Source organism: Sulfitobacter sp. NFXS29, from assembly GCF_040148765.1.
Taxonomy (GTDB): Bacteria; Pseudomonadota; Alphaproteobacteria; order Rhodobacterales; family Rhodobacteraceae; genus Sulfitobacter.
In genome coordinates this window covers 113,820-158,560 of record NZ_JAGDED010000011.1, presented here as the reverse complement: position 1 = coordinate 158,560, position 44,741 = coordinate 113,820, and the positions used below count along the sequence as shown (strand labels likewise).

Below are 44,741 nucleotides of genomic sequence, written 5' to 3'. Positions count from 1 at the left end.
AAGATTTGCCGCCGGGTCAGACCCAGCATGTGGGCCGCATTGTTAACGGTCAGCCGGTCATCATCGACCTGTGCCAAAACTTCCACGCGGTTCAACTCGCGCTCGCTCATCATCACCCATCCCATGTTCACGCATCCTCATCCCAAACCGAGGACAGAGTGACACTTCTGCTTTGCTTAAGGGTGACATTATCGCTTTGCGGCTACATCACAGACGCGGAAACGGGGTTTTATGTTAAGTGTTTTCTTGTTGCGCTGATGCCGTATAGGTTGTGCAGTGGTGTTGCTCTACCCGCCTTCCCGTCATCGCAGTAGAAGCTGAAATCATGCTACGGTCGATGCAAGGCACAGTAACACTTCAGCGGGCGTCCAGTAGACCGGACACTTTCGCGGTGTTGCGTTGAGGTGGCATACTTGAGCAAAAATCAATTTCTACTTAACCGATGTCCATCCTTCCAGACGACACTGACGTTCAATCGGACTCTTGATAATCTACACAGGACCGTTCTATCGCCTGTGACATCTGAGTATGAGCCTGCATGGCGGCAGACCTGAGAAATCCTTGGTCTGAAGAGAGAATGAATGCAGTCGCTCCCGCTCGGGCTTGAAGCGCTGCATCCTCGGGATTGGCCGGCAAGATCGCTATCCTGCGACCGGCCCTTGCGCTTGCTGCACACACCGCCTTTGTCGCCTCACGCACCAGCGAAGGGGCATCATTCGCCCCCGAATAGGCCGCTTCTAGGTCGCCGCGACCAATGAATACCCCGTCGATCCCTTCGACTGCAACGATATCGTCAATCTTGTCGATGGCCTCGGGGTCCTCGATCATGGCAATGATCGTCACGCGGCGATCCTCGGCCTCCATGTGCGAAGCTTGATCCGAACTACCAAAATTGCCAGCTCGGGTCGTTGGTGCATAACCGCGATGTCCGCCGCGATAGCGCCCAGCGGCGACAATCGCTCGTGCTGTCTGTACATTGCAAACATGCGGAACCAGAACACCGTCCGCTCCGCAATCAAGAACGGACAAGATATCAGCAGCTGAACTGCTTTGCACACGGACAATAGCCGCAAGCCCCGCAGCCTTGCAGGCTAGAATAATTCTGTCCGTTGTTTCTCGATTGAAAGGCGAATGCTCTTCGTCCACCACGATGAAGTCATAGCCAACACTTCCCATAATCTCTGCCGGCATTGTCGCAGGCACTTTCAGGAACGTGCCGTAAAGCGTCTCGCCCGACCGGAAGCGGTCGCAAAATTCCTGTCGCTGCATATTCACATGAAACTCCTCCGTATTATATTCGTTCGTGTACTTGTACGCTTGATCTAGCCGTTCTCTAAGCCAATGATCGAAGCGGGATTAGTTCCAACCATCGCGTGCGTCTGCGCATCCGAATAACCGAGGGCGAGACATGTTGCGACACCGCGGCGAAGCCCTTCAAGCGGTGTAATCGTGCCGGTCTGTCCTAGGTCTGAACACAGAATGGTACGCTCGGGACCGACACAATCAATGAAAGCCCGCAGTTCGTCATTCGTGCGATTTCGAAATTTCGAACCCTCGGCGAAGAAGGCAAGAGAATGCTCAACGAAGGCTCCCATCGCCGCGATCTCTTTTACATCTTCAAAAGATGCTCCCACTATATCCTCAGGATGAGTAAAGATCAGCCGCTCAACTCCTCGTTTCCTAGCCTCTTCAAAAATCAGTTTGGTTTCCGAGACGTGGACATGACCACTAGCTAGAGCCAGATCCGACTTGGCGACCACTTCAAGAATATCCAGAAGCTCGGAGCGCAGCTTGCCATCTTTGAAAAGCGGCACCGCTGAAGCAGGACGCATCTTTTGGGTTGCGGCGGGGTGCGCCCAATCAGACGTCTTTTGCCATTCCAGATGGTTTTCTGCCGCAAGTGTCGGGAGCCAGACGATACGCCCGTCCATTGCAGCCGTATGCTCGACCGCATAAGGGTTTAGCCCGCCCACAACATTGTTCAGCACTATTCCTGAATAAATCTTTGTCTTGAGATCTGGATTGTGATCGCGGATGAGTTTGGCGCACATCACGCCCGAATAGTCGTGATCCTTAGTTACAACCGCTCTGAGGCCTGCCTCCGAATAAGCCTTCACAAGTTCGAGGTGATCAATCGCTCGCGGAGCAACGGACGGACCGCTATGAACATGTGGGTCTACCCCATTTTGCAAGATTTCGCTGATGCGTACAACTTCGTTACGCATGATATTTTTGGTGTCGGTCATGGTGTTAACTCCGGGCTTCGATTGCGGGTTCGGACCGACTTTCCGCTTGGCTCACGGTTGCAATTAACCAGGGAGAAATGGGCCCAATTATTTTTGAATCGCGAGGTTCAGAGACCGTCACGGTCATGCATATTCAGGGCGACAGGGCGTAAAGACATCAAGGTTGAGAACTTCCTCATCGCCTACAACTACAGCGTGATGGAGAACCTCCGGCGGCACGACCAGCATACCTCCAGGGCCCATCCGGACGACCTCACCGCCGACGTGGAAGTCGACTTCACCCGAAATGATGTAGGCGATCTGTTCATGGGGGTGTTTGTGCGGCTTGGGCTCGTGATCGGGTTGAAGGCGGTGCAATGCCACCGTTGCGCCCTCGCCCGAAAACGCTTTTTGCTCCACACCGGGGCGGATCTGTTTCCACGGCATCTCGTTCCAGTTAATTGCGTGAATATTCATTTGTTATCTCCAAGTTGATTGATATTTTAGGCGCTGCCATGATGCCCATAAATCTAGCCAAGCGCAGGGACGCGCCGGGGAAAATCGCATCAGAGCGCGGCTTGTGCGATGCCTCATGCTCATCGACTCTGCGGAGGCACGAATTGCTGCCAATGCGCTTCTAATTCTGGCATTTCGGCGAAAGTCTTACGCGCGTCGGCTGCGCGACCAATCAGATCCGCCACGGCCATCCCCTTGGCTTGGCAATATGAGTCAAGCGTTTCAATGCTTTCTTCAATAACATCGAACCCGCGGAGCATTATCGCCGAAGCCAGTCCTGTCGCCGAAGCGCCCGCCAGCATGGCGCGTGCAATATCGTGCCCCCCGGTGATCCCGTTAATACCGATAAGGGCAGCCCCGGGGCCTATTGCGGCCCGGCACAGCGCGAGCCAATGGCAAGTGAGTGGTAGGTTCCAGAAACCGCCAAAGCCACCTGACGTGCCCAGCATCGGCTCTTGCGTCGTGAGATCGGGCAGCATCCCTAATAAGCGTCCGGCAACGATCACGCTTTGCGCACCCCCCTCGATGGCGGCACGCGCCAGTTGCGGCACGTCGTTAGATTGCCCGGTCAACTTTACCCAGACGGGGATTTCGAGGCGTTCGGTGAGAGCACTTGTAAGCATTGCAACCCGTGCGCTGACGGTTTCGGTTGTCACCGCTCCTTCGGCCGCCTCACGCGCGTAAGGCGTGCCGATGTTGAACTCGAGAACGCGGAGCCCGGCCTCCTGGACGGCCAGCGCCATCCCTATCGCCTGTTCCAGATCGGCGAGGATCAGGCTAGGAACGAGCAAGCAATCATGCTCCCGTGCAATTTTGTCATGGGCCACGCATTGAGCCAACCAATCCTCAAAACCCAGAGGATGCAGGCCTGAGCGCGACAGTATCATTGTCGCCGGATCCGCTTGGGGTCCCCAGGGCACGGGCGACCAGTGCGCATCAAGCGCAACATATTCGGCCGCGCGCAACTGTGCCTTCGCGGCGGCGCTTTCGTTGGTCGATTTCATGACGACTGCACCAGCCCCCGCCTCGATTGCGGCCCTGATCCCGCCATCGGCAATCATGTGTTCGGCCGGGGCAGCAATCACTGGGTTCTTGAGGCAGAGCTGGCCGATGCGTGTTTCGAGACGAGCCATGGGTTAATTCACCAAGAGGTTGGGAAGAAATAGCACAAGCCCAGGGTAGATCGTGATGATTGCAAGCACGGCGATCGCAAGTCCCACCATCGGCAATGCATGAATTGAAATCCTTTCGATTGGACGCTTTGTCACCCCTGCCATCACGTAGAGACACAGACCAACAGGCGGCGTTACGAAGCCGATGAGGCAGTTAAACACGACGATCACCCCGAGATGCACCGGATCAAGTCCGAGTTGATTGCCGATAGCCATTAGGGCAGGGACAGTTAGAATTAGGATGCCGACCGTGTCCAAGAACATGCCCAAGACCAACAAGATCAGGTTGACCATAATGAGGATCACCCACTTGTTTTCTGAAATCGCCGACAGCGTAGATACAACAGCCTGGGGGAGTCTTTCGATCGCGAAGACCAAAGACAGGACATGCGCGAAGCCTATCAGCAAGTAGATCGTGGCACTGAGGAGTGCAGAGCTGAGGAACACTCTGCGGAGCCTTGAAAGGGAGAGCGCCTTATACCACAGCCCGGCAACAAGAAGCGCATAGACAACGGCCACCGCAGCAGCCTCAGTCGGCGTGACAACGCCGCCTCGGATACCGCCGATGATAATCACCGGAAGAAGCAGAACGGGAGCGCATTCACCGAGCCGGCGCATAATCTCGCGGAGTTTGACAGGCTCCAGCTTTGGGTAGCCTTTACGTCCCGCGATCCAAACAGCGTAGGCGGAAAGGATGAAGGCAAGGAGCACTCCAGGTACGATACCAGCCACAAATAGACGCGAGATTGAGGTGCCGGATAGCGCTCCATAGAGGATCATCGCGATAGAGGGTGGTACGAGCGGCGCCATAATGGAGGAAACCCCTATCAGGGCTGCCGAATAATCTTCGTTGTAACCCTGCCGCTTTAGATCAGGCGATAACACGGTACCGAGCGCGGCGGCATCCGCAGCGGCCGATCCGCTCACCCCGCCAAACAAAAAGCTGCCCCAAATGGCTGTCAGTGACAGACCGCCCCTAAAGCGCCCAACCAATGCGTTTGCGAAGGCTACGAGGCGCTGAGTAAGGCCGCCTACATCCATGAGGCTACCAGCAAGGATGAAGAGCGGAATTGCCAACAGGATAAAGCTGTCCTGCCCTGCAAACATTCGTTGTGGCACCGCCACCAGAAAGCGCAGGTTGTCGGTCGCCAGAAAATAGCCGAAAGCTGAAAGCCCCAATACAAAGGCGATCGGGATACCCATTAGGAGCGTGAGAGCAAAGGTACTACCGAGCCAGATCATTACACCACCTCCTGCAAATTTGATTTTTGTTCTTCCACGCCTTTCAGAGACGCAATGGCAGAGACGATGACATGCATCGCCACGAGCGCGGCCCCGACCGCAATGGAGATATGGATCCAAAACATGGAGATGGGGATTGCCGTTGCGCTACCGCCGCGGGTCTTCCAGGCGAACTGCCAGCCATACCAGACAATCGCGAACATCATGGCTAAGATTAGGAGCCGGCTTAAAAGTCCTACTGCGATCGCGATGCGACGAGGCAGGAGGTTGACCAGCATTTCCATGCCAATCATGTCCCCACGAGAATAAGCCAGACCTATACCGAGAGAGGCGGTCCATATCATGACATACCTCAACGCCTCTTCAGACCAGCTAAGCGACATGCCAAGCACATATCGAAAGAAAACCTGGAGCGCGGCCAGAATAACCACGGCGAGCATACCGACAATCAAAAGGTTCTCGATTGCAGCCACGTAGCCGTGGGCGATCCGGGCGACGGGTGAAGTACTTGGTATCTTAATCATAGGATCTCTCTCACTCGCGCGGCGACGGCGCAGTCAGCGCTATCACTCGGATGCGCTGGCCTGTTCGACGAAGTCGGCAATCAAAGGGTCACTCTCGGCATAGTCTTGCACGACCGGGGCCCAAGCCTCTTCGAGTTGGGTGACGAACGAGTCGGTTGCTTCGGTGAAGTTGACACCCTTTTCGGCGAGAGAGGTCTTTAGCTTTTCGTCGTAGTCAGCAACTGCCATCACTTGGGGTTTGACCACTGAACGCGCGGCTTCTTGCAGGATGCCCTGCTGCTCTTCTGTCAGACCATCAAAGACGCCTTGGTTGATAAGCATGATGCCCGGCCAGAAATAGTGACCCGTAAGCGTCACATTTTGCGCTGCCTCGTAGAGACCTTCAGATTCGATAGAGGTCAGGTTGATTTCAACAGCGTCGATGGCACCGGTTTCCAAGCCCGAATACACCTCCCCATAGGCCATCGGCGTGGGGTTTACGCCTGTTGCCTGCCAGACCGAGAGGAAAAGCTTGGTCGGGGCGACCCTAGTCTTGCGACCTTCGAAATTGGCAAGTTCTTCAACGGGCTCGCCGGTGCTAAGGAAGTGCCTTTGACCACCTTCGTAGAGACCGAGCCCGATCATCCCATGATCGCTTAGCGATTTCATGATGGCTTCGGCCTCGGGAGAGACGGCCATGCGAGCAAAATCCTCGTAAGTGCGCATCACGTAAGGCAGCTGAAAAGCGTCGATCGACGACGTCAGAGTTGCGAGTGCCGAGGATGAATTGACCGTCATATCAACAGTTCCGAGCTGAACCCCCTCCATCAACTCCTTCACGTCACCCATCTGGCGGGCCGGGAAAATGTCGATAGCCATTGAACCCTCGGAGATCTCGTCCACGGCCTCTGCAAAGCGGACCGACGCATCGTGAAATGGATGCGATTCAAACACCGCATGGCCAAGTGTCAGCGTCAAATCCTGTGCCGATACTGCCGAAACGGACATTGCTAGAGCAGCCATAAGTACGGGTGACGAGAGTTTGAAATTTTTCATTTGATCCTCCTCCAAGTTCTCAATATGAGAATAAGTGTTCTCGAGATGAGATAGACAGCAAGCGCCTTAGTTGTCAAGGCTGTGATCTAAAAAGGAGAGACCATGCAGAAACCTCGGGTAAAAACTTCCGATATAGCTTTAAAAATACTTCATAAAATCGCCTTTTCGGATGAGCCGCTAAGCCAGTCAGAAATTGCTGAAGCCGCAGGAATCGTTAAAAGTGCCGCGCACAAGCATCTCTTCACTCTTGAGGAGACGGGCTGGATCTCGCGAGATCATCTCACAGGCCGTTACCGCCTGGGTCCCCAAGCATGGCTCGTTGGTCAGCGTGCGACGCAGATCGGTGATCTTGCTTTGTCAGCGGACTCGTTCATGAGAACGACCCGCCAAGAAACCGGCCTTGCAGTGGTGCTAAGTTCGGTGAACGGACGCTCACTGAACGTCATAGCTGCTCTGAACGGAACCCATGCAATTGAAATCGGCGTGCGTCAGGGCAGCCAGCTCCCGCTTCACTCTTCGGCCCAAGGTCAGATTTTGCTCGCCTTTGGAGACCCTAAGCTTGTGGATGAAGTTTGCTCCGAGGAGCTGCCGGCCCTGACCCCCAAAACTTTGACCAACCCCGAAAAACTGCGCTGCCGCGTCGAGGAGGCAAGACAGTCAGGTTATGTGTGGGCTCCGGAGGAAACGCTTCTCGGAGTTAACGTGGTTGCAGCCCCGGTTTTCAACAATCACAAACAGATTATCGCCACCGTGGCTCTCGTCGCCTCAATTCAGCACCTGACGGATCCACCCAGTGAAGAACACGTCAGGGCGATCCGTACTCTCGCCGGAGATATCTCCCAAACACGAGGATACGAGTTCGGCTAGAATCTATTTATCCTATATCAGGTGCTTCGGCGCTTTGATGTGCCCCTCAAGATCAAGCTGAACCGCCTGCATTATGTGATCCAGGCTGCCATGGGATGGACCGACAGTCACCTGTATGAGTTCAGGGCCGGTGGCAGCGGCTGGGGCGTGCCAGATCCAGATGGTTTTTACGATGGCCCGATGCCCGCCAGCAAAACCAGCCTGTTTGACGTGATCGAGGATGTGGGAACCAAGACTCTCCATTATATCTATGACTTTGGCGACAACTGGCACCATGTGATCAAGATCGAGAAGATCGATAATGCCATCGCGGGCGCCGCCTATCCACGCCTTGTTAGGGCCATCGGTGCTTGCCCTCCGAAAGATGTGGGTGGCTTCCCCGGCTACGCTGACTTCCTCGAAGCCATGGCCGGCCCCAGGCACGAAGAACACGGCCAGATGCTGGAATGGTATGGGGGACAGTTCGACCCGGATGAGGCAGAGATCGGCCGCATCCTTGATAACTTCGAGCGGCTTGCCAAAAAATGGGCCCCAAAGCCGCGTAAACCAAAAGCCGCTCCCAAACGCCTCGGATCAATACGGCGCGCCCGCGGCCTTCGCCGAATGCTTACACACAAAGCAAACCAAGCAATGGTCTTGCCGCAAGGTTCCCGGGCTGCACAGCTGCTTAATGCCGCAGCTATCGCATCGTGTTTCGGTGTGGACCAATTCGAATTTCAAAGGATCGTCGACCGATTGGTCGGATCGATTGTCGAACATTAGGTCAACGTGTGTGAGGAAGCTAATCTACGGGATCAAGAGCGGGATGCTTTAGCCGAATGTCAATTTCTTAACAACTTTGCGTTCGAAGGCTATGGTCCGACGCCCCGTCTCTTGTAACCCCAGTAGTCTACTGCTGAACTTTGGCCCGGTCCGGCAAACGAATACGAAAGAGCCGTATTGCGGAAGCGCAAACCATCGAGAGGGCCAAAGAACTTGAAGCTTAATTTGTAAGAAGCTGACTGGATGGCGTAAGAGTGAAGCTATCCTTACTCCCGCCGGCCCGAACCACTGAAGAAAATCGCCGAGCGGTTCGGGAATCCACGCCTTGATGGACCAGATGTTCTGCCAGGGCTTCTCCGGGGTCCTCGGGCTGAAGGATTACAGAAAGAAATTCGCATACGAGATAGAAATCTGTTTTTTGTTCAGGAACTTTGGGAAGCGACCCTCTTGAGAGTACGTTTTTCAGGTTAGCCGCATCCTTCTTTTTCACGTCCTCTCGTAGGGGTTCTGGGACGAAGGGCGATTCATTTTGCGCATCAGTGTATGCGCAAACCCAATCTGTCGTGTCATCAAACTCAAAGGCCAAGCTTCCTTTCATGTCTTTCAAAGATAGTCCCAATTCGGGCAACCATCGAGACGCTTCTTGAACTTGCACACTCATGTCTTGCCGTAGTGGCGGACGCATCCTCTTGCTTGCATCTTCATCCACAACAGCGTCGGTGATCTGACCTCCCCACAGCGGAGTAGGTGCAGAAGCGAATTGGAAAATTAACGTTAGCACGCCATCCAACACTAACCGAAAGCCGAGTTCATCGTCCTTCGTAGCAACTTCCGGTGGGTTCATATCATACACGCGGCTTTCGTTCGACGCTGCGACGCGCTTGATCCGCGCAACCAGCTTCTGGGCCTCTTCAGAAGTGCCCGCGCGCTGCACCACGCGCCGGGTTATCGGATTGGCAAATCTCGCTTCCAGGAATGCGTTGATACGTTCCGTGCATGTGATCATGGAGTGACGAGTGGCGTTTAGCTGGTCGATTGTTCCCCCATGTCGCGTCTGAGCCATGCGCCGACCTTCTTGTCTGCCCACGGCCCTCAGGTAGGCAATCATTTCGTCACGATCTTCAGGGTTTAGCACTACGCAAGCGGCAAGATCTCGGGCTTCTGTTTCCAGTTCTTCCAGAGCGGAAGTCAGCGCCTCATCTTTCGAAATTACGTCTTCGTGCGATGCATCGTCGGGAAGATCCGTTAATTTTTCACTGATGGCCCTATGCATTGCGTCTACCAGTTTGCGATAGTGATTTTTCTGCCAGTCTTCGCGGCCTTGCGCGGGAAGCAGGTCAAAGAACAAGGCGTCGCGTTCTATGTTACGAATGACCTCAATATCGGCTTCGGCATGCGTTTTCACCGCTTTGGCATGATCCAGACCAGCTTCTACGAATTCGCGCAACAAATCCTCTGCCAGCGCCATATCCTTGCGGAAGCTATCTATCTCGCTTTCAAATGCGGAGCGAAGCTCCAGGTCAACCTGCTGGCGCGACACCCGCAAGGCTTGTAGCGCCAAAACAATTGTCGCGCCTCCAGCCATGGCGGCGACAGCCAAGCCCACACTGTTGGCCATATAGTCAAAAAAAGGCGTTTCAGCAGGGGTGGGGTATAAATAAGAAAATGCATCATTTTGCATGTACCTCAGTCCCATTAACGCGGCTGCGGCAAGCGCGAAGGTTAACAGGATGAGAAGCGCGATATAGATAAATATAATCATGAAAGAAAGCCTGGGTAATGAACGGATATTATTGTTAAAATTCGAGGCGAGAGCCGCCGCATCTTCGATGGGCTGTATGTCCGGTCTACGGAGCGCTGGCAGGACTTTCCAGTATTGCTTTGCTCAGGCCATCAGAATGTATCAATAAATCTAACAACCAGTTGTTCGGGAACCACAAGCCGTTTATGCTGGCCTTGGTTCAATGCAAAAACAGCCGCAATATCCATGCCAATCTGCCGCCAGAAACCGCTTCTCAATACCTGCCCGTCGGGCATCGTCAACTTGCGGGGCGTGATCTGAAATCGTACCGACCGGCATGACAAAAGCCAAACATTCCGGTGCCTTCAAAGGCCACCGTTTCCCGCCTGAGATCATTGCCTATGCAGTCTGGTCTTATTTTCGGTTTCCCTTGAGCCTACGCGATGTCGAGGATCTACTTGCCGCGCGGGGCATCATCGTAAGCTACGAAACGATCCGGAAGTGGGTTGGAAAATTTGGCACAAACTATGCGGCGACCATCAGGCGGGATCGGCCTGCGCCATCTGATAAATGGCACCTTGATGAAGTGGTCATTCCTATCCGCGGGCGCAAATTCTGGCTTTGGCGCGCGATCGACAGCAACGGTGACGTTCTTGATATTCTGGTGCAATCTCGGCGCAATACGCGCGCGGCGAAACGTTTTTTCCGCAAACTATTCAAACAACATGGGCGACCGCGCGTTGTGATAACGGATAAGCTCGGCAGCTATAGTGCGGCTTTGAAAAGCCTCGCGCCCGGTATCGAGCACCGAAGGCATAAGAGCTTAAACAACAGATCTGAAGGCTCGCATCGACCGACGCGGCGCCGAGAAAAGATCATGGCCCGCTTCAAATCGCCCGGCCAAGCACAGCTCTTTTTGTCTATCCATGATCAAGTCCAAACCGTATTTCGTCCCCGCCGTCACAAACTTGCCGCCCCAGCCTATCGACAATCTCGGTCAGATGCTCACGGCATTTGGGACGACATCACGTGCGAGTTGAAGGCCGTATGACCAAGGGTGGGGGGGGTCTTTGTCGGCAGGATCCAATAAGTTGACGATGCCGCTAAAACACACCTGCCAAGCCTGTCCATCAAAAATGAAATGCTGCTCCAAAGCCGATGCGCGCAAAATCACCCGCGAAGAACATGAAGACGCTCGCCAGGTTGCACGCGACATTTCCAAGACCAAACAATATGCAATCTCAATGCGGTTGCGAAAGAAGGTTGAGATGCTCTTTGCGCACCTCAAACGCATTCTTGGTCTGGGGCGGCTCCGATTACGTGGACCATGCGGTGCAAAAGACGAACTCCTGCTCGCTGCAACCGCCCAAAACCTCCGTAAACTGGCAAAGAACTTTCCTGTACCGCAGCAAATGAGCAAAGCCTGATGAGAAAGGCGCTCGCGCTCGGTTTGAAGCCCGGCTTTCCGAGCCTGCAATACGCTGTTTTTTCACAGAATCGGCGGAAACCGGTCATTCGCTGCGAAATGCACCAAGGCCTGCCTTGCGCACATTGCGCGCTTACAGGACCATGCTGCAATGCCGACCGGGTCGGATGCGGAGGCGATGGCTGCAAAGCATAGAGTCAATCATCTAGCGGCAGCAGCGTGTGCCTCCGGAATGAAACGATCATTGCCTCCTCACCTTCAGGGAGAACGGTTGAGGGGGGGGCTCCTTTGGCCCCGTCTTAAAATCCTCGACCGTCGCACGCTAACGCCACTTTGTAACGGTTTTGGGGTCGATACCCAATTCCTTGCTTAGCGGCGCGAGCGAAGCTTGCGATCGCTGTATTCCAGCCCTGACGGTTTGCGCTGTCGTGATGCTCCCGTGACGAGCTTATCCCATAATACTTCCTTCCAAGCCGAAGAAAGCATCGCACCATCAAACCGTGGGATTAAACACCTAGTTGCACAATTCACTTAACCGGCTGCAGCAATCAACAGAAATTTAGGCTTCTCCGCTTTGTAGCTCGTTCTGTAAGGCGGGACTATCATTCAAAGACCTGAAATATATGACGAATCCTCACTCAATAAAAACTGGTTGATTTAAGATTTAATATAGTTGATAAGTGCAACTAGTTGGGAGGACAGCTATGCAGGATGAGATTGTCATATGCGAATGGTTTGCCCGTCACGGGTTGCAACATAATCGCCAGGTGTCCAATTCGGGCCAGATTGTGTCCAAAATTGCCACCCAATACGCAACCTGCGTACAATTTCTGCCGTAGCCCGTGGGCACCATGACGCCAGAACCTGCGTAGTAAATTCGAACGGGTAGAGAAGCCCGCGCCCCATTCACAAGGAGGAGAAAGACATGATTTGCGATCTGACACGGCGGGCGTTCCTGAAACGCTCTACCCTGGCGGCCGGCGCCACTCTGGCCATGCCCGGCGCGCTGCGCGCCGAGTTGCCCGGCAAGATGCAATGGACAGCGGCCGATGTAGGGTCATCGGGTTATATTGAGGCGACCGCCGTCGCCAACGCGCTGATTGAACAGCACGGCTCCCGTATCCGAGTGGTGCCATCAGGCACTTCCGTAGGGCGGATGATGATGCTCAAATCGGGGCGCGTTTCTCTGGGTTACATGGCCAACGAGGCCTATTTCGCCACCGAGGCGATGTTCGATTTCGCGACCCGCGAATGGGGCCCGCAGGACTTACGTGCGCTGATGGGCCGTGAGGCGCTGTTCGGGATCGTCACCACCGGTAACGGCCCCAAAGCGATTGCTGATCTAAAGGGCAAGCGCGTGGCGCGCATTCAAGCCCACCCGTCGACTAACTTCAAAATTGAGGGCGTGCTGGCCTTTGCCGGACTGACCTGGGACGATGTCGAAGCGATCGAGGTTCCAGGCTATTCACAGGGGCTGCAGGCGGTTCTGGATGGCACCGTGGATGCGGCGGGGGCCGTAGTCGGCGCGTCTGTACTTCGCGAGATCGAAGCCAGCTCCAAGGGCATTGGCTGGCTGCCTGTCCCGGCAGAAGATGCCACCGGCTGGGAACGTATCAATGCCACGGCGCCGCTCTTTGCCCCGGCGACAATGACCGACGGTCCGGGTGCCACAGCCGAAGCGCCGGTTCCGCTTGTGGGTTACCGTTACCCAATCCTTTCGGTCTTTTCAGACACAGCTAACGCCGAGGTTTACGACATCACCAAAGCGATCGTCGAAGGCTACCCGCTTTACAAGGATGCGGCGCCGGTGATGTCGAACTACGATCCCAACAAAGCCGGGCACCCGCCCTACGACGCCCCTTGCCACGATGGGGCCAAACGGTATTTCGAGGAGATTGGCGTCTGGACCGATGCTGATGAGACTTGGAACATCAAGCGCATCGCACGTATGGCCGCAGTGCAGGAAGCCTGGGACGCCGCCACCGAGGAAGCCGACACACAAGGGCTCGCAGATAAGGACTGGGCCGATTTCTGGAGCGAGTTCCGCGCCAAAAGTTTGTGATGTATGCAAACCGGGGCGCGTATCGCCCCGGCCACGCCACTTTCTCCTAAAGGTTTGCCATGGTCGACACCACAATGAAAGATACGGACACCCCCATTCCCGATGTCCGGCCAGAATCCTCGCGGCTTTACCAGACGCGTTGGGTGGTCATTCCGATCACCGCGTTAGCGCTACTGTTGGTGGCCAATCAGGTCTTTCTGTTAAGGATCGCGGGGTTCCAACTGCCCTCGACGGGGTTCTACTACGCGCTGATCGGAATGTTCTTTTCTGTGCTGTTCCTGACCTTCCCAATGCGCGTGGCCGATGACCGCCAGGTGCCGTTGCATGATTGGATCTTTGCCGCCATTGCCTTGGCTACCGGGGGCTATTTCGCCTCAATCTCTGGGGACATCATCAACCGCGGGTGGGATTTTGAAGCCCCCATTGCCCCGACACTGGCGGCACTGGCGCTGTTTTTACTGATCCTCGAAGGTCTGCGGCGGACCGGTGGCATGGTGCTGTTCTGCATCTGTCTGATTTTCGCAGTGTTTCCGATTTTTGCGGATTTAATGCCGGGCCTGCTTTGGGGCAGCCAATACACCCCGCGCGAGACACTTTCGGCCTTTGTCATGGGATCGGGCGCCATCGTCGGTGTGCCAGTGCAAGTCGTCAGCGAATTGGTTATTGGCTATCTGCTGTTCGGCGCTGCGCTTACCGTCACGGGCGGGGGGCAGTTCTTCATGGATTTTGCCTCCGCCCTTTTGGGACGGGCGCGAGGCGGTCCTGCGAAAGTGTCGATCATTTCTTCGGGATTGTTCGGCTCGCTATCTGGCTCGGTTGTCTCAAACGTGATCTCCACCGGAGCTTTTACCATCCCCACCATGAAGCGCTGCGGCTATCCGGCACATTACGCCGGTGCGGTCGAGGCATGCGCCTCCACCGGCGGATCAATTATGCCGCCGGTGATGGGGGCTGCAGGCTTCATTATGGCGTCATTCCTGAACGTACCTTATTCCACCGTGGTGTCCGCCGCGATCTTGCCTGCTGTGCTGTTCTATGCGGCGTTGCTGTTGCAGGTCGATGCCTATGCGGCGCGTAATGGCCTGTCCGGATTGCCAGAAGAGGATCTGCCCGATCTGAGCGCGACGCTACGCACGGGCTGGCCGCATCTGGTTGGCGTGCTAATGCTGGTCGGGCTTATTCTGTTTGCGCATATGGAGCGAAGCGCGCCGTTCTTCAGCGCCGGGTTCATGCTGGCTATTGCGATCCTGCGCAATCCTGGCGAAACATGGGGCATGTTCGCAAAGGTTCTTGTCGAGACGGGGCGCTCTTCAGCTTATCTCTACGGTATCCTTGCGGGCATCGGGCTGATCGTGGGTTCGCTGTCGATCACCGGCGTTGGCAGCGCGGTATCGCGGGAACTGGTCTTTGCCGCGGGCGACAACCTTTATCTTCTGCTGGTATTCGGCGCGCTCACCAGCTTCGTTCTGGGCATGGGGATGACCGCGTCGGCGTGCTACATCTTCCTCGCGATCATTCTCGGGCCCGCTCTGACTCAGCAGGGTCTGGATGTCGTCGCTAGTCATCTGTTCATCCTGTATTGGGGCATGCTATCCTACATTACCCCGCCGGTTGCACTGGCGGCGGTGGTCGCAGCGGGGATCGCGGGCAGTGGCAACCTGCGCACTGGGCTTAAGGCGATGCGCCTCGGCTCGGTCCTGTTCATTCTACCCTTTGCCTTTGTGCTGAACCCGGCCCTGATCCTGCGCGGCGGGCTGTGGGAGGTGCTGCAATCCATCGGCACCGCCGGGATCGCGATCTGGCTCATCGCATGCGCGTTCGAGGGATATCTGCACTTCGTCGGGCGTCTGCCCTCGCTGCCGCGTATCATCGTCGGCGCGGCGGGGTTGAGCCTGCTGATTCCTGAAGCACATACCGATTTGCTGGGTCTAGCGTTGCTGGTTGCCGTCATAGGCTACGGGTTAGTGATGCGCCGACGGCGCGCATCCGCACAATGAGGATCGAGGCATGGTCGGTCCAAGGCGTCCGGCATCGCAATCTCGACCCTGAATGGCATTACGCCGGGCGCGACGTGCCAGAGTTGCCGGGCGTGCGAGTTGCATTGCGTGCCGGGGGCAAAATGGGTGAAGGCTACGCACCGTTCCTGCCGCATCTCGACGCCAGCCCCTACGCGCTTGAGCAGCGGACGCGCGCGTTTGCGACAGGACTTATCGGGGCGGACCCCCGCGATCTTAACGCCTGTCTGGTCCGGCTGGGCCGCTGCGCCCGCGCGGATAACGCCGCCCGCTCTGCCGCCGAGATGGCAGTGCTCGACCTTACTGCACGGCTGCGAGGGGTTAGCGTGGCGACGCTGCTGGGCGGTACGGTAAAGCCAGTCGAAGTGGTACGTATTATACCGGTGAAGCCGCCCGAACGCATGGCCGAGATTGCAGCCAGTCTCCTGGAAGAGGGGTATCGCGCGTTTAAGCTGAAGGCGGTAGGCGACTGCGCCGCCGATGTCGCGCGAGTGGCTGCCGTCCGGGCCGCGACGGGTGCCGCGGTCACACTGATCGTCGATGCCAATCAAGCCTATGATGCTGAGGGCGCCCGCGCGTTTGATACTGCATTGCGCCCCTTTGCAGTATGGGCTCTCGAACAGCCAGTACCCGCCGACGATCGCGCCGCTCTAGGTCAGGTGCGAGCAGTCGCGCAGGCGCGGGTTGAGGCTGATGAGGGATTGTTTACGCAGGCTGATCTGGATGCGGTGCTGACGGCAGATGCTGCGGACGGCATCAGTCTGAAACTTGCGCGCTCCGGTGGGTTGTTGCCATCACGGGACATGGCGAGATGCGCGGCGGCGCAGGGCGTTTATGCCCGTCTGGGCACCGCGTTCGGCGGGCCGCTCGTGGCACTGGCCACTGCTACGCTTGCAGGCCTTTGCCTGACCCGGGGTCCTTCGGAATGCGCCGAGTTCACCCATTTTGATGACGAGGACTTCCTCTGGCCCTCCCTGCGCGACGGGCTGCTGATCCTGCCCGAGGGGCCGGGCTTCGGCCAGCACCGCCGCACAGATTGGACCGGGGAATGGATGGGCTAAAGAACTTCGGTCTCGAAGATCGTGGCCGGGGGCCGGTGGGACTGGGCTTCGCCCTCAGGTTCGCGCAGATGGGCCAATGTCGCCATCAGTTAACTTCTCTAATAGGCGCATCAACTCGACGCGTTATTAAGCGGACAGGTGCTGCAACATCTAACGGTTCCGTTCGCGCGACGCCAACAGGATATCGGCGACCAGCCGACGTCCTTTGGCTGCCGATTGCTGATGAACGCTGCGCTTGTCCTCTGGGTTCGACTGGGCGCTCAATGAAACCACGCGCCTCTAGCGCCGCAACGTTGCGGCTCATTTGACTTTTCTGTACGCCTGCACGATTAACCAGCATATGGAGCAGTGCGACACCGAAAAATCTAGCACCGCCATCGCTTGCCAGTCATCAAGGTTAACCCTGAAGCTAGGCTTGATATCAAAGAGCGCAATCTGCGATGACAGGGAGGCAACTCGCTGAAGATTATAAGAATAACAGGTATCGAATGCCGTTGTCATCTGTGCGATCTCATTGATCACGCGATGTCCTGCTACGCTATCACACTTTGGTCTGGTAAAAAACTCGAAGTCCCACTCCGCAGGGGGTTGGAGGACCCAAGAAAACGCTCTTATAGAATACGGCTATTTGTATCCATAAGCGCAGCGTCAGAAAGGTTCGGATGGCGCTTGCCAAACAAGATGTCGCGGATTGTCTGGGCATTGGTGGTCCGTGGTGAAGGCAACCAGTCTCAGTTAGCGCGGCTTAAGACTATAGAATGACACGAGAACGTCGGTGAATAAGAGGTTGTAGTAGTTTGCCGCTTCAGTCGTGTGCACAAATCTAAGAAGACAGTACGCAACATGTACCGATGCGTTCTTGGAACTGATCTGAAGCCATTTTTACGATCACAACGATGGTGCGGAAGGAGACTGTCCTGAATTTTGTGCTCTGGGGTGGCAACTGCTCTAATGAGATCCACGTTGGAGCATCGACAAAGACTGGAAGCGTTCTGTGCGTGAGTGGCACCGCGTTAAAGGCCAACTCGCCATCGTGTTCGAAGAACGCTTTCCCATGGCGTAACTAAAGGCGCCAAGGCACAAAAAGTACACACAGTCCCTACAGAAGTCTTATCGGACCAACACGGAACGTAGTTCTCCGCCTAAGCGTCGAAAATTCATTTCATAGAAGTTATCCCAACAGACGCGCAATCCCCGCTTGAACCTTTAGCAGAGCGGGCAGATATGTCTCGACCAACCCATCTGGGTCTGGCTGCGTTGCTGCCATCCCGGTGTTCAGAGCGGCAACCACGCCCCCCTTGCTGTTGAGCACTGGCACCGCGAGCGAGCGCAGGCTGATCTCAACCTCTTGGTCGACCAACGCATAGCCGCGTGTCCGCGCCGCCTGTACCTGCGCCATGATTTCCTCTGGGTCGGTCAAGCTGAACCGGGTGCGCGGCGACAGATCGGACGCTTCAATGACGCGGCGCGCTTCCGTATCCGGCATCGCGGCCAGCAGCACCCGCCCCATAGAGGTGCTATGCGCCGGCAAGCGTGAACCGGGCATCAGGCCGATCGACATGACCCGCCGCTGCGATGCGCGGGCGAGATAGACAATCTCGGTCTCGTCAAGAATGGCGACAGAGCAGCTTTGGCCGATTTGTTCAGTCAGTTGATCCAGCCACGGCTGCACGACCTGCGGCAGTTGCAAGCCACCAATGGCCCCGGTGCCAAGGCGCAGGCATCGATGCGTAAGTGTAAAGAACTTCCCGTCATAGGCAGCGTAGCCTTCGGCATGGAGCGTCAACAGGCACCGGCGCGAGGTGGCACGGTCAAGTCCGGTCAGCGCGGCGACCTCGCTGATCGACAGCTTGGGGCGCTGCGAGTCGAAACATTCGATCACCCGAAGTCCCTTGGCGAGAGATGAGATTGTACTGCTGAATTTGTTCGTCATGCGCACAACAAGTTGCGCATAACGAACAAATGTCAACATACGCACAAATTTCTGGCTCTGCATACGCCTGACCGCTAGACCCTCGGCAACCTGAGGAGACCAGCAATGGACAAAGCACTTCCTACCGTGGCCGAGGCTGTGGCCGATATCCCGGATGGGGCGACGGTGATGATCGGAGGGTTTGGCGGCTCTGGCGCGCCGATCGAACTGATCCACGCCCTTATCGACCGCTTTCGCGCCACCGGCAGCCCGGCGGACATCACTGTCATTAACAACAACGCGGGCAACGGCTATTGCGGCATCGCGGCGATGATCAAAGCGGGCATGGTCCGCAAGATGATCTGCTCTTTCCCGCGCAGCTCCAACGCCGAAGCCTTCAATGAAAAATACCTCGCGGGCGAGATCGAACTCGACCTCGTGCCCCAAGGCACGTTGGCCGAGCGCATCCGCGCCGCCGGTGCCGGCATCCCCGCCTTCTACACGCCGACCTCCTTCGGCACGGAACTTGCCGAAGGTAAACCGACCGAGGAATTTGATGGCAAGATGTATGTCCGCGAAAGATGGCTGAAGGCGGATTATGCGCTGATCAAGGGTCAGGACGGGGATCGCACCGGCAATCTGACCTACCGCATGGCGGGCCGCAATTTTAACCCGCTCATGGCGATGGCGGCAGCAAAAACCATCGCGCAGGTCAGCGTGCTGGGGGAGCCGAGCAGCATCGACCCGCAGGAGGTCATCACCCCGGGCATCTTCGTCGACGGCATCGTGGAAGTGGCAGAACCTCAACAGGAAGAAGTGCTTGTGCGCACAGGAGTGGTTTACTGATGGCGGAGTTCAACATCATGCAGGACAAGCTTTCGAACGCGCAGATCGCATGGCGCGCGGCGCAGGATATCGAAGACGGATCTTACGTTAACCTCGGCATCGGCTTCCCCGAGATGATCGCCAAATTCCAGCCCGAAGGCCGCGATGTGACGTATCACACCGAAAACGGGGTTCTGGGTTTCGGTCAGGCTCCAAAAGAGGGTGAAGAGGACTGGGACCTGATCAATGCCGGCAAGAAGCCTATCACGCTCAAGCCCGGTGCCGCGTTTTTCCACCATGCCGACAGTTTCGCGATGGTCCGCGGTGGGCATCTCGATCTCGCCGTGCTGGGAGCCTATCAGGTTGCTCAGAATGGCGATCTGGCGAATTGGCGCGTCGGCACTAAAGGCGTGCCTGCCGTGGGCGGCGCGATGGACCTTGTACATGGTGCCAAACGCGTGGCCGTGGTCACCGATCACGTCACCAAGGATGGCGGCCCGAAACTGGTCGAGCGCTGCACCTTCCCGCTGACCGGCGTGGGATGTGTCACCCAAGTCTATACCTCCCTTGCGGTGATCGACATTAAGGGTGGCAGGTTCATCCTGCGGGAGAAGGTGCCGGGGCTAAGCATGGACGCTCTGCAGGCTGTCACCGGGGCTACGTTACATATTGAAGGCGATGTTGCCGATCTTATCGTACCGGAGGAACTGGCATGATCGACGTCTATATCTGTGATTACATCCGCACCCCCATTGGCCGATATGGCGGGGCACTGTCCTCTGTCCGGGCCGATGATCTGGGCGCAGTGCCCCTCAAAGCGTTGATCGAGCGTAATCCCTCATTGGACCCTGCGGCGATCGACGAAGTCATCTTTGGCTGCGCCAATCAGGCAGGCGAGGACAACCGCAACGTAGCGCGCATGTCGCTGCTGCTGGCGGGCTACCCTGAGACCGTCCCCGGCACCACGATGAACCGGCTCTGCGGCTCTGGCATGGATGCGGTGATCACCGCCGCGCGGGCGATCAAGGCCGGAGAGGCCGAGGTAATCGTCGCGGGCGGGGTCGAGAGCATGACGCGCGCGCCCTTCGTGATGCCCAAGGCCGAGACCGCCTTTGCACGGAACAACGAGGTCTTTGACACCACCATCGGCTGGCGTTTCGTCAACAAGATGATGAAGGCACAATACGGCGTCGATTCAATGCCTGAAACCGCCGAGAACGTGGCCGAGGATTTTAACATCGACCGTGCAGATCAGGATGCCTTCGCCCTGCGGTCCCAGCAAAAAGTGGGTGCCGCCATGGCAAGCGGACGACTGGCGCAAGAGATCGTGCCTGTCTCTATCTTGCAGCGCCGGGGCGATCCCATCCTCGTGTCAGAAGATGAACACCCCCGCCCATCGACCACCTTGGAGGCGCTGAAAAATCTTAAACCCTTCGTCAAAGCGGATGGCACGGTGACGGCCGGCAATGCCTCCGGCGTCAATGATGGTGCGGCGGCATTGATCCTCGCCACGAAAGCGGCCGCAGAGAAGCATGGGTTGACCCCCATCGCCAAGGTGCTCGGCGGCGCGACGGCCGGCGTTGCTCCGCGCATCATGGGCTTTGGTCCGGCGCCTGCGTCCAAGAAGCTGATGGCGCGGCTCGGGCTGAAGCAAGAGGATTTTAGTGTCATTGAACTGAACGAAGCTTTCGCGTCACAGGGCCTTGCCACCCTGCGCGATTTGGGCATTGCAGACGACGACCCACGGGTGAACCCCAACGGCGGTGCAATCAGTCTTGGACATCCGCTTGGCATGTCGGGAGCAAGGATCACCGGGACGGCCATGCTGGAGTTGAAACCTAGAGAGAAGTCCCTTTCCACAATGTGCATCGGAGTCGGCCAGGGGATCGCAATTGCGCTGGAGGCAGTCTGAACTGTGGGCAGCATTGTCTCAGTCTCTATCGATACCGCAGGGAATAGCTCGATCGTTCAATTGGTCTGCCATTCTTATGTTTATGGAAGAAATGCCGAATGGTAATCAATGATCTGCAGTATTTCGAGTTTGGCAGTAAGCGCACGAGCGCTCTCCAAGCAAACCCCAAGTATCGGTTAGTCTGTAGCGATCCGGTGCCGGTTCACTTTCAGGCTGGTGGAGTGGCAATTTGGCTGTGGCGCGCGGTTGATCAACACAGCTTCGTTCTTAAGGAAATCTTTCAATCTAGGCGAGATAGACGCGCGGCAAAGTGGTTTTTGTTCAAACTGATAAAGTGCTGTGCCTTCGTTTTGCACGACCGTGTCCGAAAAGGCCGCGATGATCGCGCCAGGGAAGCTTTTGAAGCCGTCTACGACCGCGATCAAGATGTCTTGCACCCCGCGGTTTTCGAGTTCGGTCATCCCGGCCGGCCTGAATCTGACCCCCCCATTATCGGCAATCTACAGGCCCAGAACGTCGCGTATACCATCCCTGTTAACACTGAGAGCGACATAAAAGGGTCTTATTTTTGACTATGCGGCTGTCGGTGCCGCGGATCTTGACCCGCAGAGCGTCGAAAATGAAGATACACGGGCCAGCTGGGCGGCGAGAGGGGGCTGATCGAGCTTGGGATCTTCAACCTCTGCAACAAGCGACCTTACTGTGGCCAATCCGGCCGGGCAATGTACCATAATCCTTGAGCTGTCCATGGAAGGCGTTGACGATCTGACTGCGCTGATGGACTAACAAATCGCGTGTTTTGAACACCATGGTGCGAACCTGCTGCTCAGCAGGCATTAAGACGACCAAGTGCATTGTCGGGCGGGACGACGCTTCGACGATTGCCTCAGCATCGTTGGCATCGTTCTTCTCTGGTTGCCGCCCTTGATGCAAGAAGCTTTCCAACCTAACGGCCGGGTGATCGAGTGCGTTCTTCTCTCAGGCCTGTTCATTGCAGCCTTTCAAGAAGCCGCTGGCCGGGATGGTGATCTGCGGATCGGGTCCATATCTTTTGCAAGAGCTCTACGGCTCAAGAACGACGTCTGGTTTCCCCGTTCCAGATCCTTTCGATCATTTTGCCCATTCAGGTCATCGACTTCTTACACCTCCTTCACCGACGTCAGCTTTTATCATGCCGCATATGAGTCATGCAGACATAGCTAGCGCCGGATCACTATAATCTTCCTTTTTTGTCATCATTGCCCAGATCGCCCGCGCCATCTTGTTCGCAAGCGCGATCGCCACCAGCATGAGGGGCTTGCGGTGTAGCATCCGCGCCAACCATGAACCTTCGACGATCTTCTTGCGGGCCAGACGTGTCAGCCGTGACATCGCGCCGATGATCAACAGAGAACGGATATCTGTCTGACCGGCCTTTGATATACGCCCAAGCCGCTCCTTGCCCCCGGAAGTGTATTGACGTGGCACGCGGCCGAGCTAGGCTGCAAAATTTCGCCCGCGTTTGAAGCTCTCCATCGGAGGAGCAAAGCCGCTGATTGCCAGTGCGGTTTGTGGCCCAACCCCAGGCATCGTCTGTAGTCGCCGAGCCGTATCGGTCACCGCAGAAAGGTTCTTGGCTTTTTTCCTCTTTGCGTCGGTCCGTGCTGTCTTCTCGAATATCTGATCAATCAGATCCTGACATTCCTCGCGCACCAACTCGGGCAAATCGCTGCTGGACGCCTCCAGGACGGCCTCAATCCGCTTGATGTGACCAATCCCCTTCGGAAAGATATGGCCATATTCATAGAGAACCGAGCGAAGAGCATTCACAAGCTCGGTGCGTTGATTGAGGAGGCGTTCTCTGGTTCGAAACAGTACCGCGCAGGCCTGCTGATCTTCCGACTTTGGCTCGACAAAACGCATCTCGGGGCGCTGCGCTGCAACGACTATTGCTTCGGCATCGGCGGCATCGTTTTTCTGCCTTTTCACAAAAGGCCGCACATATTGCGGTGCAATCAATTTCACCTCATGGCCAAGCTTGACCATCTCCCGCGTCCAGTAACTTGCACTACCGCAGGCTTCCATCACGACCACACTGGAGGGATGGTTCGACATGAACTGTCGAAATTGCGGCCGAGTCAGCTTCTTTCGAAATTGCAGGTGTCCCGTCATCGTAGCGCCGTGAAGTTGGAAAACGCTCTTTGCCAGGTCTACCCCGATCATTGTATCTTTCATTTGCCGTCCTCTCCTTTTTGTGACTCTGAACACCACGACTTTGGCGCATCTCGATGCCGTCTGGGGAGGGCGGCAACCATCCCATCTTTTGCCTCTTCACGAAAGGCATCACGGACGGGATCAAGGGTACTTCATAGCCGAGCGCTTCCATCATGCGCCCCCAGTGATGGGCGGAGGTACAAGCCTCCATAGCAACGCCGCAGCGAGGATGGCGCTCCATGAGCAATTGAAACTTCCCGCGCGAAAGCTTCTTGCGAAACACACCTGAGCCGTCCGCAGCTGCGCGGTGCAACTGGAATACTGACTTCGTCAGATCAATTCCGATTACGGTCACGTTTTCCATTGATAACTCTCCTATCTAATGGGCCAACCTCAACGGCTTGCCACAAAACAGGCCGATGGAGGTGGGGCATCCACATAATCAATGCCGAGTTTTCGGGAGGCAACTCATCCAGCACAGCTCGTGTGTCGCCAAGTGCGATGCGTTTGTAGAAGTCCAGCACCAGCGTCCGTGTACAGATACATATGATCACCTCTTAGCCTTGGTCAATCATAATTTCCCACGGGCCACACAAACCAAAAGCTTAAATTGCGTAGCCGAGAACCCATCCCTTTGGAGCGCGAAAGAACAGAAAGATCTAACGTTGCATCGCGTCATAACCGGCACGTTGGGGCACCTACCTGCAAATGCCCTACAAAGCACTTATATAGTTGACAAGGACAACAAGATCAATCAATCTTTAACCTAAATAGCAATCAACGAAAAGGAATCGGAAGTGGAAAAGTCAGCCCAAATGTTCATTGCCGGCGAATGGTGTGATGGGCAAAACGGATCGGCGGAGGTCGTTGATCCTGCGACTGGCGAGACCGTCGGGGCGGTTGCTCTTGCGGGTACGTCCGATCTAAACCTTGCGCTGGACGCCGCGGATGCCGCTTTCAAGGTTTGGTCGCTCACGTCGGCGTTTGAGCGGTCCGGCCTGCTACGCAAAGCCGCCGGTTTGCTGCGGGAGCGGGCGGAGGAAATCGGTCGGCTCATGGTACGCGAACAGGGTAAGCCGCTCGCAGAAGCCAAGGGCGAGGTAATAGGTTCTGCCGATCATATTGACTGGGCGGCCGAAGAGGGGCGCCGGATGTATGGCCGTGTCATCCCCGCGCGCGCACCCAACGTTCAACAGATCGCCTATAGGTTGCCGCTTGGTGTCGTTGCGGGGTTCTCTCCGTGGAATTTTCCGATCAGCCAGGCCGTGCGCAAGATCGCCGGCGCGCTAGGTGTAGGTTGCACAATCATCATCAAGTGCCCTGAGGAAACGCCATATAGCTGCGCCGAACTGGTACGTTGCTTTGAAGATGCCGGAATTCCGAGAGGAGTGGTCAACCTTGTTTACGGTGTGCCGAAAGAGGTTTCTGAGTACCTTATTCCGGCGGATCCGGTACGCATGGTTACCTTTACCGGGTCCATTCCGGTTGGTAAGACCTTGGGAGAAATCGCGGCACGCTATGTCAAACGTTGCACACTTGAACTAGGTGGCCATTCGCCCTTCGTTGTGGCCGAGGATGCGGATGTCGATGCCGCCGTGCAGTTGGCCGCAACGCTGAAATTCCGTAACGCGGGCCAGGTCTGCGCAGCGCCATCGCGATTTTATATCCATGATACGCACTACGAGCGTTTCCTCGACGGCTTCGTGGCCGCGTCCAAAGAGCTGAAAGTCGGATCAGGATTTGAGGTAGGCGTTCAGATGGGACCGCTTGCCAACGCTCGCCGGCTCGACGCAATGGAAGTTTTTGTGGCCGATGCAGTCGACCGCGGTGCCAAGATCGCGACCGGTGGGCGTCGGATCGGCAACAAAGGCAATTTCTTCGAGCCGACTGTTCTGACGGATATTCCGGAAGATGCCTCGCTCATGGTCGACGAACCCTTTGGTCCGATCGCACCCGTGCTGCCGTTTTCATCTCTCGAGTCGGCGATCGAGAAGGCCAACGCACTGCCATATGCGCTTGCCGCCTTTGCGTTCGGTACCTCCCAGAAAACCGTGGATCAACTCAGCAAGGGCCTAGAGGCAGGCATGGTGTCGATCAATCATTTCGGCATCGCAAGCCCGGAGACGCCTTTCGGCGGCATGAAGGAAAGTGGCTACGGAAGCGAAGGCGGCGTCGAGGGCATGGATGCCTTTGTAACCACCAAATTCATCAGCACCTTAGTTTGAGGAGGAGTAATGAATGAGCCTGAAAACGAAAGCTGCACTGCTGCTCAAGCAAGGGGTCGAAGGGCCTTACGCAACAAGCAAGCCCATCGAGGTCGCCGAAATCGACCTCGCGCCTCCGGGGGACGAAGAGGTCCTCGTGAAGGTTACGGCCGCGGCGCTGTGCCATACCGACCTGAGCTTTGTCAGCGGAGACAGGCCCAAGGAGATGCCGATGGTTCTCGGGCACGAGGCCTGCGGTGAAGTGTTGGAGACCGGTGCCCGCGTGACGGATCTCCAGGCCGGGGATCAGGTGATCTTTTCCTTCGTACCACGGTGTGGCCATTGTCCGGAATGCGTCGATGGTCGCCCGGTCCTCTGCGAGGAAGGCACCAAGGCCAATGCCGTGGGCACACTTCTGTCAGGCCATCGCCGGATGAAGCACAAGGGCCAGGACGTTCATCACCAGGCGGGTCTGTCCGCCTTTTCGGAGATGGTCGTGGTTTCGCGCCATTCACTGATCAAGGTTGACGACCCTATTGAGCCAACGCACGCCGCGCTTTTCGGATGTGCGGTTCTGACCGGCGGCGGTGCTGTCGCGAATTCGGCTGGTGTCAGTGTCGGAGACACGGTTGCCGTTGTCGGCCTCGGCGGAGTAGGCCTCGCCGCCATTATGATGGCGCGGGCATGTGGTGCGCGCGAGATCATCGGCATCGACGTGAACGACGACAAGCTGGCTCAGGCCCGGGAACTCGGCGCTACAGCGACGTTCAATGCGCGCGCAGAAGGCTGCGTAGAGGCGGTGCTCGAGCACACCAAGGGAGGTGTGCAATACGGTCTTGAAATGGCCGGCGTCCCTTCAACGATCGAGATGGCCTATGCGATTACGCGGCGCGGTGGCACCACCGTCACCGCCAGTCTAGCGCGCAACGACACCATCTGGAAACTGCCGCCGATTTCGCTTGTGGGGGGCGAGCGCACCGTCAAGGGCAGCTATTTCGGCTCCAGCGTGCCACCGCGTGACGTGCCACGCTACTTGGATCTGTTCCGGCAGGGCCGACTGCCTGTCGAGAAGCTTCTGTCAGGTACGCTGAAGCTCGACCAGATCAACGAAGGCTTTGACAAACTCGCGTCCGGAACCGTGACGCGCCAAGTCATCACGTTCGACTGAATGACCAAATCTTCAATAGGGAGGAAACAATGAAGAAGGTACTGATTACTGGGCTTGTCCCGATGATTGTGGCGGGCATGGCGTCCGCACAGGAACTGACGATCGCAGGTTTCGGCGGCAAGGTTCAGGAAGACCTCGCTTCGACGCTTTGGATCCCTTCGGCGGTACAGGCCGGGATCGATCTGCGCCAGGAAAGTCATGACGGCATCGCCGGTGTGCGTGTACAGGTTCAATCTGGCAACCCGGGGTGGGACATCGTGCACCTGGGCGCTGACAATTGCGCTGTCGGTGCACGCGAAGGGCTTTTTGAGCTACTCGACTATTCGGTGATTGACGCAAGGGGTGTGGATGAGGCGTCCAGGGGGGATGAGTGGATTTCAATCAACTCCTATTCTGTTGTTCTGGGCTACCGCACTGATACCTACGGCGACAACCCACCCAAGAACTGGGTCGACTTCTGGAATGTTGAAGATTTCCCCGGTCGCCGTGCGCTTGGCGTATATCCGCAAGAGATGATGGAGATTGGGCTTCTCGGCGCGGGCGTGCCGAAGGATGAAGTCTATCCGCTGGATATCGACAAGGCCATCGCCTCACTTGAGGCGATTCAGTCGGATATCGCTGTATGGTGGACTTCGGGCGCACAATCGGCCCAGTTGATTGCCGATGGTGAAGTCGACATGCTGGCGATCTGGGGCAGCCGCGTTGCCGGGGTGATCGAGAACGGCGCGCCGGTCGCCTACACCTACCAGGACGGAATTCTTGGGTCTGGTTGTCTGGCAATCCTCAGGGGGTCGGACAACGTCGAGGCGGCGCAGAAACTCATCGCCAATGTAGTCTCTCCGGAAATGCAGGCCCACATCCCAGAACAGATGCCGTATTATGGCCCGGCGAACCAAAAGGCGTTCGAATTCACCAATGCGCCGGAGGATGTCGTGAAGGCGTCCAATACCGCACCGGAGAATGCGTCGAAGCAGCTTATTCTCGACGTGGACTGGTGGGCGCAATACGCCGCCGAGGTTCAGGAAGAATACAAAATGATGATGGTTCAGTAAGAACCTTCCGATCCTAGTCAACTGCCCGGCACGAAATTGCCGGGCAGTCCGGGGGCGGGCCACCGCCCGACCCATCTAGAGCCAGAAAAGGTAATCAGCCATGCCCGGTCAGGTCGCAATCCGTCAAGTACGCAAGCATTACGGCGACTTCATCGCGCTCGATGAAGTGAGTTTCGATATCGAACCCGGAGAGTTCATCACGCTCCTTGGGCCCTCTGGGTCGGGCAAGACCACGCTCCTTAACGTTCTTGCCGGGTTTACCCGGCCCAACAGCGGCAGCGTGCAGCTTGACGGAAAGGAATTCCTGACCCTGCCACCGCACCGTCGAGATGTCGGCATGGTCTTCCAGAGCTACGCGCTCTTTCCGCACATGACGGTTCAGCAGAACGTGGCCTATCCGCTGAAACTGAGGAAGCTCGCCAATCCGGAGCGGGAACGCCGCGCCAAGGAGGCACTTGCGACGGTCAAGATGGATCATCTTGCAGACCGCGCGATCCAGGCCTTGTCGGGCGGCCAGCGTCAGCGGGTTGCACTGGCCCGTGCGATGGTATTCGAGCCGCGGATGATGCTAATGGACGAGCCGCTTTCCGCGCTCGACAAGAATCTTCGCGAGCATATGCAGATCGAACTCAAGCGCCTGCACGGGATGTTGGGAACGACCACGGTATATGTGACCCATGACCAGCGCGAGGCGCTGACAATGTCGGATCGCATCGCGGTGATCAATAACGGCAAGCTCATGCAGCTCGACACCCCAAGCCAGCTTTACGATTTCCCTGCGAACCGCTTTGTTGCCGAGTTCATGGGCGAGTCTTCCTTCCTGCCGGTCAAGGTGGCTGACGGCACGGCGCAACTCTTCGGCAATCCGATCGCAACGCGAGAGCCGCTGAGCGGTGATCATGATGCGTGGTTGCTGATCCGGCCGGAAAAGCTGGCATGGAACGCACCGCAACAGGGACAGGCAAACCGGATCGACGGAACCGCGCGCGAAGTGATCTATCAGGGCGACAGTTACCTGCTCGACATCGCATTGCCGGAAGATCAATCGGTCGAAGTGCGGTGCAATCCGCACACCGCCGGCATCGAGATACCCGAGCCGGGCGCACCGGTCTCGTTCTGGATCAAGCAGTCGAGCACAATTCTGGTGGAGGACCAGGTATGACTGAAATCCCCATGGCTTCCACCGGACGTAGCGGGGTGCTGAACGCTGGTATCCTGCGCCGCGATGCGATCCGGGAGCGTCTTGGCGCGACCTCCCTCACATTTCCCGGGCTGATCCTGATCGCGCTCGTTCTGCTTGTTCCTGTCCTTTGGCTCTTCTGGCTGTCAGCCTTCGACGCCGCCGGAGAGCTCAGCTGGGCGAATTACGAACGCATGGGGCGGTCGATCTACATACGCACATTGACCACGACATTTCGGATCGCGTTTATCGTCACGCTTTGCTGCGCCCTAATGGGATATCCCGTCGCCTACCTCATGTCACAATCCGGACGAAGGGTTTCGCTTGTGATCCTTCTTTGTGTGCTGCTTCCGTTCTGGACCTCGGTTCTTGTGCGGACCTACGCTTGGCTGGTTCTGCTTCAGCGCACCGGGCTCATCAACACCTGGCTGCAAAACTGGGGCATTATCGACGAACCGCTTGCGCTGGTCCACAATGAGCTTGGTACGATCATCGGCATGATCCACGTGATGCTGCCGTTCATGATCCTGCCGCTATATGCCTCGATGAAGGCGGTGGATTCGTCGCTGATGCTGGCCGCTTCCAATTGCGGCGCCACGCCCACGCAGGCTTTCTGGCAGGTCTACTTCCCGCAGACGATCACGGGCGTCAGCTCCGGTGCCGGTCTGATTTTCGTCCTGTGCCTCGGCTTCTTCGTCACGCCCGTGCTGCTGGGCGGTGGCCGGACGTACATGTGGGCCATGCAGATCGCTGACAATATTTCTCTCTACGGCAACTGGGGTGCGGCATCAGCGCTTGGAGTGGTGCTCGTCATCGCAACCGCGATTGTGCTGCTTGCCGTCCAGTTTGTCCTGCGTCGCGCCGGAGGTACCAAGTGATGCTGTCTAAACCTGTAACAAGAACCCAGATCACAAATGGTCAGCGCCTGTGGCTCTATGTCGTGGTGGTTTTTGTGAGCCTGTTTCTGGTGGTGCCGTGCCTGCTGGTGGTGCCGATGTCCTTTTCAGCCGGTGAGTACCTCGAATTCCCCCCAAAGGAGTTGAGCCTGCGCTGGTACAAGGCCTTTCTCGGCTCCCCGGAATGGCTGAATGCCCTGTGGGTGTCCGTGCGTGTTGCCGTGCCCACCATGATCATTGCAACGATCCTGGGGACCGCCGCTGCTTGGGGGCTACACCGGCGCACGGATGTCTTCGCAACCGCCGTGCGGGGCACTTTCATCCTGCCCATGCTCGTGCCCCTGATCCTGATCGCGGTCGGCGTGTTCTTCGTCTACGCCAAGGTCGGGCTGAACGGGACGATTGGCGGGCTGATCCTCGCGCACACCATGCTCGCGCTGCCTTTTGTCCTGATCGCCGTGGGCAACGGGCTGGCGAGCTTTGACATGGCACTGCACCAGGCCTCTCGCAGCCTTGGGGCATCAGAACTGCGCGCTTTCCTGACGGTCACGCTGCCGCAGATCAAGATCTCGGTGCTGTCCGGCGCGGTGTTCGCCTTCGTGACCTCATTCGACGAAGTTGTTGTGGCGCTCTTCGTGTCATCGGGTCGGAACGAAACCCTGACCCGCCGGATGTTCGCAAACATCCGAGACCAGGTCGATCCCACAGTGGCGGCAATCTCGTCCTTGCTGGTCGGCATGGTTATCATCGGCATGATCGCCTTCCTGCTGATCGGCCGCGACGAACGCCAGGAGCATTGACGATGACGGCCCCCCTTGTGATCTGCGAATGTTTTGCCCGCGACGGGCTGCAGCACGAAACGACCGAGGTCGGAACCGGAGATAAGATCGCGTTGATCGACGCCATGACCCAGGCCGGTTTTCCCCGCATTGAGGCGACCAGCTACAGCCATCCCAAACGGGTGCCTGGATTTGCCGACGCCAGCGAGGTTCTGACCCGCATTCACCGGCGACCGGGCGTGCATTACAAGGCGACCTGTCCCAATCCGAAGGCGATTGATCGCGCTTTGTCGGATCTGGCGGCTGGTCATGGCGCAACCGAGTTGAGCTTCCTTGCATCTGCGACGGACAGCCATTCGCAGCGAAATCTCCGCGCCACCCGGGAAGAGCAATGGACGCGCGTGGAAGAGATGGCCCGGTTGGCCGGCGGGAAATTCCGTCTAGTGGGGGTTATCTCGGTCGCCCTCGGGTGCCCGTTCGAAGGCGCTGTCGATCCCGGTCGCGTTGTCGAGGATGTCGTCCGCTTTGCGGAACTGGGCGCAGAATTGGTGACGGTCGGCGATACTGTCGGGACCGGCACGCCGAAGGCAGTCAGGACCCTGTGGGAACGCTTTGCGCGCGAGGTGCCGCAGGTGACCTGCGTCGCGCATTTCCACGACACGCGCGGCACTGGCATCGCGAATTGCCTTGCGGCCCTCGACGGTGGAGCATCCCATTTCGACAGCGCGATTGGCGGAGTCGGCGGGCACCCGTCCGAAATCCGATACGGCACCGGACGGACAGGCAATGTCGCGACCGAAGATCTGGTTTCCGTCCTCGAAGCTGAAGGTCAGTGGACCGGGATCGACCTGGATCGATTGATGCGGATTTCCGAGCAGTGCGAGCATGTGCTGGGCCGCCAACTGGACAGCAAGGTGGCGCGGGCAGGGCTTCTGCGCCCGCAGGCCGCGTGATGACGAACCTCGACAGAAAGGAAGATCACATGACTGAAACATTGGTGAACATCGAAGACCGCGACGGGGTCCGTATCATCACGATGAACCGGCCCGACAAGCTGAATGCGCTCAACACCGCGCTGACCCGGCAATTGCTGACGGCGCTTGAAGACCTTGCGGAGGCTCCGTCCGTGCGCGCCGCCGTCATTCGGGGCGAGGGGCGCGGTTTTTGTGCTGGGGCCGACCTGTCGGAGTTCAAGGACCTGACGCCTGAGCAATCAGAGCGCGTGTTTGAACGGGCGGACCTGACCTGTCGGCTGCAATCTGTTGCCAGCCAGTCGCCCGTCCCGGTCGTCGCCGCGATTCATGGCGCGACCGTCGGGGGCGGAGCGGGCATTGCCCTCGGATGCGATATGGTCGTGGCATCACGGGGGCTGAAATTCGGTTACCCCGAAACTAAGCACGGAATCGTTCCGGCGCTTGTCATGACGGGATTGCAGCGGGCATTGGGTCGCAAGGCGGCCTTCGAGATGGTTTCGCTCGGCCGCCTGATAGACGCCGACGAGGCGAAGGCGCTGGGTCTCGTTAACCGCGTGGTCGACGGGGATCCGCTGCCCTTGGCGGTCGAGATCGCCACTGCCTGGGCCGAAATCAACCCGAGGGCGATGACATCCACCAAGCAGCTTTTCTATCGCGTCGGCGAATTGCCTGTCGATGCCGCAATGGCTGTGGGGCGGGACACGAACGCGCTAATGCGCTCCTTCCGGACGCAGAACTCATGAGACCTCTGGATGGTATCAAGGTCGTCGATTTCTCGCGTGTTCTGGCCGGTCCGATGGCAACGCAGATCATGGCCGACCAGGGCGCGGAGGTCATCAAGGTCGAACGCCCCGGCACCGGCGATGAATCCCGCACCTTCGAGCCTTCCTTCGAGGGGGGGCAGAGCGCCTATTTCTGCGCGTTCAATCGGGGCAAGAAATCTGTGGCCATTGACCTCAGAAGCGAGGAGGGTCGCGAAATCGCCCTCGATCTGGTCGCACAAGCCGATGTCATCGTGGAAAACTTCCTGCCTGGCGGCATGGAGAAGCTGGGCTTGGGCTATGATGCGATCAGCGCCCGCAATCCCGGGGTCGTCTATATCTCGAACACCGGTTTCGGGCAGACCGGACCTTACAAGGATCGCAAGGGGTATGACACCGTATTCCAGGCACTGTCCGGCGTTGTCGATCTGACCGGGCATCCGGATGGCCCACCTGCAAAGGTTGGTGTGCCCTTCGCAGACATGACATCCGGCCTCTGGATCGTCATTGCCACCATGACCGGGCTTGTGGGACGCGGCAAAACCGGGCGCGGCTGCCATGTCGATCTGGCCATGATGGACGTTCAGGTCAGCCTGTTGAGCCTGCCGGCTATGTGGTGGTTTGCCCAAGGGCTTCAACCCACGCGAACCGGCACCGAGCACCTCGGGCGTGTCCCGAGCGCCGCATTCGAATGCCGGGACGATCAGTGGATTTTCATCTCGGGTAGCGATCAGCACTGGGCTGCGATTTGCGAGGTGCTGGACCTCGATGCGCCGGATTGGATGGCGACGAATGCAAGGCGCGTGGAACGGCGTGATGAGGTCATGTCACTGCTTCAGAACGCTATCATTTCCTGCGGGCGGAGAGACCTTGCCGAAGCTCTCCGGGCAGCCGGGGTTCCCGCGGGCGAGGTGAATACGGTTCCCGAGATTCTCTCGGATCCGCATACGCAGTTCCGTGGCATGGTCGGCGGTTTCGACGATCCGGATCGGGGCGTAACCCAGTGCCTTGCAACGCCGGGGCGGTTCTCGGGCTACGACCCGGTCGCGTTCCTTGCGCCGCCGAAGCTGGGGGCCGACACCGATGCGGTATTGCAATCGCTTGGGGTCGATGAGGCGAGACTGTCAGAACTGAGAGAAAAAGGAGTGGTTGAATGACTAGGAAAACCGACCTCGTGAAGGTGGAACGGCGAGATGCCGTTTGTGAAGTCATCATCAACCGGCCAGAGGCGCGCAACGCCGTAAACCTGGAGCTATGCCACGCTCTCTTCGATGTGTTCTCGGGATTCAACATGGGCGAAGACATCCGCGCGGTGCTATTGCGCTCGGAGGGAACGGTCTTCTGCGCGGGGGCCGATCTCAAGGAGCGCGACGGGCGGGATGAAGCCTGGGTGATTGCGCGGCGGCAAGCTGCGTTCAAAGCCTACATGTCGATCGAAACCTGCCCTCTGCCGGTGGTTTGCGCGGTCCACGGCCACGTGGTCGGCTCTGGCGGTGAGATCGCCATGGCCAGCGACTTCATTGTCGCCTCGGACAAGGCGACCTTCCTGTTCCCCGAACCACAATGGGGTACGGTCGGGGCGACCCAGCGGCTCCAGCGCGTGATTGGTGTTTCGAGTGCGAAGGAATTGCTGTTCACGGGCCGCAAGCTGGGTGTCGCGGAAGCGTACGCGCGCGGTCTGGTCGCCCGGATCCTGCCCGCGGACGGGTTTCTTGAACAGGCCCGCGAGATCGCCGCGAAAGTGGCGCAGGCGCCTCACCTTGCCATGCAATTGACAAAACAGGCCGTGGACCATGGCAGCCGGACCGACTTGGCATCCGGCATCGAGATCGAATTGAGCGCGATCCGCCAGGTCCTGAGCCAGAGCAATTGGCGCGCGGGCGTCGAACGTTTCAACAGCGAGGTCGGGAATGGCTGATGTACTATCCATCCGTGAAGGACTGCTCTGCACGGTGACTGTCTGCGAGGCGCTGGCACGCGCCTGTGCGCTTGCGCCCAATGTCGAAGCCATCGTCGCGCCAGACGGCCGCAAGACCTATGCGGAACTGTCCGATGATGTCAGAAGGCTGCGCGGTGCGCTAGACACGCTCGGCGTGCGGCGTGGCGACCACGTCGCGATCTGCCTTGGCAACGGGGCGCAGTTCCACAGTCTTTTCCTGGCCCTGGCGACCATCGGCGCGGTAACCGTGCCGGTGAACACGCGCCTGCGAGCGACCGAAATCGCCTATTGCCTGCGGCAATCACGTGCGAAAGTCCTTTTTGCGGCGGACCGTCTTCTCAGCAGCGATTTCACCGCTATTCTGGGCGAAATCCTGGGGGAGGAGCCCCTGCCATGCGCTGACCTTCCGGAGCTGCAAACCGTTGTCCTGAATGGCGCCGCCGGGGCACCATGGGCACAGAGCTGGAGCGATTTCGAGAGAGCCGATTCTGACGAGGCCCCCGGCATGTCTTCTTCCGAAGATGTCGTCCTGATCCAGTACACGTCGGGCAGCACGGGGTTTCCGAAGGGCGTCATGCTGCGCCAGCACAGCCTGCTGACCAATGGATTCGCTTCGGCGCAGCGCATGGGCCTGCGGGCAGGGGACCGGTTCCATTCCGCGCGACCTTTCTTCCATGTGGCAGGAACCTCCCTGTCGATCATGGCGTGCCTGCAGCATGCAGTGACTCTTGTGACCATGGAGCGCTTTGAGGCCGCCGAAGCGCTCGCCCTGATGGAAGCCGAGCGTTGCACGCATTTCTCCGGCAACGACACGATGGCGCTCATGCTGCTCAACCATCCGGATCGACCGCGCCGCAAACTGTCTCTGCGAGGCGGCTGGGTCGCCGGCTCACAAGCGGTTCTGAAAAGGGTCGTCTCTGAACTTGGCGCCAGCGAATGCGTGGCGGGCTACGGGTTGTCCGAAGCCTCGCCCAATATCGCGCAGTCCTGCTGGTGGGAATCGGAAGAGGTCAGGACACAAGGCCTGATGCTACCCCAACCCGGGCTCGACGTCCGGATCATCGACCCGCAGTCCGGCGAAGTAACAGGGCCGGGCGAGCGGGGCGAAATTCAAGTGCGCGGCTGGTCGGTCATGGCGGCCTATTTCGAGATGCCGGAGAAGACGGCCGAAACCCTGAGCACGGATGGCTGGTTGTCGACCGGCGATCTGGGCGCGCTCGATGCCGACGGTCGGCTGGCGTTTCTCGGGCGCTTGAAGAACATCGTCAGGGTCGGCGGGGAGAACGTGTCTCCGGAAGAAGTCGAGGACCTTTTGCATCGCCATCCGGCAATCCGGCTTGCGCAGGTCGTCGGCGTGCCGGATGAGCGCCTTGTCGAGGTTTGTGCGGCATTCATCGTGCTCAACGACGGACACGATCTCGACGTCGATGCGCTCAGCGTCTGGGCCAAGCAGAACATGGCTGGCTTCAAGGTTCCGCGCCATGTCTGGTTCATCGAAGGCTTCGAGGATATCGGCATGACCGCAAGCTCGAAGATCCAGAAAAGCAAGCTGGCCGAACATGCAATCTTACTGCTATCCGAGGCTTCCTGATGCGAATAGAGACAAACGTCACGCGCCTTTTGGGGATCGACTTGCCGATCCTGCAGGCGGGCATGTCCTGGGCTTCGTCCTGCACCGCGCTGCCGCTTGCGGTCAGCCGCGCAGGGGGGCTGGGCGTTCTGGCCGCCGGGCCGATGTACATTGAGGCGCTGGAGCAATGCATCGACGAAATCCAGTCTGGTACGGACAAGCCCTTTGCCGTCAACATGCCGCTCTACCGAAAGGGCGCGGAAGAGGTTCTGGACCTGCTCGAGGCCAAGCGCATCCCTGTGATCATCGCGTCTCAGGGCGGGCCGAAGAAGTATCTGGAACGGTTCAAGGCGATCGGAACCAAGTGCATTCATGTGGTGGCGGGGGAAGAGCACGCCATCAAGGCCATGAACGCCGGGGTCGACGGTCTGGTCATCGTCGGCGGTGAGGCTGGCGGGCACCCGCCGCCGTCGCTGGTTTCGACCCTCGTCCTCGTGCGCTCTGTCGCGAAGGCCACAGACGGGTGTATCCCGCTGATTGCTTCGGGTGGCTTTGCGGATGGCCGCGGTCTTCTGGCGGCGCTGTCTCTGGGCGCGGGCGCAGCCAATTTCGGGACGCGGTTCATGGCGACCCCGGAAGCGAACATTTCCGAGGGCTACAAGCTGGCCGTTCTGGGCGCTGGCGTGTCTGACACTCGGACCGTGGGCGGCGGGCTCGGCATGATCCGCGCGATCGGAAACAGGTTCACCGACCGCATGCTGGACCTCGAAGGTAGGGGGGTTGACATCGAGACCCGGAAGGCGGTGTTCCTGGCGTCCAGCCTGAAGATGGCCGCGTTCGATGGCGACGTGGTCGAGGGCAAGATGGAAGCCGGTCAAAGCTCCGGCCTCGTGGACCGGTTGATGCCTGCGGCAGCGGTGGTAGCCGAAATCGCGTCGGACTATGCGCGGGCATTGGACGCGCTTCCGCGCGCGGTCGCCTGATGCGGGCTTTCTTCAATCCCGACCAGCTCTTGCACCGGCCACGGACGCGGTTGTCGGGGGGCGAACTGCGGCCCACGGTCGAAACGCCGGAACGCGCGGAGCGGTTGCTGGAGGCGCTGCGTGACGCCAAGGTCGACGTTACTGCGCCGGGGGACTTCCCGGAGTCATGCCTGGCCCCGCTGCACGATGAGCAGTACCTGGACTTCCTGCGCAAGGGTTTCGAGGAATGGTCGCGCAACGACGGCAACGGACCTGAAATGCGCGCGAGCGCACATCCCGTGAGGACGCGGGCGCGCGTGCCACGCGATATCCTCGGACGGGCGGGGTATTATCAGGCCGACGCAAGCTGCGTATTGATGGCGGACACCTGGTCGGCCGCCAGGGCGTCGGCGATGTCCGCACTGGCGGCAGCCGATCACGTATTGCGGACCGGCGAAGTCGCCTACGGTCTTTGCCGTCCCCCAGGGCATCACGCCACGCGCGATCTGGCGGGCGGCTTTTGTTACCTCAACAATTCGGCGCTCGCCGCACAGATGGCTGTTTCCGAAGGCCGGCGGGTCGCGATCCTTGATCTGGACGTGCATCACGGCAACGGGACGCAGGCCATTTTCTATGACCGCGAGGACGTCTTGACTATATCGCTGCATGGCGCGCCCGAGGATCTCTATCCATTCTACAGCGGCTATGCCGACGAAACCGGCATCGGTGCCGGCGTGGGAAAGAATTTCAACCTGCCGCTTGCATTGATGTCTGGGATCGCTGCATGGCAGGAGGCCATGGAACGCGCGCGGTCCGCGATTGCGGCCTTCGATCCGGATTTCCTTGTCATTGCGCTTGGCCTGGATGCGTTTGCCCGCGATCCCTTCGCCTGCATGTCGCTTCGAACCGATGACTTTGCGCGCCTCGGAGAAATGAGCCGGGTTGCATACCCGACGGCGATAATCCAGGAAGGCGGCTATCCAACCGATGAACTCGGCACCAACCTGACAAGATTCCTCGATGGCCTGACAGGCTAGAACTCCTCGAAGAAGCTCGCCGGTTCGGTTGGTGCATCGTAGGTGTTCGTATCGCCTTGCTTCAGTTCTTCGAGATACCGGAACGACGACTTCATCGCCTTGCCGAGCAGCAGCATCAAATGCCTGCGCTCCTCGTCATTCAGACTTTCCAGCATCCTCCGGTTACGGACGCGCGACTGGGCCAGGATCCGCTGGGCAAGATCCTTGCCGGTCTCCGTCAGCGACAGCAATGTGCTGCGTTTGTCACTGGGGTGGCGCTTGCGTTGGATGTAACCCCGTTTCGACAGATCCGTAATCAATCGGCTGGTCTGGCTTTTCTGGATTCCGGCTCGCTGGGCAACAATATAAAGCGGCGCATCGCCAAGAAAGTCGAGCACCGCGAGTGCGCGCCACTCCTGCACTGTCAGCTGGAAATCGTCCAGCATGTACCGCGTCGCTATTCGAGAGGAGACGGCAGCCATCCTCTGAAGATTGTAGGAAAACAGATGCCGGACGTCCGAGCTTTCGTCACCGATTCCGTCCAAGAGTGGTTGCGCAATGCTCTCTGCCGTGGACGGTCTGTTCATCTGGACGCCTTTTTTAATCGCTTGTTGAAGGTTGAGTAAAGGTTTGATTGCATGCTCACTCACAAAGCATACCAAGTCAACTATATAGGATCATTTTGACAGACACTTGTTCTGGATTTGCGATGTTTGATCCGCATTGAGACTCTCGAAGACTTTTTAACCTTTTCTGGTGGTGCATGGTGTTCTGATGCCCCTGCATTCAGTTCAGCCACGACACATGTGGACAAAGGGGCAAGCTTGATCATTGGAGGCAAGTGCAAAGTGTGCTTGAACGCGCCAGCCGCTTTGCAATTTGCTAAAGAGATCCACGAGAAAACGGGGGTCCGTCACGGTCCGGATTAAAAAACGCGTTTAAGTCCTTCCGCACTTTTTACCGAAAAGATCACCTTCGGACGGAACTATCACATTGCTTGGAGTCGTTGAATTGTCGGAGTGTGTCGACTGGGCCGCGCTATGGCGTCTAGCCTATTAGTTAACAGCACCGTGCTCTCCGACAATTCGCGGACGTGCATAGGAAAGTTGTCATTAGCCGAGCCGAACGTGCGGCGAAACTCACTTTTCGTCGTTCAGAAATTCCAGCACATGCCGATTGAATACCTCGGGCAGTCCCTACTCAGATTATATCTATAGCATTGTAAATGACCGGGGTCAGTTAAAAAAGTAACAAAAATAATCTAATTCTGCGGGGGTTCAGTACACAAAAAGAAGCCGCACGACGGTATAAATCTACCGCCGCGCTGGCGAAAACGTTAAAGTGCTGCGTACACCTCGTCGATTGCCTTGGCCATGATCCTTCCGATCTCGTCAACTTGTTCAGGTTTGACGATCAGAGGCGGGGCCAGAGCGATGGCGGTGCCAAGTGCTCGGCAAATCAGACCGAGCCGGAAGGCGGCGTCTTGGACTTTGGCAGGAACGCCGGCCTCTGCCGGGAAGGGCGTACGGCCCTCCTTGTCGGAGACGAACTCGATGCCCCACATGAGACCCACTCCGCGGACCTCTCCAACCAGCGGATGGTCGCGCAGCGGTGCCAGCACACTTTCCATCCGCGCGCCAAGCACGGCCACCCCATCTATGACGCCGTCTTCGTCATAGATGCGCAGCGCCTCATTTGCCACAGCGCAGGCGACGGGATGTGCACCATAGGTGTAGCCGTGTCCGAAAACACCGATCTTGCGGCTCTGTTCGAGCATGGACTGATAAATGGACTCTGAAATCAGAATGGCGGATAGCGGCATGTATGCCGCCGTTAGGGCCTTCGCGCAGGTGATGAGATCGGGCTTTAGTCCAAATGTCTCACTACCCCACCATGATCCGGTTCTGCCGAACCCGGTGATCACCTCGTCGGCGACCATGAGTACTTGGTACTTGTCGAGTACCGCCTGCACCTTCTCGAAGTACCCCACGGGAGGAAGAATGACGCCGCCGGTCCCCATGGCCGGTTCGGCGAAGAATGCCGCAACCGTTTCCGGCCCCTCAGCGAGGATCAGGTCTTCGATCTCCTGCGCGAGTCGGGTCGAGAAGGCTTCCTCGGCTTCTCCCGGGAGGCCTTCTCGATAGAAATGTGGGCAAGTAACCTGTAGAAACCCGTCCAGCGGTAGGTTCCAATCGGTGTGAAGATGCGGCAGCCCGGTGATGCTGGCCGAAGCGATTGATGTTCCGTGATAGCCACGCTGGCGCGAGATAATCTTACGTTTTTCAGGGCGCCCCTGTGCCGCGAAGTGATACCAAATTAGCTTGACAGCTGTGTCGTTCGCTTCAGAGCCTGAACTCTGGAACAAAACTTTCGACATTGAGACTGGAGAGATTTCGAGGAGTTTGGCAGCCAGGTCGATAGCCGGTTCAGTGCCACGATGAGCGAAGTTCTGGTAATAAGGCAAGATATCGAACTGCTTGGCGGCAGCCTTGGCCAATCGGTCTTCTTTCAGCCCAAGGGCCGTGCACCACAAGCCGGACATGCCCTCGATGTACGTTTTTCCTGTGTCGTCAGTGACGATTGCGCCATCGCCCGAAGCCATGATCAGGGGGCCAGACTTTTCGTGCAGGTCAAGATTCGTCTGGGGATGTATTTGGCTTTGGATGTCACGGGTTGCGAGTGAATTCGACAACATGCTTTTGTCCTCCTTGCAGTTTCGCTGAGGATTCCACTCCATTGATTGAAAAACAATTCGTCTTTATCTTGATTCAGAATGAAGCAGAGGTTGGCAATGAGCGCGCGAGATATTTTTAAGGGAATGCACGAATTCTTGCTGGTTGGGCAAACCAAAAGTTTCCGCAAGGCAGCCGAGATCAAAGGAGTTTCGCCCGCTGCAGTAAGCGCGTCCGTAAAGCAACTTGAGGCGCGACTGGACCAACAGCTGTTTCACCGCACGACACGATTTGTCGAATTCACACCTGCCGGGCGGCTCCTATTTGATCGATTCAATTCCTCGCTGCATCTGCTGGAAGATACAATGGAGGAGCTTTCATCACTGAAGACGGCGCTATCGGGCGTACTGCGCATTTCCGTTCAGAATCTAGCAGTGGAGCCGGTTCTTCTCTCGGCATTGGCGGAGTTCGCAGATATGTATCCCAATGTTCGGGTCGAAATCGACAGCCGTGAGGGTGCCACCGATATCCTGAGGGATGGCACGGATATCGGCATTCATATCGGCCAATATATCTCGCCAGAGATGATCGCGGTGCCGGTCTCACGACCAACGCCTTGGTTGGTCGCCGGGTCTTCAAAATACCTCGATGCGAACGGGCGTCCCGATGAGCCTCGCGACGTCCTGAATTTCCGTTGCATTCGCCGCACTTGGCCCGACAGCGAAAATCACTACCGCTGGGAATTCGTTCAGAATGGACAAATGGTACGTATTGATCCGCCAGAAGGACTGACAGTGACCGACTTTGCCATGGCGGTGGGCCTTCTGACACGGCATGCCGGGCTTTGCTACATCACAGATGATATGTTTCGGGCGGCACGTGCCATTGTTCCAATGGAGCAGGTCTTAGCGGATTTCATGCCACCGCCAGACCAGATCTATGCATATTACAGCCCTGCAATGAAGGGTGTAAGGCGTGTGTCCGTCTTCGTGGATATTCTCCGAGGTAGAGCAAAATAAGGCTTCATTGGTCAATCATATAGTATACCTTCGCACATATATCGACACTTCAGGCCGTGACGAAGGAAACATTGCATTTCGGAGACACGCTTCCCGCTGAGCTCAGTCATGATCCCTTCACGGCAATCCTGACCCCACGCCCTATCGGATGGATAGGAACCAAGAGGGTGTTGTCACGTTAACTCACTGAGTTGGCAAGTCGGTTGCAGATCAGGCAACATTTGCCGCTGTCTTGTAAGCCTTGAACGCTTCGAGCCGGTTGTAGCGGATGGTGAGGGCAGAGCGGCGGCGGGCTGGGACAGAGAAACGATTGCGGGTTGCGGACTGCATAGATACGAAGCGTTGTAATCCACCCGGCGATCGGAAGCCTTGCATCACCCGCTCTCGTTTTCGGAAGGGCAAGTGGCTGTTCTCGGCGCAGTTATTGAGCCCCTTGTGGGACCAATGATCTAGGCCAGGCGCGACCTCGCGCTTGGCAGCCCCATATGAGCGCAGTTTGTCCGTAATGATCCTTTTTGGCTCGAAGCCCCAACGTCTCATTAGCTTGACCAAAAGCCGCTTTATGGCGCGCTTGTCTCGCCGCGATTGGAGGATTTCGTCAAGCACGAAGCCGTGTTGGTCGACCGCGGCAGAGCCAGTATGCCTGGCCCGCGATCTTACAACGACTTCGTCTAAGTGCCAGACGGCATCGTCAACTTGCGGGGCGTGACCTGAAATCGTACCGACCGACATGACAAAAGCCAAACATTCCGGCGCCTTCAAAGGCCACCGTTTCCCGCCTGAGATCATTGCCTATGCGGTCTGGTCTTATTTTCGGTTTCCCTTGAGCCTACGCGATGTCGAGGATCTACTTGCCGCGCGGGGCATCATCGTAAGCTACGAAACGATCCGGAAGTGGGTTGGAAAATTTGGCACAAACTATGCCGCGACCATCAGGCGGGATCGGCCCGCACCATCTGATAAATGGCACCTTGATGGAGTGGTTATTCCTATCCGCGGGCGTAAGTTCTGGCTTTGGCGCGCGATCGACAGCAAGGGTGACGTTCTTGATGTTCTGGTGCAATCTCGGCGCAATACGCGCGCCGCGAAACGTTTCTTCCGCAAACTATTCAAACAATATGGGCGACCGCGCGTTGTGATAACGGATAAGCTCGGCAGCTATAGTGCGGCTTTGAAAAGCCTCGCTCCCGGTATCGAGCACCGAAGGCATAAAGGCTTAAACAACAGATCTGAAGGCTCGCATCGACCGACGCGGCGCCGAGAAAAGATCATGGCCCGCTTCAAATCGCCCGGCCAAGCACAGCTCTTTTTGTCTGTCCACGATCAAGTCCAAACCGTATTTCGCCCTCGCCGCCACAAACTGTCCGCTCCGGCCTATCGACAATCTCGCTCAGATGCTCACATCATTTGGGACGACATCACATGTGAGTTGAAGGCCGCTTGACCAGGGGAGTGTGGCTCCTTTTCGGCAAGATCCGATAAGTTGACGATGCCGATCGAGGGTGCCTGAGCCAGCCACATGCGAGGGCAGGGAGATGCCGTCACTTTTCGCTTCTGAGCGGCACCACATTTTAGGTATCCACCCATTTTCCAGTAGACGCAGATTACTTCCCCGACCCGATAGTGCTCAACGTCCGCGTCATTATACTCAACGAAGGCGTCGAACACCTCATTATCATTATAATCTCCATTGCCGCATTTGTAATGTCTTCTGCGGCCATATCGTCCTGGAGTTCATCTAGATCAATGCCCCCGGCCGCGAGGGCCTTGGCGAGCTCTTGCGCGGTCTCGGGCTGAGCGCGTTCGACAGGATGGACTTGGGAAATAACGATAGTTTTCATTTTCTAAGCTTCTTCATCAATCTGTATTCATGCAGTTATTTGGATCACGAAGGGCCTATTTGGTGTTGGTTTTTCCTGCAATACCCATGCTAGCTTTTCTGCCCGGGTGGTGCCCTCAGGGATGCCCCAGAGGCTGCAATGACCCGAAAAGGCCGGTGCCGTTCCGGGCCGCGGAGCATAACACATGGGTGTCCTTCCGATATGGAAGGAGGCGCTAAGTGTTTTAGCTTGGCTCAGAACTTGGAAATCACGCACGACCACCCTGACTGGTTCGCTGGCTGAGGAATGAATCTCAAACTGATCGATGACCGGTTTCGATCATGAGCGGCTTTTGTCACATGGGTCACCGCTTCAAAACATCCAAAATCTGGCGACCAAGAGCCATTGGGTCGAACGGTTTTGGTATGATTTCTTTTGCTCCTAGACTAAATAGCTCCGCTTCACTCGCCGCGCCTACGCGGGCCGTCATAAAAATGGCGGGTACATCTTCTAGACTTGGGAATTCGCGTAGCCGTTCCAATGTTTCCGGTCCTGACATCCCCGGCATCATGACATCCAGTAGCAGGACATCTGGCATGTAGTCCGGGGCAATTGTGAGCGCTTCTTCTCCGGATAGGCAACCGACGGTTTCAAAGCCCCCTGAAAGCTCTAAGGACATCTTCGCCACCTCCAGAATATCCGCATCGTCATCTACATGCAGCAGTTTGAGCATGGTACGTTCCTACAAAATTTCATTCTGAGACCTCCAAGAAAGAGAAGTGTTGAAGCAACCCCTTTGGCATGAACTTCTAGGCCCGCAATAGCAAATTTGATAAAGCGAGCTAGGGCAGAGCTCAGAGCGTGATGCTTGATCGCAATTCAGGCAGGCTCACACAGCTGCGCAGAATTTGTTGTCTGGGTCAGCACTGGGATAGGCAGGTTGTCGATCAGCCGCACCCCATTCAGCCACGCGGCTGCGAACAGACGCGCGGGCTGATCAGCTGTCTCTATGGCGAGCAAGCCGGGATCGCTGCGCACTTCAAAATAGTCGACCTTGTCAAAACCAGCGACAAGGAGAGCTTGATGCGCGGTCTCCAAAGCTTGAGAAACGTTGCCACCGCGGCCGATGACGTTAGCCGCACTCTCCAACACGCGCCCGAGAACCGGGGCCGTGGCACGTGCTCCGCTGCCAAGCCGCAGATTGCGTGAGGACATAGCGAGACCATCCTCCTCGCGGAC

The 44,741-nt window shown here is 57.6% G+C and carries 38 protein-coding genes and 6 pseudogenes (1 of these 44 only partly in view); 26 read left to right on the top strand and 18 right to left on the bottom strand.

Annotated features, from left to right (window positions below):
- Positions 1-471 precede the first annotated feature (471 nt).
- The 7 genes from J3456_RS16615 to J3456_RS16585 all read right to left on the bottom strand — a co-directional run bounded on the left by J3456_RS16615 (position 472) and on the right by J3456_RS16585 (position 6,714).
- Positions 472-1,269, bottom strand: coding sequence for an HpcH/HpaI aldolase family protein (locus tag J3456_RS16615; protein ID WP_349581260.1), 798 nt, complete (start codon positions 1,267-1,269; stop codon positions 472-474).
- Positions 1,270-1,322: 53 nt separating this feature from the next.
- Positions 1,323-2,246: a DUF6282 family protein gene (locus J3456_RS16610; RefSeq protein WP_349581253.1), complete on the bottom strand. Its 924-nt coding sequence runs from the start codon at positions 2,244-2,246 to the stop codon at positions 1,323-1,325.
- Between the two features lie 123 nt (positions 2,247-2,369).
- Positions 2,370-2,702: a cupin domain-containing protein gene (locus tag J3456_RS16605; RefSeq protein WP_349581252.1), complete on the bottom strand. Its 333-nt coding sequence runs from the start codon at positions 2,700-2,702 to the stop codon at positions 2,370-2,372.
- Positions 2,703-2,821: 119 nt separating this feature from the next.
- Entirely contained in the window at positions 2,822-3,874 is a 1,053-nt protein-coding gene (locus J3456_RS16600) for a beta/alpha barrel domain-containing protein (protein WP_349581251.1), read from the bottom strand.
- Positions 3,875-3,877: 3 nt separating this feature from the next.
- Positions 3,878-5,155: a TRAP transporter large permease gene (locus J3456_RS16595; protein WP_349581250.1), complete on the bottom strand. Its 1,278-nt coding sequence runs from the start codon at positions 5,153-5,155 to the stop codon at positions 3,878-3,880.
- The gene (locus J3456_RS16590; protein WP_349581249.1) at positions 5,155-5,679 is read right to left on the bottom strand and encodes a TRAP transporter small permease; all 525 of its coding nucleotides are present in this window, start codon (positions 5,677-5,679) and stop codon (positions 5,155-5,157) included. The genes J3456_RS16595 and J3456_RS16590 overlap by 1 nt, the downstream gene beginning before the upstream one ends.
- Positions 5,680-5,721: 42 nt before the next feature.
- Positions 5,722-6,714, bottom strand: a complete 993-nt coding sequence (locus J3456_RS16585; protein ID WP_349581247.1) for a TRAP transporter substrate-binding protein — start codon at positions 6,712-6,714, stop codon at positions 5,722-5,724.
- 102 nt (positions 6,715-6,816) lie between these two features.
- On the opposite strand from J3456_RS16585, the gene J3456_RS16580 reads away from it, so the two are divergent.
- Entirely contained in the window at positions 6,817-7,581 is a 765-nt protein-coding gene (locus tag J3456_RS16580) for an IclR family transcriptional regulator (protein ID WP_349581246.1), read from the top strand.
- Between the two features lie 21 nt (positions 7,582-7,602).
- The gene (locus tag J3456_RS16575; RefSeq protein WP_502989518.1) at positions 7,603-8,343 is read left to right on the top strand and encodes a plasmid pRiA4b ORF-3 family protein; all 741 of its coding nucleotides are present in this window, start codon (positions 7,603-7,605) and stop codon (positions 8,341-8,343) included.
- A gap of 220 nt (positions 8,344-8,563) precedes the next feature.
- Here J3456_RS16575 and J3456_RS16570 read toward each other — a convergent pair whose 3' ends face one another.
- Entirely contained in the window at positions 8,564-10,105 is a 1,542-nt protein-coding gene (locus J3456_RS16570; RefSeq protein ID WP_349581244.1) for an AAA family ATPase, read from the bottom strand.
- A 316-nt stretch (positions 10,106-10,421) separates the two neighbouring features.
- On the opposite strand from J3456_RS16570, the gene J3456_RS16565 reads away from it, so the two are divergent.
- Positions 10,422-11,135, top strand: coding sequence for an IS6 family transposase (locus J3456_RS16565; protein WP_349581243.1), 714 nt, complete (start codon positions 10,422-10,424; stop codon positions 11,133-11,135).
- A gap of 55 nt (positions 11,136-11,190) precedes the next feature.
- Positions 11,191-11,511: pseudogene (locus J3456_RS16560) on the top strand (transposase); the annotation flags it as partial.
- A 199-nt stretch (positions 11,512-11,710) separates the two neighbouring features.
- Here J3456_RS16560 and J3456_RS16555 read toward each other — a convergent pair.
- Positions 11,711-11,943: pseudogene (locus tag J3456_RS16555) on the bottom strand (IS481 family transposase); the annotation flags it as partial.
- 492 nt (positions 11,944-12,435) lie between these two features.
- On the opposite strand from J3456_RS16555, the gene J3456_RS16550 reads away from it, so the two are divergent.
- From J3456_RS16550 to J3456_RS16540, 3 genes are read left to right on the top strand one after another with little or no spacing between them, the layout of a single operon-like run.
- Positions 12,436-13,572 carry a TAXI family TRAP transporter solute-binding subunit gene (locus J3456_RS16550; RefSeq protein WP_349581242.1) on the top strand — a complete coding sequence of 379 codons (1,137 nt, stop codon included), beginning with the start codon at positions 12,436-12,438 and terminating at the stop codon, positions 13,570-13,572.
- Between the two features lie 59 nt (positions 13,573-13,631).
- Entirely contained in the window at positions 13,632-15,569 is a 1,938-nt protein-coding gene (locus J3456_RS16545; RefSeq protein ID WP_349581241.1) for a TRAP transporter permease, read from the top strand.
- Positions 15,566-16,648: a mandelate racemase/muconate lactonizing enzyme family protein gene (locus J3456_RS16540; protein ID WP_349581240.1), complete on the top strand. Its 1,083-nt coding sequence runs from the start codon at positions 15,566-15,568 to the stop codon at positions 16,646-16,648. The genes J3456_RS16545 and J3456_RS16540 overlap by 4 nt, the downstream gene beginning before the upstream one ends.
- 300 nt (positions 16,649-16,948) lie before the next feature.
- Here J3456_RS16540 and J3456_RS16535 read toward each other — a convergent pair whose 3' ends face one another.
- Together J3456_RS16535 and J3456_RS16530 are read right to left on the bottom strand one after the other, a co-directional pair.
- Positions 16,949-17,170, bottom strand: coding sequence for a hypothetical protein (locus J3456_RS16535; RefSeq protein ID WP_349581239.1), 222 nt, complete (start codon positions 17,168-17,170; stop codon positions 16,949-16,951).
- Between the two features lie 649 nt (positions 17,171-17,819).
- Positions 17,820-18,581, bottom strand: a complete 762-nt coding sequence (locus J3456_RS16530; RefSeq protein ID WP_349581237.1) for an IclR family transcriptional regulator domain-containing protein — start codon at positions 18,579-18,581, stop codon at positions 17,820-17,822.
- Between the two features lie 105 nt (positions 18,582-18,686).
- On the opposite strand from J3456_RS16530, the gene J3456_RS16525 reads away from it, so the two are divergent.
- The 4 genes and pseudogenes from J3456_RS16525 to J3456_RS19470 form a co-directional block, all read left to right on the top strand.
- Complete coding sequence (locus J3456_RS16525) at positions 18,687-19,406, top strand: 3-oxoacid CoA-transferase subunit A (RefSeq protein WP_349581235.1); 720 nt, start codon at positions 18,687-18,689, stop codon at positions 19,404-19,406.
- A 17-nt stretch (positions 19,407-19,423) separates the two neighbouring features.
- Positions 19,424-20,101, top strand: a complete 678-nt coding sequence (locus J3456_RS16520) for a 3-oxoacid CoA-transferase subunit B (protein ID WP_502989519.1) — start codon at positions 19,424-19,426, stop codon at positions 20,099-20,101.
- Positions 20,098-21,297, top strand: a complete 1,200-nt coding sequence (gene pcaF / locus J3456_RS16515; protein ID WP_349581233.1) for a 3-oxoadipyl-CoA thiolase — start codon at positions 20,098-20,100, stop codon at positions 21,295-21,297. Before J3456_RS16520 ends, pcaF begins: the two co-directional genes overlap by 4 nt.
- Before the next feature lie 218 nt (positions 21,298-21,515).
- Positions 21,516-21,647 (top strand): annotated as a pseudogene (locus J3456_RS19470) (DDE-type integrase/transposase/recombinase); the annotation flags it as partial.
- Here the strand turns inward: J3456_RS19470 and J3456_RS19465 are convergent.
- Both J3456_RS19465 and J3456_RS16500 read right to left on the bottom strand, forming a co-directional pair.
- A pseudogene (locus J3456_RS19465) lies at positions 21,648-21,924 on the bottom strand (transposase); the annotation flags it as partial.
- A gap of 558 nt (positions 21,925-22,482) precedes the next feature.
- Positions 22,483-23,511 (bottom strand): annotated as a pseudogene (locus J3456_RS16500) (IS110 family RNA-guided transposase).
- Between the two features lie 776 nt (positions 23,512-24,287).
- Here J3456_RS16500 and J3456_RS16495 point away from each other — a divergent pair.
- The 13 genes from J3456_RS16495 to J3456_RS16435 all read left to right on the top strand — a co-directional run bounded on the left by J3456_RS16495 (position 24,288) and on the right by J3456_RS16435 (position 38,012).
- A complete protein-coding gene (locus J3456_RS16495) occupies positions 24,288-25,715 on the top strand; it encodes an NAD-dependent succinate-semialdehyde dehydrogenase (protein WP_349581232.1) in 1,428 nt (475 codons plus the stop codon).
- 13 nt (positions 25,716-25,728) lie between these two features.
- The gene (locus J3456_RS16490) at positions 25,729-26,862 is read left to right on the top strand and encodes a zinc-binding dehydrogenase (RefSeq protein ID WP_349581231.1); all 1,134 of its coding nucleotides are present in this window, start codon (positions 25,729-25,731) and stop codon (positions 26,860-26,862) included.
- A 29-nt stretch (positions 26,863-26,891) separates the two neighbouring features.
- A complete protein-coding gene (locus J3456_RS16485) occupies positions 26,892-27,914 on the top strand; it encodes an ABC transporter substrate-binding protein (RefSeq protein WP_349581230.1) in 1,023 nt (340 codons plus the stop codon).
- Positions 27,915-28,014: 100 nt separating this feature from the next.
- Positions 28,015-29,076 carry an ABC transporter ATP-binding protein gene (locus J3456_RS16480; protein ID WP_349581228.1) on the top strand — a complete coding sequence of 354 codons (1,062 nt, stop codon included), beginning with the start codon at positions 28,015-28,017 and terminating at the stop codon, positions 29,074-29,076.
- Positions 29,073-29,972 (top strand): ABC transporter permease, encoded by a 900-nt coding sequence (locus tag J3456_RS16475; RefSeq protein ID WP_349581227.1) that lies wholly within the window; start codon positions 29,073-29,075, stop codon positions 29,970-29,972. Before J3456_RS16480 ends, J3456_RS16475 begins: the two co-directional genes overlap by 4 nt.
- Positions 29,972-30,790 (top strand): ABC transporter permease, encoded by an 819-nt coding sequence (locus J3456_RS16470; RefSeq protein WP_349581259.1) that lies wholly within the window; start codon positions 29,972-29,974, stop codon positions 30,788-30,790. Before J3456_RS16475 ends, J3456_RS16470 begins: the two co-directional genes overlap by 1 nt.
- Before the next feature lie 2 nt (positions 30,791-30,792).
- On the top strand, positions 30,793-31,722 hold the full coding sequence (locus tag J3456_RS16465; RefSeq protein WP_349581226.1) for a hydroxymethylglutaryl-CoA lyase: 930 nt from the start codon (positions 30,793-30,795) through the stop codon (positions 31,720-31,722).
- Positions 31,723-31,751: 29 nt separating this feature from the next.
- Positions 31,752-32,486 (top strand): enoyl-CoA hydratase/isomerase family protein, encoded by a 735-nt coding sequence (locus J3456_RS16460; RefSeq protein WP_349581225.1) that lies wholly within the window; start codon positions 31,752-31,754, stop codon positions 32,484-32,486.
- Complete coding sequence (locus J3456_RS16455; protein WP_349581224.1) at positions 32,483-33,661, top strand: CaiB/BaiF CoA transferase family protein; 1,179 nt, start codon at positions 32,483-32,485, stop codon at positions 33,659-33,661. Before J3456_RS16460 ends, J3456_RS16455 begins: the two co-directional genes overlap by 4 nt.
- Positions 33,658-34,422: an enoyl-CoA hydratase/isomerase family protein gene (locus J3456_RS16450; RefSeq protein WP_349581223.1), complete on the top strand. Its 765-nt coding sequence runs from the start codon at positions 33,658-33,660 to the stop codon at positions 34,420-34,422. Before J3456_RS16455 ends, J3456_RS16450 begins: the two co-directional genes overlap by 4 nt.
- Positions 34,415-36,034, top strand: a complete 1,620-nt coding sequence (locus J3456_RS16445) for an AMP-binding protein (RefSeq protein ID WP_349581222.1) — start codon at positions 34,415-34,417, stop codon at positions 36,032-36,034. Before J3456_RS16450 ends, J3456_RS16445 begins: the two co-directional genes overlap by 8 nt.
- Complete coding sequence (locus J3456_RS16440) at positions 36,034-36,996, top strand: NAD(P)H-dependent flavin oxidoreductase (protein ID WP_349581220.1); 963 nt, start codon at positions 36,034-36,036, stop codon at positions 36,994-36,996. Before J3456_RS16445 ends, J3456_RS16440 begins: the two co-directional genes overlap by 1 nt.
- A complete protein-coding gene (locus J3456_RS16435; RefSeq protein WP_349581219.1) occupies positions 36,996-38,012 on the top strand; it encodes a histone deacetylase family protein in 1,017 nt (338 codons plus the stop codon). The genes J3456_RS16440 and J3456_RS16435 overlap by 1 nt, the downstream gene beginning before the upstream one ends.
- On the opposite strand, the gene J3456_RS16430 is transcribed toward J3456_RS16435, so the two are convergent.
- Both J3456_RS16430 and J3456_RS16425 read right to left on the bottom strand, forming a co-directional pair.
- Positions 38,009-38,437, bottom strand: a complete 429-nt coding sequence (locus tag J3456_RS16430) for a MarR family winged helix-turn-helix transcriptional regulator (protein ID WP_349581218.1) — start codon at positions 38,435-38,437, stop codon at positions 38,009-38,011. The genes J3456_RS16435 and J3456_RS16430 overlap by 4 nt on opposite strands.
- An 890-nt stretch (positions 38,438-39,327) precedes the next feature.
- The gene (locus J3456_RS16425) at positions 39,328-40,686 is read right to left on the bottom strand and encodes an aminotransferase (RefSeq protein ID WP_349581217.1); all 1,359 of its coding nucleotides are present in this window, start codon (positions 40,684-40,686) and stop codon (positions 39,328-39,330) included.
- Positions 40,687-40,782: 96 nt separating this feature from the next.
- Here J3456_RS16425 and J3456_RS16420 point away from each other — a divergent pair, with 96 nt between their 5' ends.
- A complete protein-coding gene (locus J3456_RS16420; protein ID WP_349581216.1) occupies positions 40,783-41,682 on the top strand; it encodes a LysR substrate-binding domain-containing protein in 900 nt (299 codons plus the stop codon).
- Positions 41,683-41,892: 210 nt separating this feature from the next.
- Here J3456_RS16420 and J3456_RS16415 read toward each other — a convergent pair.
- A pseudogene (locus tag J3456_RS16415) lies at positions 41,893-42,366 on the bottom strand (IS6 family transposase); the annotation flags it as partial.
- Between the two features lie 46 nt (positions 42,367-42,412).
- Here J3456_RS16415 and J3456_RS16410 point away from each other — a divergent pair.
- The gene (locus tag J3456_RS16410; RefSeq protein WP_349581214.1) at positions 42,413-43,126 is read left to right on the top strand and encodes an IS6 family transposase; all 714 of its coding nucleotides are present in this window, start codon (positions 42,413-42,415) and stop codon (positions 43,124-43,126) included.
- Positions 43,127-43,866: 740 nt separating this feature from the next.
- Here J3456_RS16410 and J3456_RS16405 read toward each other — a convergent pair.
- Together J3456_RS16405 and panC are read right to left on the bottom strand one after the other, a co-directional pair.
- Positions 43,867-44,235, bottom strand: a complete 369-nt coding sequence (locus J3456_RS16405; RefSeq protein ID WP_349581213.1) for a response regulator — start codon at positions 44,233-44,235, stop codon at positions 43,867-43,869.
- 146 nt (positions 44,236-44,381) lie between these two features.
- Positions 44,382-44,741, bottom strand: partial view of a pantoate--beta-alanine ligase gene (gene panC, locus J3456_RS16400; RefSeq protein WP_349581258.1) — the final stretch only. Its footprint extends 531 nt past the window's final position; the window shows 360 of its 891 coding nt (coding positions 532-891); its start codon lies beyond the right edge, outside the window — the gene reads right to left on this strand; its stop codon occupies positions 44,382-44,384.

Excerpts from the sequence above, each read along its gene's own strand:
- J3456_RS16615 (WP_349581260.1), bottom strand. The coding sequence starts at position 1,269 with ATGCAGCGACAGGAATTTTGCGACCGCTTCCGGTCGGGCGAGACGCTT.
- J3456_RS16610 (WP_349581253.1), bottom strand. The coding sequence starts at position 2,246 with ATGACCGACACCAAAAATATCATGCGTAACGAAGTTGTACGCATCAGC.
- J3456_RS16605 (WP_349581252.1), bottom strand. The coding sequence starts at position 2,702 with ATGAATATTCACGCAATTAACTGGAACGAGATGCCGTGGAAACAGATC.
- J3456_RS16600 (WP_349581251.1), bottom strand. The coding sequence starts at position 3,874 with ATGGCTCGTCTCGAAACACGCATCGGCCAGCTCTGCCTCAAGAACCCA.
- J3456_RS16595 (WP_349581250.1), bottom strand. The coding sequence starts at position 5,155 with ATGATCTGGCTCGGTAGTACCTTTGCTCTCACGCTCCTAATGGGTATC.
- J3456_RS16590 (WP_349581249.1), bottom strand. The coding sequence starts at position 5,679 with ATGATTAAGATACCAAGTACTTCACCCGTCGCCCGGATCGCCCACGGC.
- J3456_RS16585 (WP_349581247.1), bottom strand. The coding sequence starts at position 6,714 with ATGAAAAATTTCAAACTCTCGTCACCCGTACTTATGGCTGCTCTAGCA.
- J3456_RS16580 (WP_349581246.1), top strand. The coding sequence starts at position 6,817 with ATGCAGAAACCTCGGGTAAAAACTTCCGATATAGCTTTAAAAATACTT.
- J3456_RS16570 (WP_349581244.1), bottom strand. The coding sequence starts at position 10,105 with ATGATTATATTTATCTATATCGCGCTTCTCATCCTGTTAACCTTCGCG.
- J3456_RS16565 (WP_349581243.1), top strand. The coding sequence starts at position 10,422 with ATGACAAAAGCCAAACATTCCGGTGCCTTCAAAGGCCACCGTTTCCCG.
- J3456_RS16550 (WP_349581242.1), top strand. The coding sequence starts at position 12,436 with ATGATTTGCGATCTGACACGGCGGGCGTTCCTGAAACGCTCTACCCTG.
- J3456_RS16545 (WP_349581241.1), top strand. The coding sequence starts at position 13,632 with ATGGTCGACACCACAATGAAAGATACGGACACCCCCATTCCCGATGTC.
- J3456_RS16540 (WP_349581240.1), top strand. The coding sequence starts at position 15,566 with ATGAGGATCGAGGCATGGTCGGTCCAAGGCGTCCGGCATCGCAATCTC.
- J3456_RS16530 (WP_349581237.1), bottom strand. The coding sequence starts at position 18,581 with ATGACGAACAAATTCAGCAGTACAATCTCATCTCTCGCCAAGGGACTT.
- J3456_RS16525 (WP_349581235.1), top strand. The coding sequence starts at position 18,687 with ATGGACAAAGCACTTCCTACCGTGGCCGAGGCTGTGGCCGATATCCCG.
- J3456_RS16520 (WP_502989519.1), top strand. The coding sequence starts at position 19,424 with ATGCAGGACAAGCTTTCGAACGCGCAGATCGCATGGCGCGCGGCGCAG.
- pcaF (WP_349581233.1), top strand. The coding sequence starts at position 20,098 with ATGATCGACGTCTATATCTGTGATTACATCCGCACCCCCATTGGCCGA.
- J3456_RS16490 (WP_349581231.1), top strand. The coding sequence starts at position 25,729 with ATGAGCCTGAAAACGAAAGCTGCACTGCTGCTCAAGCAAGGGGTCGAA.
- J3456_RS16485 (WP_349581230.1), top strand. The coding sequence starts at position 26,892 with ATGAAGAAGGTACTGATTACTGGGCTTGTCCCGATGATTGTGGCGGGC.
- J3456_RS16480 (WP_349581228.1), top strand. The coding sequence starts at position 28,015 with ATGCCCGGTCAGGTCGCAATCCGTCAAGTACGCAAGCATTACGGCGAC.
- J3456_RS16475 (WP_349581227.1), top strand. The coding sequence starts at position 29,073 with ATGACTGAAATCCCCATGGCTTCCACCGGACGTAGCGGGGTGCTGAAC.
- J3456_RS16470 (WP_349581259.1), top strand. The coding sequence starts at position 29,972 with ATGCTGTCTAAACCTGTAACAAGAACCCAGATCACAAATGGTCAGCGC.
- J3456_RS16465 (WP_349581226.1), top strand. The coding sequence starts at position 30,793 with ATGACGGCCCCCCTTGTGATCTGCGAATGTTTTGCCCGCGACGGGCTG.
- J3456_RS16460 (WP_349581225.1), top strand. The coding sequence starts at position 31,752 with ATGACTGAAACATTGGTGAACATCGAAGACCGCGACGGGGTCCGTATC.
- J3456_RS16455 (WP_349581224.1), top strand. The coding sequence starts at position 32,483 with ATGAGACCTCTGGATGGTATCAAGGTCGTCGATTTCTCGCGTGTTCTG.
- J3456_RS16450 (WP_349581223.1), top strand. The coding sequence starts at position 33,658 with ATGACTAGGAAAACCGACCTCGTGAAGGTGGAACGGCGAGATGCCGTT.
- J3456_RS16445 (WP_349581222.1), top strand. The coding sequence starts at position 34,415 with ATGGCTGATGTACTATCCATCCGTGAAGGACTGCTCTGCACGGTGACT.
- J3456_RS16440 (WP_349581220.1), top strand. The coding sequence starts at position 36,034 with ATGCGAATAGAGACAAACGTCACGCGCCTTTTGGGGATCGACTTGCCG.
- J3456_RS16435 (WP_349581219.1), top strand. The coding sequence starts at position 36,996 with ATGCGGGCTTTCTTCAATCCCGACCAGCTCTTGCACCGGCCACGGACG.
- J3456_RS16430 (WP_349581218.1), bottom strand. The coding sequence starts at position 38,437 with ATGCTGGACGATTTCCAGCTGACAGTGCAGGAGTGGCGCGCACTCGCG.
- J3456_RS16425 (WP_349581217.1), bottom strand. The coding sequence starts at position 40,686 with ATGTTGTCGAATTCACTCGCAACCCGTGACATCCAAAGCCAAATACAT.
- J3456_RS16420 (WP_349581216.1), top strand. The coding sequence starts at position 40,783 with ATGAGCGCGCGAGATATTTTTAAGGGAATGCACGAATTCTTGCTGGTT.
- J3456_RS16410 (WP_349581214.1), top strand. The coding sequence starts at position 42,413 with ATGACAAAAGCCAAACATTCCGGCGCCTTCAAAGGCCACCGTTTCCCG.
- J3456_RS16405 (WP_349581213.1), bottom strand. The coding sequence starts at position 44,235 with ATGCTCAAACTGCTGCATGTAGATGACGATGCGGATATTCTGGAGGTG.